The sequence below is a fragment of the Actinoallomurus sp. NPDC050550 genome, assembly GCF_040655075.1.
GTDB lineage: Bacteria > Actinomycetota > Actinomycetes > Streptosporangiales > Streptosporangiaceae > Actinoallomurus.
In genome coordinates this window covers 56,272-99,419 of the sequence record NZ_JBFAJC010000041.1, presented here as the reverse complement: position 1 = coordinate 99,419, position 43,148 = coordinate 56,272, and the positions used below count along the sequence as shown (strand labels likewise).

Genomic DNA, 43,148 nt, shown 5'->3' with positions numbered 1-43,148 from the left:
GACGTTGTTCCGGGGCGGGAGAACGCCTCGACGGACTTCATGCTGCCCTACCCGGCCTCGGTCCTGAAGCTGATGATCAACTTCGGGGTGCTGCGGCTGGTCGACAAGGGCGTCATCAAGCTCGACGACACCTACGCCTACAACCCCACCACGGTCAGCTCGCTGTGCGGCGGGGCCACCAGCGACACGATCCGCAACTACGTCGACGCGTCGCTGACCTGGTCCTCCAACGGCGCCTCCTGCGCGCTGCTGAAGATGCTGTGGGATCACAACGCGGTCGATGACCTGAACCAGACGTTCCAGGACCTGGGTCTGGAGACGCTGCAGGTCAAGGGGACCAACGCGGCCAACGGCGGGCACTGGAGCAACCCGGTGACGATGAGCTCGCTCGACACCGCCAAGCTCCTCTCCCTCATCAACGGCGCCCCCGGCACCGTCTGGACCGCGCCGAACGGCAATGCGGTCACCGCCGACGTGCTCAGCCCCTCGTCGCGTGAGTTCTTCAAGAAGGAGCTCGCCGACCAGGGCATGAACGACGTTCTGTCGACCTCGAACTGGTGCGGCGCGGACTACCCGGCGCCCGGAATGCCGCAGGTCGTCCCGCAGCGGTGGATCGCTGCGGACGGCACGGTCACGGTCGACGGTGACGCCTACCAGCACGACGTGCGGCCCTGCAACGCCAAGGCCGAGGTGACCTTCGCCCACAAGACCGGCCTGGTCAGCAACTCCGGCAGCGACGCCGGAATCGTCCGGAACCTGCCCGGCAAGAACGGCCGCAACTACATCATCGCGGTGTTCTCCAACCTCGGTGACCAGTACCAGGACCCGAACCGCCCGCCGACGGCCCCGGGCGCCCACCCGGTCGCCTACAGCGAGAAGTACGCCCAGCTCGGCCTGGCCATCGACAAGTACGAGGCCACGCTCGGAGGCACCGCCGCCGCTCGCCGGCGATGAGCGTGCGGTGACGGGAGTCCGATCCCGCCCCGCCACGTGAGAGACGGCCGCCGTGAGGTCTCCCGCAAGGAGCCCGCACGGCGGCCGTCCGCATCTGCTCAGCCCCTCCCGAGACGTGCGCGCAACCGGTCGCGGGCGCCGGGCCACTCAGAGGAGATCATCGAGTAGCAGGCGGTGTCCCGGACGGAGCCGTCCGGCAGGATGCGGTGGCTGCGCAGCACCCCTTCCCGCTGCGCGCCGAGGCGTTCGATGGCCCGTTGTGAGCGTTCGTTGCGGTGATGGGTGTGCCAGCCCACCCGGTTGGCGCCCAGCACGTCGAACGCCCGCTCCAGCAGGAGGAGCTTGGCCTCGGTGTTGACGGCCGTCCGCTGCCAGCGGGCACCGATCCACGTGTGCCCGATGCACAGTCCGCGATGCGCCGGTTCGATCTCGTAGTACGACGTCGTGCCGGCGACCTCCCCGGTGGCCGCGTCGATCTGGACCCAGGGCAGACGCGTTCCGCGGGCCGTCTGGGCCAGGTCGTTCTCGACCATGCGGCGTGCCTCGTCGAGGTCGGCCGGCTGCCGGACGTTCAGCCACCGCCAGATCTCCGGGTCCTTGCCCGCCTCGAGGAGTCCCTCGGCGTGCTCGGGACCGAGTGGCTCCAGACGGACGTGGCGTCCGTCCAGGACCGGCCGCTCGAACCATGCGCTGCTCATGAGCGGCACATTAGGAGTTTTGGGTGCTGCCCGAAAAGGGCCAGTATGTGCCGCTCCAGAGCAGGCCACTTGCCCTGCCGTCCGCCGCCGCGCGTTCCGGGCGGATGGTGGGCAGGTCTACATCCGGCGCCGAGCGGTCTTGTTCGACATCATCCCCATGCCGACCGCGCCCATCCCGAACAGGAAGATCAGGGCACCGGTGATGACGTTGTTGACGACCGTTGACGCCGTGGCCGAGGACCCCCTGACCACCCACGGTGCGATGATCGTCCACACGCCGATGAGGGGGACGACCCAGGCGACGCCGTGCGTACGCCCGTACGCCGACGCGAACCCCACCGCCAGCAGCGTGACCGCGATCCCGCAGAGCAGGTTGTTCACGGTGAGCGTCGCGGTGCGGCTGTGGAACGCGATGACCCACGGTGAGATGGCCAGGTACAGGCCGCTCAGGAAGGTGAGACCGTCGACCGCGTGGGCGGATGTCGTCTCGGCGACACGGTCGTACCGGGCGCGGAGCTCCGCTATGTCGGGATGCTGCTCCATGCCGGCCATGGGACGCGCGGACATGTGACCCACCACCTTTCTCTGCTGCGAATCGGTCGCTCTATCCGCCACTTTCCCGCTGTAACAACGACAATTCCGATCAAACGCAACGGTTTCGTCAAATCGTGTGATCTTTGGCCGTTGATCCCGGCTCCCGTCCGCCGAGGGTTCCCGGGGCTCTCCGACCCCGAAAACCCTCGGCAGGAGCCGTCAGCCGTCAACCTCCACGGCGATCGTTTCCGTGTAGTGCACGTGGCCGAAGTACGTCACGCGTACGAGCGCCCACCAGCTTCCCGGCCTGGCCGTCCGGGGCGCGTGGAGTTGGAAGGGCACGGTCGTCTCGGCACCCGGGGCCACCTCGAAGCCTCGCGTCCACGGGGTGATCAGGACGTCGTGGTCCGGGCCCCACGTGCCGTACGGGCTGATGAGCTGCGCCTCACCGCGGATCGGCGCGGCGGCGGAGTTGCGGAGCCGTACGGCGATCTCGGCGTCGTCTCCCGGCCGGAGCCGGGGCGCGGGGGAGGCCAGGGCGACCTCCAGTGGTTCCCCCGATGGTTCCGCGCCGACCTGCACGGTGACGACGTCCTCGATGACCTGGCCGAGATCGTCGCGGATCCGGGCGCCCACGAAATACAGGCCCGGAGCCGCTTCCGACGCGTCGACGGTCAGCTCGTACTCGGCGAACTCGCCGGGCGCGAGCCGGTAGTCCAGCGCCGGGCCGGTGACGCTGAGCCCGTCGGGGACGTCCAGTTCGACCCGTCCGGCCGCCTCCGGACCTGAGGCGGCGACGGTGAGCCGGAGCGGCCCGGACCCCGTCAGGGAGAGCCGTTGCGGGGACAGGTGCACCGCCGTCGGGAGGTTCCCGAGGGGAGCGGGTCCCTTTTGGTGCAGCCAGTAGCGTCCGAACACCGGCTGGACCGGTTCGGTGCCCGGCGCGAGGGCGGAGCCGCCCGGCGTCGCGCCGCCCGCCGGGTGCAGGCGGACGGTGACGATGTCGGCGGCGCCCAGCCGGAGCTCCTCGACCGTCACCGCTTCGCCACCGGACTCCAGCAGGTCGGTCCGGCCGGCCTCGGCGACGCCGGTGAACAGGCCGATCCGGGCCGTCGTGGGGCGGCCGGCGGACTCGTACACGCGGACCGTCACGCCCTCGGCGGGATCGACCCGGCCGGGACGGGCGGCCGCGAGGGGGTTGCCGGCCGGCTTGAGGGCGGACAGCAGGACGTTGTCCGGCTGCACCGTCAGCAGGCCGTCCGCGGGTGCGGCCTCGCCGGGATGCGCGTCCGCGGGCCGGGCGAGCACGGCGTGGTTGTACTCCTGCCCGGCCCGGACGAACCCGGCCGCCCGCCAGTCGCCCTCCCCGGCCACGAGGGAGTAGCCGAAGGTGTGGTTCCAGTGCTGCCACGACAGGCTCGACCCGTCGGGGGCGGTGCGCAGCGGGCCGTCGATCCACACCCCGCTCGGCCAGGTGCTGCAGGACCGCATCAGGTTGAGGTACACCCGGCCGTCCGGCGTGGCGACCGTGCCCGGCATGCCGGCGTTCAGCAGCGCGATCGAACGGCCGTCGTACGGGGCGTCGGACCCGTCCAGCCCGGCGGGCCGCCGGACCTCGATCGTCGCGTCGTCGAGGTCGGCGCACAGCCCACTGACCTCGGCGACGATGAGCACCGGCAGGTCCCGTACGTCGCGCAGGTCCGCGCCCGGCACCCAGATCTCGGTCAGCGGGCGGGCGGCGGGCACGAAGACGCGGCCGTGCTCGGCCAGCGCCGCCTCGTACGCCGGGCCGGCCGCCGCCAGGACCTCGGCGGCGAACGGGTTGTCCGCCGGGCCGCCGAGGACGATCCGCGCGTCGGGCAGGTTCGAGTCGACGTCGAGCGCGCCGTAGCGCGGGCCGTCGGGGCGGCTGAACGTCGCGGTCACGCCCTGGGCGGCCAGGGCGGCCAGCACGGTGCGGGCGGGCTCGCCCTCGTCCGTGCCGATCACCTCGGCGACCCCGACGGCGTGCTCCTGCCGGGAGCCGTCGTCACCGGTCAGCGCGATCCGTACGGTGGCGCTCAGCGCGGTCCAGGTGTGGGCCGGATTGTCGAGCGTCCACAGGTCCTCGGCGCTGTCGGCGTCCGGGAACCCGAAGGGCCGGCCGATGGCGGCGAAGCCCACCTCGGACACCGGGCGGCCGCCGGGGACGTCCAGGTCGAAGCCGACCCGCAGCAGGTGGTCCTGGCCGATCGAGCCGCCGACGTGGGTGCGGAAGTCCACCCGGTCGACGCCGTCCCACAGCAGGACCTCGCCGGTGACGGTCAGTCCGTCCAGGGTCGTCTCGGTGACGAGGCGGCGGCCGATCGGCGACTCCTCGACGCGGACGGTGGCGCGGCGTTCGCCGGTGCCGTGGCCGGGGCCCGCGGGCAGGAGATGCCAGGGGCCTTCGCCCCAGACGGGGTGGGTGGGGTGCTCTTCCTGCAGGTACAGCTCGCCGCCCAGCCCGCCCGACCGGAGCAGCTCCCGGCCCGTCCGCAGGTCGCGGATCGAGGTGAGGGCGCCGCCGCGCGCCGGGTCGGCGGTCACCGCGAACGCCGCGTTGCCCGCCTCCGTGCCGGAGCCCGGGGACCAGCCCGCGGGCAGCTCGTCGGCGTCGACGACGTGGTAGACGCGGTAGCCGAGCGACGGCACCGCGCGGGCGAGGAAGGTGAGGGTGACCTCTTCCACCTCGCCGGTCTCGGTCGTGCGCACGCCCTCGGCGAGGCACGGCACGGTCTCGCCGGCGTCGTCGACGAGGCGCAGCCCGGGACGCGGCTCGTCGAAGGTGAGCCGGACGGTGGTGATGCCGTCGCGCGCCCAGGACAGGGTGTTCGCCACGATCACGGGGTGGCCGGGGCCCGTCGTGTCGGTCCGTGCCGCCAGGTGGTCCAGGGCGGCGGTGCGGACGGTCTCGCCCAGCTCGTACGCCTCGCGCCAGCCGGCGAGCAGGTCGACGTACACCTGGTCGGACTCGCTGCCGGTGATGGCGTCATGGTGCGCCCCGTACGCGAGGAGCCGCCACGCCTTGTCGACGGCCTCGGCCGGGTACGCCGCGCCGGTCAGGGTGGCGAGCGTGGCCAGCCGCTCGGCGTCGAGCACCGCCACCTCGGCGGCCCGCTGCGCCTGCTTGGTGTCGATGTAGGAGACGTCCTTGCCGGTATAGACCGGGTTCATGTCCCGGGTCTGCGGCACCGGCACCGCGCGGCGCTCGCCCAGCTCCTCGCGGACGGCGGCGAAGAACTCCTTGGGCAGGCCCACGACGAACCGCGGCCAGACGTACCGCTTGTTCCAGTCGCGCTGCACCTGGGTGCTCCACCGGGACGGCACGACGTGGTCGGCGCCCACCGGGAGCAGGACGTTGCGCGTGGCCGCGACCGGGCGCAGCTCGCGGAACTGGCCGTACGCCAGGTCGGCGGCCTCTTCGAGGGTCTTGGCCTGCTCCTCCATGACCCAGCCGGCGCCGTAGTGGTTGGCCATGTACGCGGTCAGCACGCCCCGGCCGCTGGGGGAGATCCACTCGAACTCGGCGGGGAACTGCATGCGCTCGTTGTCACCGACGTGCCGGTTCGGGCCCCACATGTGGAACGGGCCGCGCGCCCAGGCCGAGGACGTGAGCCCGGCGTCGGCCATCAGTCCGGGGTAGGCCGGGTCGTGGCCGAAGACGTCGAGCATCCACGCCGACTGGGGGTCGCCGCCGACGACGTCGCGCTGGTAGCCGATGCCGTAGACGGCGTTGCGGATCGTCGACTCGGGGTGGGTGAGGTTGGTGTTCGGCTCGTTGTAGTTGCCGCCGACGAGCTCGATCCGGTCCTCGTCCAGGAACCTCCGCAGGTCCGCGCGGTCCTCCGGATACACGTCCCAGTACGGCTTGAGATAGTCGATCTCCGCCAGCACGAACTTGTAGTCGTCGTCGCGCCGGGCCGCGTCCAGGTGGAGACGGACCAGGTCGAACGCGGTCCGTACCTCCTCGGGGCGGCGTCCCTCCGCGGCCGGCAGGTCGTACCAGGTCTCGGTGAAGCCGGCCTGGGTGTTCCACCACACCGGGTCGTAGTGGAAGTGCGAGACCATCCACATCGTCCAGCCGGTGACGGCGGCGACGATGTCGCCATCGAGCGTCACCCGGGCCTCCGGCGCGCCGAGCGTCTCGGCGACGGCGGTGACACGGCGGACGGCACCCTCGGTGACGGGCTCGGCGAGCCGTACGCCGACCTCGGCGACCAGGGTCTCGCCCGGGTCGAGGCGGGAGACGATCGTGGGCTCGGGGGTCGTCACGGCCGGGCCGGTGAGCGACACCCGGATCTCGGTCAGGGGGGAGTCGGCCCCGGTGAGCGTCACGCGGACGATCTGTCGGGGATGCGACGTCGAGCCGGCGAACAGGTCGGTCGACTCGATGGCGGCGATGCGCATGAAGGCTTTTCCTCCGGCTCAGCCCTTGACGGCGCCCTGCAGTGCGAACGCGTTCCCCAGCGTGCGCTGGGCCACGGTGTACAGCAGGACGACGGGCAGCGAGTACAGGATCGAGAAGGCGGCCAGCAGTCCGTAGGAGGAGTACGCTCCCGCTCCTCCGAAGTACTGGAAGATGGCTACTGCGGCCGGCTGTTTCGTGGGATCGATGAGCAGGATGAACGGGACGAAGAAGTTCCCCCAGGTGAGGGCGAAGGTGAACGTGAACACCACGGTCGTGCCCGGCACCATGAGCGGCAGCACGATCCGCACCAGCGCCCGCAGGCCGGACGCCCCGTCCACCCACGCCGCCTCCTCCAGGGAGATCGGCACCTCGTCCATGAAGTTCTTCAGCATCCAGATCGCCATCGGCAGCCCGATCGCGGTGAGGAACAGGACGGTGGCCGGGGTCGAGTCGAGCAGGTTCAACTGGACGAACAGGCCGTACACCGGGACCATGATCGCCGTGACCGGCAGCCCGGTGGCGAACAGCAGCCCGAGCAGGATCGGGCGGCCGAACCGGCGGCTGTAGCGCGACAGCGGGTACGCCGCGGGCGCGCCGAGCAGCAGCGTCAGCAGCGCCGAGCCCATCGACAGCACCAGGCTGTTGGCCAGCGAGTGCAGGTTGTCGCCGGTGAGCACGTCGGCGAAGTTGCGCAGGGTCAGATGGTCGGGGATGGACGTGTCCAGCGGCGGGCTTTCGGAGACCGACGCGAGGAACAACCATCCGAACGGCGCGAGGAACGCCAGCGCCACCAGGACCAGCACCGCGTACGCGGCGACGGCGGCGCTGCGCCGGTTCGGGGCGGTGGGAGAGGCGACCGCCATCGTCACAGCTCCTTTCGCATGGCACGCAGGTACACCAGGGAGAACGCCGCGCCGACCGCGAGCAGCACGATCGCGAGCGCCGCGCCGTAACCCAGGTGGTAGAACTTGAACGCCTCCTGGTACATGAAGATCGGCAGCGTCTGGCTCTTGGTGCCGGGGCCGCCGCCCGTCATGGCGAAGATCAGTGTGAAGACCGCGAGGGTCTGCAGTGTGATCGTCATCAGGTTGGTCAGCATCGCCCGCCGGATCAGCGGCATCGTGATGTGGCGCAGCCGCTGCCACGCCGACGCGCCGTCCACCGCGGCGGCCTCCAGGAGCTCGTCCGGCACGTTCGACAGCGCGGCGGAGTAGACGAGCATGGAGAACGCCGTGCCGCGCCAGACGTTGGCGATCGTCACCGCCAGCAGTGGACTCGCGTACAGCCAGCTCTTCCCGTGCAGGCCGACGGCGTGCAGGATCGCGTTGAGCGTGCCGTGGTCGGACAGGAACGCGTACCACATGAACGCCGCGACCAGCTCCGGCAGCACCCACGCGCCCACCACGATGGCGCCGACGACCGAGCGGACGATCCGGCGGCGGCCGTTCATGAGCAGCGCGAGCGCGAGGCCGCCGAGGTTCTGCCCGACGACGGCCGAGCCGACGACGAAGACGACGGTCAGCCACAGCGACTTGGTGAACTGCGGGTCGGAGAACATCTGCCGGTAGTTGCGCAGGCCCACCAGGTGCGGACTGCTGGCGCCCGCGCCGGTCAGCGCGATGTCGGTGAAGGACGCGTAGACGCACCACAGGATCGGCCCGACGAAGAACAGCGCCAGCAGGCCGAACGCGGGCAACAGCGGCAGCGCTCGGCCGACGGCCCGCCGCCCGCGCCGGGCGGGCGGGCGGCGGGTGACGGTGCGCTCGGGCAGGTCCACTGCGACCATCAGGGCGTCCCTTCGCCCATGGAGCGCATGGGATCCATCAGGGCTTCGCCTCCACCTTGTCCGGGCCGGCGATCTGCTTGACCTGATTGGCGAAGTCGTTCATCGCCGACTGCGGGGAGCCCTGGTTGGTCACCACGGCCTCGGTCGCGGCCTGCAGCTGGTTGGAGATCTGTGGGTAGACGCTGTACGCGGGCCGGTACTGGGTGACGGACACCAGGTCGGTCCAGAACTTCTGGGTCGGGTTGCCCTCGACGTACTTCGGGTCGTCGACGACGTCCTTGCGCACCGACACCTGCGTCGCCTTGACGTAGAACTCGAGCGAGTTCTCCTTGTTCATGGCGAGCTGCACCAGCTTCCAGGCCGCTGCCGCCTGCTTGGTGCGGGCACCGATGGACAGCAGCCAGCCGCCGGACATCGTGACCTTGCCGGGCGCCTGCCCGTTCTGGGTCGGCATGGGGGCGGTGCCGAGCGTGCTCGACCACTGCGGCCAGGGGTTCGCGCCGCCGGGGATCCACGCCTGCGGCAGCCAGGAGCCGTCCAGGTCGATGGCGATCTTGCCCTTGGGCAGTTCCTGCCCGGCGACGTTGTCGCTCCAGTGCGGGTCGAGCGCCTGCTGCGGCGTGGGGCCGAGGCCGGAGGAGAAGACCGTCTTCAGGAAGTTGAACGAGTCGCCCATGCCCTTGCTCGGCGCGGTCCACTTCTTGGTCTGGTCGTCGTACAGCTTGTCGCCGGTGCCGTACAGCAGCATCTCGAAGCCCTGCATCGAGGCGGCCTCGCCGACGCCCTTGCCCGCGTAGACGTTGAGGGGGATGACGCCGGGGACCTTGGCCTTGATCTGCCGGGCCGCGGCCAGCACGTCGTTCCAGGTCTTCGGCTGCCAGTTCGCCGGGAGCCCGGCCTTGGCGAAGATCTGCTTGTTGAACCAGAGGCCGCGTGTGTCCGTACCCATCGGGATGCCGTAGGTGTGGCCGTCGGAGGCCTGCCCCGCCACCTTGGCGGCGTCGACGAACTGCGACCAGTCCGGCCAGGACTGCAACTTGTCGTCCAGCGGCATCAGGAAGCGCGCCTGGGCGTCGGAGTTGACGAAGAACGTGTCCTCGTAGGCGACGTCGGGTGCGGTGCTCGGGGAACGCCGCATCAGGTTGAGCTTGGTGTAGTAGGAGTTCTCATCCGCCTCGATGGGGATGAGCTTCAGCTTGTACCCGGGGTTCTGCTGTTCGAAGACAGGCTTGATCTTCTTGAACAGCACGTCCGCGCCGATGAAGTTGCCGAACTTCTGGTACGCGACCTTGATCGTCTTGCCGTCCGAAGACCCGCCGCTGCCGCAGGCGCTCACCGTCGCCGCGACCATCACCGCCGTCATCACGAAGGCCGATTTCCGACGCATCTGCGCTCCCTCCAGGGGGATTTGCCACTGTGATGTGGCAAATCTGGATGCTGGAGCGTTCCAGGTCAAGGGCTATGGCCCAATGGGTTACGAACGCGTTACCGGCCCGGCCGTCGGACGATCATGTACCCAGGTCAGCCGCGGACGACCGGGAGGCCCGTGATGGCGCTGATCCGGTCGGCCGCCAGGGCGACGCCGGCCGCCGCGGTCCAACGCCGCGTGAGCACGCCCTCAAGGAGCACCTGAAGCTGCGCGGAAACCAAGGCGTACACCGGCGAGGACGGTCGTACGACCGCGTGCTCGAGGAGCGCCGCGGTCTGGGCGTGGAACGGCGACACCGGCGCCATGGCGTCCAGCACGCTGCGGCGCGGCGGGAGCTGGCCGGTCTCCGCGCACAGGTCCGCCAGCCGCTTCGGCGCGGTGGCCGCGCGCAGCAGCCGCATCGCCAGGTGAGGGTTCCGCGCCTGGCGGGGGATGCAGTAGACCATGCCGCCGCACAGGATCGCCGGCGGCCCGTACGGTCCGGCGGGCAGCGGAACGAACCCGAACCGCTCGGCGACCTCGGCGAGCGTGCCGCCGATCTCGGCCGCGAGCAGCTCGGCGTGGTAGCTCGCGCCGACGAACAGGTCAGCGCGCCCGGCCGCCAGCAGCCGGGCCGCCTTGTGCCGGTCGTAGGTCACCACCTCGGCCGGCAGGACCCCGTCGTCGACGAGGCGGCGCAGGAACCGCAGCGTCTCGACCGTCGCGGGGGAGTCCAGCGTCACCGCCTCGGGGGTGAAGATGGTCGCGCCATTGGCGGCGAGCAGTCCGACGAGCGCGTACGTCGCGGTCTCCGTCGCGGCCGGGCCGCCGGGCATCACCAGGGCGTACCGGTCGCGGGGCAACCCCTCCGCGAGCGTACGGCCCAGGGCGCGCAGGTCGCGCCACGTGGCGGGCGGGGACGCCCCGGCGGCGTCGAGGGCCTCCCGGCGGTACCACAGGCCGGTGACGTCCGCGTCGGCCTGCACGGCCACGATGTCGTCGGCCTCCAGGCGGTACGCGTCGGCGAAGGGCGGCAGGAAGTCGGCGTCGTGCTCGTCGGCGGCCCATTCGGGGTCCAGCTCGCCGATCCGGGTGAGCATGTGCGACTCGGCGAACTCCGCCACCCACACCGAGTCGACCAGCGCCAGGTCCGGCCCGCGCCCCTCGGCGATCGCCCGGCGGAACACCCCCCGCAGCTCGGCGAGCGGCGCCGACGTGATCGACAGGCGCAGGTCGTTGCCCGCCGCCTCGCGCAGCTGGTCCTCCCACGCCTGGTCACAGGTGATCACCGAGACCTCCGGCGCCGCGCTCAGCGCTCGCATCCAGTCGGGGTTCACGAAGGTGCCGCGCCGCCGGTGCCGGACCACGACCCCCTCGGCCGCCAGCTCCGACAGGGCCCGCGCCACCGGCGTACGGCTCAGGCCGTACGCCGCGCACAGGTCGTGCTCGGTGGGCAGCCTGCCGTCCACGCCGTACTCGCCGCGCTCGATGTCGGCGAGCAGGCGTCGCTTGAGGCGGTAGTAGGCGGGCAGAGGCTGAGCGGTGTCCATGAACATCCTCGGTCGGGCGATGACGACAAGCATATTTGTCGTCCGCCAGCGACAAATACCGACGAGGACCTGAGTTTCGGGCCCGCAGGGCGGAGTTCGGGTCACCCGCGCCGGGAGGCCGTGGCCGTCATCGTGCTGGTTGCTCCGCGTCGTCGGTGCTCGAGACGTAGCCGGAGGCGACGATGCGCTCGGCCGCCGCGGCATACGCGGCCGGGTCATCAGGGGCATAGGTGCCCAGGCCGTCGACGTAGCGGTTGAACATGCAGAACGCGGCGGCGATGAGGACGGTGTCGTGGATCTCCAGGTCGGTGGCGTCCTCCGCGCGGGCCGCCCGCACCAGGTCCGGGGTGACCTCACGCCCGCCGCGCTGCACCGCGGCCGCGATCCGCAACAACGCCTTCAGCTTCGCCGGCACCGGGGCGGTCTCCGGATCCGCGCGCACCTGGTCCACCAGCTCCATTCCCGCCGGAAGCTGGGCCGCGGCGAACGCCGCGTGGGAGGAAGTGCAGAAACGGCACTGGTTCAGCGACGAGACATAGGAGGCGATCAGTTCGCGCTCGCCACGGGTCAGCGTGCTGTCGCCGCGCAACAGCACCTCGGCCAGCAGGTTGAGCGGGACCGCCGTCTCCGGCCGGAATTGGAAGAGCCCGCGGATTCCCGGCTGATCATTGTCCAGCGTGATGTGTGACATTAAGGCTCCGTAAGAGAAGGCGGCGCATGCGACTCACGGTGAGAGGACGCCCGGCGGTCGCATGGTCACCATGGATCCCGAGTGCTGTCAACGGCCATCACCGGATGCGGCCAGATGCGATACCGATCACGACGCGCGACTTATCGTTAGTTGCTCGGATAATTCATGATCAAATCTTTATATATGCCGCGACGGAAAGGCGGAATCGTCATGGCGACTTCGGCATTATCGGCCGGGCGGGAAGGCGCCCTGTCCGCGATCAACACCCGCTACCACCGGCCCGCCCTGGCGGTCTTCGCCTTCATCGTCATCGCCCACTGGGCCGAGCACGTCGTTCAGGCCATTCAGATCTGGGTGCTGGGCTGGCCGGTACCCAAGGCGCGCGGCCTGCTGGGCGAGCCGTTCCCCTGGCTGATCAAGTCGGAGTGGCTGCATTACGGCTACGCGGTGCTCATGCTGATCGGTTTGATCATGCTGCGGCCCGGTTTCACCGGAAAGTCCCGGACCTGGTGGAACATCGCCCTGGGCATCCAGGTCTGGCACCACTTCGAGCACCTGCTCCTGCTCATCCAGGCCTCCACCCACAGCTACCTGGCCCATCGCGCCGTCCCGACCAGCATCCTGCAACTGTTCTTCCCACGGGTCGAACTCCACCTGGTCTACAACGGCCTCGTCACCGTGCCCATGGTCGTGGCCATGCTCCTGCACCGCCGGCCCGGCGCCGGCGAACGCGCCGAAATGAAGTGCTCCTGCGCCGAGCCGACGCGTCGCCGGCAGGCTCTCGCGGAGGCCTGAGGCGTGTCGCGATGAGATGGGGAAGCGGCCGATGAGGTGGCGCGTCTCCGCGTTCGACGTACCCCTGGCCCTGCTGGGCGCGTTCCTGCTGTACCTCGTCGTCCCGAACGTGGGGCCGGTGCTCAGGGCGGCCCGGTCCGGCGCCGGCACCCGGGGGACCTTCACCGCCGGCCGGCTGAACTGCGTCCGCCATCCCGGGCACACGGCCTGCAACTGGCAGGGCGCGTTCCGCTCGGACGACGGCACGCTCACCCGGTCGCAGGTCTTCCTGTACGGCGGCGCGGACGGGCTGACGGCCGGGACGCGCATCAGGGCACGGGACGTCGGCCGGTCCGGGCAGGTCTACCGGCCCGCCGGCAGCCACGAGTGGATCCTGTCCGGACTCCTCGGCCTCGGGGGCCTCGTCCTGTGCCTCAAAGGCAGCGGCCTGCTCGGCCTGGCCCGGTCGGCGCGGGCCTCCGGCGGATCCCACCGCCCGAGAGCGGTCCAGGCCGCCGCTCCGGGCGGGGACGGCTGAGATCTCCGGCGCCGCGCTCAGCGTCCGCATCCAGTCGGAATTGACGAAGGTGCCGCGGCGCCGGTGCCGCCGACCGAGGGGCCCTATGTCACGCGCTTTTGGCCGCCGCCGTCACGGCGTCGATCCGTGGCCTGGCGGCCCGGGCCATCACTCTGGCCTGGGGCGGGTCGGCGGGACGCCGCCACTGCCAGTCCGTGACCGCCTGGTAGGCAGCGACCACCTCCAGGAGCCGATCCTCCTCGTACGGGCCGCCGCCGAGGATCGTGCCCACTGGCACGTCCCCGTCGAACCCGATCGGGAAGCCGATCTCGGGCAGGCCGAGAATGTCGAACGGCACGGGACCGGTCTGCAGCACCACGTCGCAGTCGTTCAGCACGCCGTCGAGGACCTCGCGGAGGAGGTGCGTCTTGGCCCGCTGCCCGGTGACCCACTCGTCGCCGGACAGCATCAGCCCGCCCAGCCAGCTCAGCAGCGAGACGCCGAAGAGCGTCGGATCCTTCTGCAGCCAGGCGTGGAACGGCTCGGTCCGCTCGGCCAGCCGCACGTCGTTGAACGCGCCGGTCAGCAGCGACCAGTCGGCGGGATAGGAGACCTCCACCGTCCTCGCGCCCGGGATGGCCTCGAGCGTGGCGAGGAACGCCTTGCGGAGCGCGATCACCCGGGCGCTCGCGCCCGTGAGGTAGTCGGGTGGCACGCCGATGCGCGTAGCGCGCCGCAGCCCCACCTTCCCGTTCCTGCGTGCGGGAGTGGCGGCCTGGACGAGGTCAGGGACGCGCGGCAGGCCGAGGGTGCGCGGGTCGTGCGGGTCGGGCCCGGCGAGGACGGTCAGCATGATCGCGGCGTCCATCGCGTCACGGGCCAGCGGCCCGCTGTGGTCGCGGGTGAACGACAGCGGGATGACGCCGTAGACCGACGTACGGCCCATCGTCGGCTTCAGCCCGGTGAGGTTCTGCTGATTGGACGGCAGGACGATGCTGCCGCCCGTCTGCGTGCCGATCGAGGAGGTGGCCATCCGAGCGGCGACCGCGCAGGCGGGGCCGGTGGATGAGCCGCCGGGGTCGACCGACGGGTCCGTCGGCGTCCAGGCGTTCACGGTCGTGATCCGGCCGTCGGGCGTGGTCGCCCGGGTGGTGGCCAGCGGCCCCATCTGCCCTTTGCCGATGACGATGCCGCCGGCGCCCTTGAGCCGGGCGACGCTCGTGGCGTCGTACGCGGGCGTGAACCGGTCGAAGATGAAGGAGTTCGCCGTCGTCCGTACGCCCGCGGTGAAGTAGTTGTCCTTGATGCACAGCGGGATGCCGGCGAGGGGGCCGGAGGGCCGCCGGTCGGCCTCCTTGGCGGCGGCCAGCGCCTGCGTGCCCGTCACGGTGACGTACGCCTGGTAGGTCGCGTCGTATGCCGTGATGCGGTCGAGGTGCGCCTGAACGAGCCGAACGGCGGTCAGCCTGCGGTGGCGGAGCAGCGTGGCGGCCTCGGCGAGCGTCGCCTCAGTGGGGTCGGTGAGGGCCTCCTTGCGTACGGGGACGTCCGGGAGGACGGGTCGGCGGGCGGGGCCCGCGGCGCGCGCCGCCGTGGGGGCGGCGGTCACGGCCGCGGCGGCGGTGACCGCACCCGATCGGGCCAGGAAGATCCGGCGGGAGTAGGCCCGGCTCATCGCGCACCCGTCCAGGCCGTCGAGATCGAGGGATACTCCAGAGGCGGATCGGCCTGCTGGGACAGCGCGGCCGCGTCGTCACCGGCCGCGGGCGGTCGCCAGGTGTTGATCGCGGCAGGCCGTCCGCCGGGCCGGACACCGCCGGTCTTCGCTCCGGCCAGGAACGTCCGCAGGTACTCCATGGCCTGCGCCCGCGTCGGCGTGCCGGTGGCGGGATCCGGCGACTCGGGGAGCCGGGTCAGGTCCACTCCGGCCAGCGCCAGCCGCGCCTTGATGAAGGCGTCGAGTTCGTCATCCGACGGTATGGACACGGGGCTTCCTCCACTCATCGATGATGAGCCGTGAGGAAATCGGACCGGCGTTTCCGGGGTATTTCGGGCGGATCGTCAGCATGTAACGGCTTGACGCTCCTTACATCGCGGCCGCACAGCCCAGTACTCGCTGGAGGATCATGATGAGTACGCCCTCGCCGACCGTGATCGACTCGGTCAGCTTCCACGCAGACTTGTCCGAGGTCTCCCCGAACAAGCGCCTTCCGGTGCCGAGCAGGACCGGGAACATCATGAGGTGCAGCTCGTCGACGAGGTCGTGCTCGAACAGTCCCTGCACGAGTTGGATGCTGCCGGCGACCGAGATGTCGCCGTCCACATCCTCACGCTCCTCTCAGCCGGCGTTGGCGAAGTTGCGCAGCGCGGCGGCGAGCACGTCGGCGGGGGCGCTGTGCTGCTCGCCCTCGACGGCCCGCAGGGCCGCGGTCGGCAGCAGCTCGGCGAGCGCCTGCGTGCCCGTGACGATGAACGGGAACGTCCCGGTGCCGTGCATCACGAGCGTGGGCGCGGTGACGGCGGCCCAGCGATCATGGGGGAGCGGGGCGCCCGACATCGTGGTCCCCATGATCCGGCCGTCGTAGGCGATCGTCGGCGCGACGGCCTCCATGACCGGCCAGAACTCGCTCTGCCGGATGCCACCGACGGCCTCGGCGGGCATGCCGGCCGCGGCGGTCAGGAACAGCTCCGCGGCATCCCCGGGGCGACCGTCGGCCACCGCGGCGTCGAGGCGCTCCACGTAGTCCGCGGGCAGCGGCGGGCGACTGTCGTCGACGACGAACGGCGGCTCGAACAGCGCCAGTCGCTTGATCGGCAGACCGGCCGCCGCGGCGTCGAGCGCGAGGACCGCGCCGGACGACCAGCCGAACACGGTCGCCGGCGCGCCCGCGACCTCGATGAGCGCGGCGAGGTCCTCGATCTCGCGCTCCACGGCGTACGGCGCGGTGTCGGTGCTCTCGCCGCGTCCGCGACGGTCGTAGGCGTAGGTCCGGAACTCCTCGCTCAGCAGCCGTCCGAGCTCCTCGTTCGTCGGATTGATGGCGGGATAGGCGGTCGCGCCGTCGATGATGATGAGCGGCTCGCCCTCGCCCCACGCGGTGAACGCGATCACGGTGCCGTCGGCGGACACGGCGGCCGCGCTGACATTCTCGGTCATCTGGATTGCCCTTCTGGTGACGATGTGGGATCCCTCCCACAGCGGCACCAAGGCTAGGAATCGGCGGCGGCGCCGGTCTTGTACAGAAGCGACAGGGGCTGCTCGGCCGAATCCCGTCGGCACAACTCGGTCGCGGTACGGCCGATGAAACGCGTCAGCGAGCGGGCGAGATGCGGCTGGTCGTAGTAGCCGAGCTGGTTCACTACCTCGAGCGATGGGGTGCCTTCGCCGAGCAGGATCGCGGCCTGCCGGGCGCGTTCGATCTGCCGGATGCCGCCCTGCGTGAGCCCGGTCGCCGCGGCGATACGGCGCTGCACCGACCTCGTCCCGACGTCCGGCATCCCGCCGGCCACGACGTCGTCGACGAGCGGGTCGCGTACGACGACCCCCTCCCGTACGAGCCGGGCGACGAACTGCTCCGCGCTCTCGAAGCCGGGGACGAGCCACTCCTCACCACCCAGCACGAACCTCGTCGCGGTCGCGTGCGGGCTCTCCCACGCGGAATCGACGAGGCGCGCGGGAGGCAGGTGCGGCATCGAGGTGCCGTGCGCGAACGTGATGCCGAAGGACTCCGACCCGTCGGGCACGTCGACGCTCGAGGCCGTGGTCTCCGGACCCCGTACGGCGGCGTGCACGCGACCCTGGTCCGCCCAGAACACCAGCTCCCAGTTCGAGGTCGCGATCGAGGTCATCCGCGCGACCCCGGACGCGCGGCTACGCCACACGCGGTGAACGTAGGGCGAGTCCGACGGCCGGTCCTCGTTCTCCAGCGGCATTCCACCCCCCGGGTACATGCACCGTCAGTCTCGCACGGCCTCGCGTCACCCGGTCAAAGCCGCAGCCGCCCGCGAGGCGGCATCCGGAGGCGGGGATCCATCGAGGCCGGCGACGGCGAACCGACCTCCAGCGGCGCCGAGCTCGTCCGTACGGGGTCGATCAAGGCGATTCGATGAGTCGTGCGGCCTGCAGCGCGGCGGCAAGGGCGTCCGGGTGGCCGGTGTGGTGGAAGACGTCGACGGCGGTGTCGGCGAACCTGATCACGTGTTCGTCGCCGTGCCGAGCGGCTCGGTCGAGTATCTCGGCCGCTGGATCGGGCCCGGCCGGTGGCCGCGGGGTTTCGTGTGGTGCGATCTCGACGGGGGCGTAGGTGGCGGTGATGGCCGCGATGGCGGTCCAGGCGGCGGCGAGGCTGGGCGCCCACAGCGACTCGGGAAGTACCGGCAGGACGTGGCGGACGGCGTTGGGGGCGGTCGCGGTATGCACCAGCAGCACCGGACTTGCCGGGCCGTATGCGAGATAGTGTGGTCGCCGCCGAGCTGTCGCATCTCGCCCGGCATCCGATCGCCATGCAGGGGCCGGGGCGCGGCCATCGCCGTACGGTGCTGGACAGCCTGGTCGCCGACCCGCAGGCCGGACTCGCCCGGATTGTGGCCGCGCTGGATGGTTATTGGCGGGTGGCTGTCGCGCCCTACTGGCCGCGCATACGGGCGCTGCTGCACGCCGATCTCGCCCACCGCCTGCAGGGACTGTCCGCCGGCGGCGTGCGGCAACTGTTGCGGAACCTGCATCCGGCGGTCAGCTCGACCTGACCGCACCCACGGTCAGCAACCACCTCAAAGCGCTCAGCCGAGCCGGCATCGTGACCTCCCGCCGCGACGGACGCGAGGTGCTCTACCAGCGCACCCCACTCGGCGACCAGCTCATCGCCGCCGCATCGCCTCAGTGACACCGACACCCGGCCAGGCGTCACGCGACTTCAGGTGTCCGGGGTGGTGGCGAGTCTGCGAGCGGTTTCGACCACGGTCTCGCGGCGGCGGGCCAAGGCGGCCTGTTCGGTCTCCTCGTCCAGGACGAGGCGGCACGTCCTGGGCACCGCGAAGTTCCAGGCGATCAGTCCCATGATTGTGAACAGCAGGTCCTGGGCGGCGCGGACGCGTGCTTCCTCGGCAAGGTCGTGGGCCACGCCTCCGTCCGCGAGACGGTGAACCTTCTCGCGGAAGGCCTTGTGGCGCTCCCGCTCGCCCTCGTCGGGTTCGCCGCACGCCTCCAGGGCCTCCCACAGCAGCAGTCTGATCAGCTCAGGGTGCTCCTGGTACCAGTCGAACATCTGCCCGACCGACTCGGCCACCGCGTCGGGATCGATGGAGATGGAGACGCAGACCTCCTCCAGCTTCGCCCGCAGGATGGCGGCGAACAGCTTCTCCTTGCTCCCGTAATACAGGTAGATGGCCTGCTTGTTGGCCTTGGCGGCCGTCGCGATCCGGTCGACCCTGGCCCCCGCCAGGCCGCGCTCGGCGAACTCGGCGGTGGCGGCGGCGAAGATCCGCCGTTTGGTGTCCTCCGCGTCATAGGCCATGAACGAATTAAACCATCCAGTTGACTCCTCCCTGTCCAGGCGGCAGTATCGGGGCAGCAGTAAAACAACCAGATGGTTTATTTCTCGAGAGGCCCTCCCATGAGCACCGCGACTCCCATCCCCGTACGTTCGCCGCTGCCGAGCGCCCTCTCCGGCACGACCGCCGTCCTCATCGGCGGAAGCTCGGGCATCGGGCTGGCAGCGGGCGTCCTGCTGCGCTCGGTCGGCGCCCGCGTCGTGCTGGTCGGCCGCGACCCCGACCGGCTGAAGGCCGCCGTCTCACGGGTACGGAGCGCGGGCCCGGCAGGGGATCCCGACGACGCCGTGCTGGCCGTTCCCGGCGACGGCGGAGACGAGCAGATCCTCGCCGAGGCCTTCGACAAGGCCGGTCACGTCGACCACGTGCTCGTCACCGCGGGCGGCATCGGCGGCGCCGGCCCCCTGACCGAGCTGTCGCCCGACGACCTCCGCGCGACCGTCGACTCCCGCCTCTGGGGGGCCTTCGCCGCCGCCCGCGCGGCGGCGACCCGGCTTCCCGCCGGAGGCTCGCTCACGTTCAGCTCGGGGATCCTCGTGGTCCGCCCCGCTCCCGGAATGGCGGCCCCGCTGTCGGTCGGCGGCGCCGTGGAGACCCTCACCAAGGCCCTCGCCGTGGAGCTCGCCCCGGCACGGCTGCGCGTGAACGCCGTCCGCTTCGGCCGGATCGACACCCCACTCCTGCGCTCGGCGGCGGGGCTCGACTCCGACGACGCGATCGCCGCCGCCGGATCGACCGCTCCGCTCGGCCGCTTTGGCACCGCCGAGGAAGCCGCCGCCTCGGCCCTCTTCCTGATGTCCAACAACTACGTAACCGGCCAGGTCATCACCGTCGACGGCGGCGAAACCCTCACCTGACCCCGCCCCCGCCACCCGGGCTCAGACCTCCGGCCGACGAACCGCGTCGTTCAGGGGGCGGTTGCGCGCTGCGTTAAAGTGCGCGCTTCTGGAGTCACTGCAGGAGGCCATGGGCGCCCCGGTGGGCGTCCACGACGCCTCCTGCCCCTGACGAGCATCGTCGCCGGTCCCGGGCGGTCACCATGTGCTGATCGCGGCGGGCCGGGACGAGAGAACCGGTCTCGTCCCGGCCCTGCCAGGGGTCATGCCAGGAGCGGGTGCCAGCCGTCGCGGTAGCGGACGCCATCGCGTCGGAGCCGGACCTCGTCGTGCCAGGTGCCAGGGACCGGTTCGGTGCGGACCAGTTCGGGTCGATCCACCACGACGCACACGTCCTCGCCGGGCCACCACCAGCCGCAGGAGCGCGTGAGCGCAGCCCAGTGGCCGAGGAGGTCGAGTTCGTCCGGCCCGTACCGGGCCAGCCCGAGCCGGTGCAGAGCGTCGTAGTAGGCGACCCACGCCGCTTCCTGCTGCCCGTACCAACACACCGGTACAGGCCCGCCGCCGGCCAGCGCCTTGCGGAGAGGTATCCGGAATCCGTGGGCGAGGCTCCGGTGCAGTGCGACGCGGATGCCCTGGTGGAGCACGACGCTCAGGGGAACGCCGAGCTCGATTGCCTTCAGCGGGGGCAGTTCCTGCCAGGGCTCGTTGTGTTTGCCTTTTCGCGCCGGGGACAGTTCGGGGTCGGCGTGGGAGACTCCGGCGCTGAGCACGCCACGCAGCTTGGACAGGTCCATGGCGAGGTCACTGGCCAGCGGTGGTGTCCCCCGCGGGCGAAGGTCGCGGATCCACGCGTACAGCCGGTCGAGGGTGGGCAGTCCGGTGACAAGCGAGATCGCCTGAGCCGGAGAGTCCACCCATTCGAACCGGGGTCGTGGGCGAAGGGCCTCATGCGCCGACACGCCACCTGAGCGCCAGTCGTCATGGCGTGTTCATAAAGGATTCCCTACGTATGACCTCCTCTGGAGCTGCCGTTCGCCCGCTCTGGGAGCAGCTTCCCGCACGGCTCCGCGACGGCTTGGCCGAGCTACTCGGTGACATTGCGGCTGTGGACGTCCAGACCGGTGGCTTCACCTCGGGCCTGGCCGCCCGCATCCAGCTCGCTGACGGGGAGCGCGTCTTCGCCAAGGGCATCTCCGCCTCTCACCCTTTGGCCGCAAAGTATCGCGACGAGGCCGCGACTACTCGGATGCTTCCGGCGGGTGCGCCTGCTCCGCGGCTGCGCTGGGATGGTCAGGTCGCCGACTGGGTCGTCCTCGTGCTGGACGACCTGGACGCCCGGCACGCCGACCTTTCGCCCGGCTCGCCGGATGTGCCGAGGACCGTGGCCACGGTCGCCGGGTTGGCGGAGGCATTGACCCCCTGCCCCATCGACGCGCCTGCGGCCGAGATGGAACTCGCCGGCATCGTTCACGGCTGGGCTGTTCTCGCAGCAGCTCCGAACGCGGACTTGGACGACTGGACCCGCCGCCATCTGAGCGACCTGGCCGCGCTGGAAACCGACTGGCTCACGGCGGCCGGCGGCGACACGCTGGTCCACGGTGACGTCAACGCCTCCAACCTCCTCGTCGATCGGGTGCAGGCCGTGTACCTCATCGATTGGGCGCAACCGGTGCGCGGCGCGGCATGGCTGGACGTCGTCGACCTGGTCCCCCACTTGATCCTCGCGGGGCACACACCCATTGCGGCAGAAGCCACTCTTAGCGACGTGCGAAGCTGGCACGACACCGATCCGGCGGTGATCACCAGCTATGCCGCCGCCTTCGCGGGCTACTGGGAGCGCAGTTCACGTCTGCCGGCGCCGCCTGGAGTTCCGTACCTTCGCCGACATCAGGCCCGAGCCGCTCGGGCGGCGGTCGCTTGGACCGCGCACCGTACAGGTTGGGGGTGATGACCAGCCGGGGAGGGTCCTGCGCCGACCGGGGTCATACGGCCATCGCCGTGGGCGGTCGGACGCGGTTCGGTGCCGCCTCGTAGGTGTGCCAGGCCTCGGCCAGGCGGCGGACCGCCTCGGTCAGCTCGTCCGGCGGTGCGAGGAAGTGGACGCGGATGTACTCCGCGCTCTGGCCGGCCGCGTCGAGCCCCTCGCCGGGCAGTACGGCGACGCCGTGGCGCATTGCGGCCTGGGCGAAGGACGCGCCGTCGCCGCGTGGCAGGCGGACCCAGAGCGTCTGCCCGCCGCGTACGGGCGGGGCCTCCCAGTCGGGCAACTGGTGGGCCAGTTCGGCGCGCAGGTGGTCGTGGCCGGCGAGGCGGTCGGCCGCGCGGCGCCGGCACAGTGCGTCGAGCTGGGGGAGTAGCTCGGCGGCGGCCAACTGGGCGGGGATGTTCCCGCCGAGGTCCTGGACGGCCCGCAGTCGCGCGAGCCGGTCGATGACGGGGGCGGGGGCGCGTACCCAGCCGATCCGCAGCCCGCCCCACACGATCTTGCTGAGCGAGCCGATCGAGATGACGGCGTCGCCGTACGCGGCGATCGGGGGCGGGGTCTGCTCGCCGGGGAACGGTGGCTCGGCGACGACCTCGTCGTCGATCAGCGGCACTCCCGCGGCGGCGGCCGCCTCGGCCAGTCGCCGTCGCGCGAGGGCGGGCAGCACCGCGCCGGTCGGGTTGTGGAAGGTCGAGATGACGTACGCCAGGGCCGGACGATGTTCGCGCACCGCGTGCTCGAACCCGTCCAGGCCGACCGGCAGGCCCCGGAGCACCGCCGCCTCGTCGCGGAACGCCTCCAGCGCGCCCGGGTAGGTCGGTGCCTCGACGAGTACGCGGTCGCCCGGCCGGGTGAAGGCGCGGGCGAGCAGGGACAGTGCCTGCTGGGCGCCGTTGGTGACGAGGATCTGGTCCGGGGCGGTCGGCACGCCGCGCAGCGCGTAGCGGTCGGCGACCGCGGCGCGCAGCGTGGCGTGGCCGTACGGGTGGTAGCCGATGTCGCCGGTGGTCGCGGCCAGCTTGGGCAGGATCGCCTCGTAGGCCCGTGTCAGCTCGGGCGGTGGGGCGTCCAGCGCGGCGCACGCGAGGAGGATCACGCCGTCGTGCGGCTCCAGCAGGTGGAGGAACACCGGAGCGCCGGTGGTCTGGTGCGCGACCTCCGACGGCGGCCCGGCCACCCGCGTGCCGCTGCCCTGGCGGCGGACGATCCGGCCCTCCTGGCGGAGCGCGTCGTACGCGGCGACGACGGTGCCGCGCCCCACGGCGAGGGTCGCGGCCATGGCGCGGTCGGGCGGCAGCGGCGTGCCCGGGGGCAGGTCGCCGTCGTCGATCAGCCGTCGCAACCGCGTCGTGAGCAGGACGTGCAGGGGCCCCCGGCCGGCCGACCACCGGCCCAGCCTCTCGGCGATGTCAATTGGCTCCATATACGGACCAATTATGCGCGATTGGCACTGGGGTCGTGGGCGGCTCCGGCCGAGGATGGAAGGTATGAACTCACCACACGACGTACCGCACCCGGAGACCAGGACCGTTCACACGCCTGTCGTGGAGGTGACGGGCAGCCGGCCGCTCGGAACGCCGATCTACCAGAGCCACGTCTTCGCCTTCGAGGACTCCGACGCGATGGCCGAGGCGTTCGGCAGCCCGGACGGCGCGTTCTTCTACAGCCGGCTCGGCAACCCGACCGTCCGGGCGCTGGAGGAGGCGGTGGCCGACCTCGAGGGCGGCGCCGCCGGGCTCGCCGCCGCCTCCGGGATGGGGGCCATCAACTCGGTGCTGCTCGCGCTGCTGCGTTCAGGTGACCACGTCGTCGCGCAGAACTGCCTGTACGGCGCGACGATCGCGATGCTCGACGACCTCGCCGAACGATGGGGCGTCGAGGTGACGTACGTCTCCGGCGCCGACCCGGAGGAGGTCCGCGCCGCGCTGCGCCCGAACACCCGGCTGCTCTACCTGGAGACGATCGCCAACCCGACGACGCAGGTCGTGGACCTGCCCGCGCTGTTCGCCGTCGCGAAGGACGCGGGGGTGATCAGCGTCGTCGACAACACATTCGCGAGCCCGATCCTGTTCCGGCCGATCGCCCACGGCGCGGACGTCGTCGTGCACTCGGCCACGAAGTACCTCGGCGGCCACTCGGACGTGCTCGGCGGCGTCGTGGTCTTCGCCACAGAGGAGCTCCACCGGAAGGTCTGGCACTACGCGGTCGAACTCGGTGCCTCGGCAGACCCGTTCGCCGCATGGCTCACGCTGCGCGGCATGCAGACCCTGGCCCTGCGGATGCGGCGGCACTGCGACAACGCCCTCGACCTGGCCAGGCGGCTCGCGGATCACCCCGCGGTCGCGTCCGTCCGCTACCCGGGCCTGCCGGACCATCCGGACCATGAGCTGGCATCCCGGCTCATGCCCGACGGCCACGGGGGAGTGCTCTCCTTCGACCTGGCGGGCGGGCGCGAGGCGGGGAAGGTGTTCGCCGGAGCCGTACGGCTGGCCAGCCTGAGCCCGTCGCTCGGGACCGTCAAGACGTACGTCATGCACCCGGCGAGCACCTCCCACCGGCAGCTCACCGACGAGCAACTGCAGGCGGCGGGCATCGGCGCCGGGACGATTCGCGTCACCGTCGGCATCGAGCACCCCGACGATCTGTGGGCCGACCTTGACCAGGCCCTCCGCAAGGCCGGCTGACAATCTAGCGCGAACCACTCAATTCCGACGCTGACCTGCGGTGACGCCCTGACGTCCGTGCTTCGGTCCAGGAGATCCCGGGTACGCGAGGGGCATGCGCACCGTCGCGGGGAGGACCGACCGGATCGTGGTGATCGGCGCGGGACTCTCCGGGCTCGCCGCCGCGCTCCACCTCGCCGGGCGAGGCCGGGAGGTCACCGTCGTCGAGCGGGCCCCGGTGCCCGGCGGGCGCGCCGGCCGCCACGACGCGCACGGCCATCGCATGGACACCGGGCCGACCGTGCTGACGATGCCCGGCATCGTCGGCGACACGCTCGCGGCGGTCGGCGAGTCGCTCGCCGACCGGTTGCCCCTGGTGCGGTTGGACCCCGCCTACCGGGCGCGTTTCGCCGACGGGACCACCCTCGACGTCCACACCGACGCCGAGGCGATGACCGAGGCGGTCCGCGCCTTCGCCGGACCGGCGGAGGCGGCCGGCTACCGGCGGCTCCGGCGCTGGCTGACCCGGCTGCACGACGTCGAGTACGCCGCGTTCATCGCGGCGAACGTCGACTCACCGCTCGGCCTGCTGACGCCCCGGCTCGCACGGCTCGCGGCGCTCGGCGGGTTCGGCCGGTGGGACCGGGCCGTCGGACGGTTCCTCCGCGACGAACGGCTCCGGCGTATCTTCACCTTCCAGGCGCTGTACGCCGGTCTGGCGCCGCGCCGGGCGCTAGCGCTCTACGCCGTGATCGCCTACATGGACACCGTCGGCGGCGTGTACTTCCCGCTCGGCGGGATGCGGGCGCTACCCGACGCCCTGGCCGGTGCGGCGGCCGACGCCGGCATCGTCTTCCGGTACGCGACGGCGGTCGCGTCGCTGGAGCGCCGGGGCCGTCGCGTCACCGCAGTCCGCACCGAGCGTGGCGAACGGCTCGCGTGCGACGCGGTCGTGCTCAGCTGTGACCTGCCGGAGGCGTACCGCCTACTGGGCGGGACACCACGCCGCCCGTGGCGGCTGCGGTTCGCGCCCTCGGCGGTCGTGGTGCACCTGGCCGCGCCCGGCGCGTGGGCGGGCACCGGCCACCACACCCTCCTGTTCGGCCAGGCATGGGAAGCGGCGTTCGACGACCTCGTCCGCGACGGCCGCCTGATGCGCGACCCGTCGCTGCTGCTGACCCGGCCGACGGCCACGGACCCGTCCCTCGCACCGCCCGGGCGGCAGCTGGTGTCCCTCCTCACCCCCGTCCCCAACCTGAACGACGGGCCCTTCGACTGGGACCGCGCCGGTCCGGCGTACGTCCGCGAGCTCATCGACGTGGTGGCGGGCCGCCTCGGCTTCGCGCCCAGCACCGTCGAAACGCTGCACGTCCTCACACCCGCCGACTGGCGGCGGCAGGGACTGGCCGCCGGGACGCCGTTCAGCCTGGCGCACACCTTCCCCCAGACCGGACCGTTCCGTCCCGCGAACCTGCCGCGCTCGGTCGACAACGCGGTACTGGCGGGCTGCGGCACCGTCCCCGGCGTCGGCGTCCCCACGGCCCTCCTGTCGGGCCGGCTCGCCGCCGACCGCATCACCGGCGTCCCGGCGGACCGTACGCACCGCACGGTCATCGGCCCGGACCACCAGCGCGTCCCCGACCCCGCGAGCGACTCGCGATGACCCGCCGCACCGGAAGGCCCGGCGACTCGGATCTGCCGTCCCGCCGCGAACTCGACGCCGCCGGGATCACCGATCCCGTGCTCCGCGCCGCCTACGCCCGCTGCCGCGCGCTCAACGCCCGGCACGGCCGGACCTACTTCCTCGCGACGCGGCTGCTGCCGCCCTCCCGGCGGCCCGCCGTGCACGCGCTGTACGGTTTCGCCCGGCACACCGACGACCTCGTCGACGAGCCCGCGGCCCACCACGGCCCCGACCAGATCGCCATCCTGCTCGACGACGTCGCCGACGCGCTCACCGCCGGGCTGCGGACGGGCCGCAGCGACCATCCGGTCCTGGCCGCCGTCGTCCATACCGCGACCCGGTTCGGCATCCCCGGCGGCCTGTTCACCGCGTTCCTGCGCTCCATGCGGATGGACCTCAGCGTCACCGGCTACCCGACCCGGGCGGCGCTCCGCGACTACATGCACGGGTCCGCCGAGGCCATCGGCCTGCAAATGCTGCCCGTGCTCGGCACGGTGGGCGACCCGGCCGAGGCCGCGCCCCGCGCCGCCGCCCTCGGGCGGGCGTTCCAGCTCACCAACTTCCTGCGCGACGTCGGCGAGGACCTCGACCGGGGCCGGGTGTACCTGCCCGCCGACGAACTCGCGGCGTACGGCGTCGACCGCGACCTGCTCGGCTGGTGCCGGCGCACCGGCCGCGTCGACTCGCGGGTGCGGCGCGCGCTGGCGGACCAGGTCGGCCGTACCCGCGCGGTCTACCGGCTGGCCCGCCCGGGGATCGCGCTCCTGGACCCCGCCGCCCGGTCCTGTGTCGCCACCGCCTGCGCGCTGTACGCCCGCATTCTCGACCGGATCGAGGACAACGACTACAACGTCTTCGCCGGCCGGGTCACCGTCGGAACCGGCTGGCGGCTCGCCCTCGCCGGCACCGCCTTCACCCGCGCCCTGGGGGCCCGCACCGTCCACGGCCGGAGGGGCTGACGGTGGACCATCTGCGCTACCTGCTGCTGCTGGCCGGCTGCCTGGCGGTCACACTGCCCCTGGAACCGTCCGCCCGCGTCTACCGGCGACCGGCCAGGCTGGCCCGGGCCGTACTACCGGTCGCGGCATTCTTCCTCGCCTGGGACGCCCTGGCGATCGCGACCGGCGTCTGGTGGTATGACCCGCGCCACCTCGTCGGTGTCACGCTGCCGCTGTCGGTGCCGCTGGAGGAGGCGCTGTTCTTCCTCGTCGTCCCCGTGTGCGCCGTCCTGACCCTGGAGGCCGTACGGCGCCTGTCCTCGATCCTGCGCCAGGCCCCACACCCCTCTGAGCGGGGACGATGACCGGGTCCGGCGTGCGCCGTGCCGCCGTCGGAGACGGGACGATGACCTGGCTCGGGGGCACCGTGCTGCTGCTGGAGCCGGGATGATGAGCGGGCTCGGATACACCCTTCCGGCGCTGCTGGCGGTGCCCGCCGTGGTCGCCGTCGAGTGCTGGTGGCTGCGCACGGGGCTGTTCCGCCGCCCTGCCTACTGGCTCACGATGGTCATCGTCTTCGGCTTCCAGATCGTCGTCGACGGCAGGCTGACGACCCTGTCCACGCCCGTCGTCGTGTACGACCCCCACGCCATCACCGGGCTGCGCTTCCCATTCGACATCCCTGTCGAGGATTTCCTGTTCGGCTTCGCCCTCGTCACGGCCACCCTGCTCGGCTGGGAGCACGGGCGACCGGAGGCGCGTCGATGACCGGACTCCCGGACGTGCCCGGCGCGTTCGACCGCCACGCCGCGGCGTACGACCGGCTCGTCGGCGCGAACCCCGGCTACCACGCCGACCTGCGGCGCGCCGCCCGCGCGTTCGCCCTGCCGGCGGGCGGCGCGGGGGCACGGCTGCTCGACCTCGGCTGCGGTACCGGCGCCTCCACCGCCGCACTGCTGGCCGCCGCCCCGTACGCCCAGATCACCGGTTTGGACGCCTCGGCCGGGATGCTCGCCCGGGCCCGCGCCAAGCCGTGGCCCGCGACCGTCCGGTTCGTCCGCGGCCTGGCGGACGATCCACCGGTCGCCGGGCCGTTCGACGGCGTCTTCGCCGCCTACCTCGTCCGCAACCTCGCCGACCCGGACGTGGCCCTGTCGGCCGTGCGGGCCCTGCTGCGCCCCGGCGGCGTCCTCGTCGTCCACGACTACGCGCTGCGCGACGGGCCCGTCGCGCGGTTGGTGTGGCACGCCGTCTGCTGGGGCGTCATCATCCCGGCCGGCCGGCTGGCCACGGGCGACGCACGCCTGTACCGCCACCTGTGGCGCAGCGCCCTCGACTTCGACTCCCCGCAGGGCTTCGCCGACCGGCTACGCCGCGCGGGGCTGACCGGCGTGCGGACCCGTACGGCCCGCGGCTGGCAGCGCGGGATCGTCCACACGTTCGGTGCGGAGGTGCCGTCGTGAGGCGTGATCGTAGGCGTGTGCACGCGTTCGGCGCGGAGGTGCCCGTCGTGAGCCGTGGCCGCATGCGCGTTGACACGTTCCGCGCGGAGGTGCCCTCGTGAGGCGCGACCGCAGGCGCGTGAACACCTGCCGTGGGGAGGCGCTGTCGTGAGCCGTGATCGTAGGCGTGTGTTCCACCCGGCGTCGCCTGGGTGCCCGCACGCCGACGGCTTGGCCGAACGGCCGCGCGCCGTCGTCGTCGGAGGCGGGATCGCGGGGCTCACCGCCGCCACCGCGCTCGCCGAACGAGGCGTCGCCGTCGACCTGTACGAGCGCGAGGACCACCTGGGCGGGCGGGCCGGCGGCTGGACCACGACCCTGCCCGACGGCGCGCGTGTCGGCATGAGCCGGGGCTTTCACGCGTTCTTCCGCCAGTACTACAACCTGCGCGCCCTGCTGCGCCGCACCGATCCGTACCTCGCCCGGCTGGTCGCGGTGCCGGACTACCCGCTGCGGGACGCGGCCGGGCGCGTCGACACGTTCCGCGGCCTGCCTCTCACCCCGCCGTGGAACGCCCTCGCCTTCGCCCTCCGCAGCCCGACGTTCAGGGCGCGGGACGTGCTGCGCCTGAACGCCCGCGCGGCCCTCCCGCTCCTGAACGTCACTGTGCCCGGCACGTACCGGGAGCTGGACCACCTCGACGCCGAGGAGTTCCTGGCCCGGCTGCGCTTCCCGGCCGCCGCCCGGCATCTGGCGTTCGAGGTGTTCTCCCGCAGCTTCTTCGCTCCGTCGGACCGGCTGTCCGCCGCCGAGCTGGCCGTGATGTTCCACCTGTACTTCCTCGGCTCGGCCGAGGGCCTGCTGTTCGACGTGCCGCGCCGCCCGCTCCCGGAGCTGTGGGAGTCGGCGGCCCGGCACCTGACGGCGCTCGGCGCGCGGGTGCACACCGGCACCCCGGTCGGCGCGGTCCGCCTCCGGGCGAGCGGCTTCGCGGTGGAGACGGGGCGCACCGTCCACACCGACGCGGTGGTGCTGGCCCTCGACGTGCCCGGCCTGCGCGACCTCGTCGAGGCCTCCCCGGAGCTCGGCGACCCGGAGTGGCGGCGGCGCGTCGCCGCCCTGGCCACCGCGCCGCCGTACCTCGTGCGCCGCCTGTGGTTCGACCGGCCCGTCGCGGCGCACCGGCCGGCGTTCCTGGCCGCCGGCGGCCTCCCGCCCCTCGACAACGTGAGCGTGCTGAACCGCTACGACGACGAGGCCGCGTCGTGGGCCCGCGCCACCGGTGGGGCCGTCGTGGAACTGCACGCCTACGCGGCGACCGGCGCGCGCGAGGCGACCTCCGCGCGCCTGATGCGCCGCCTCCGCGAGGTGTACCCCGAGACGAGGCAGGCCCGGGTGGTCGGCGACCTGGTCGAATGGCGGCAGGACTGTCCGCTCTTCGCACCCGGCGCGTTCGCCGGGCGGCCCTCCGTTGCCGGGCCGGTGCCCGGCCTCGTGCTGGCGGGCGACGGCGTCCGCGTCGACCTGCCCGTCGCCCTGATGGAACGCGCGGCCACCACCGGCTGGCAGGCCGCCAACCGGCTCCTGACCCGCTGGGGCCTGGCCGGGCATCCGCTGACCACCGTCCCGCTCCGCGGCCGCCTGGCACCCTTCCGCGCCCTGGCGCAGATCGGTCGCTGAACTGGACCGTCGAGTCCAAATAGTGTTACCGTCAACCCATGGCACTCACCGCGAGGGGCCGGGCGACCAGGCAGCGCATCATCGAGGGCGCGGCGGCGTACCTGCGCAGCGACGACCCCGCAGGTGTGACGCTCGACGACATCCGGGCCATCACCGGCACCAGCAAGAGCCAGATCTTCCACTACTTCCCGAACGGCAAGGAAGAGCTTCTTCTCTCCGTTGCACGGTACGAGGCCGACCGTGTTCTCGATGACCAGCAGCCGCACCTCGGTGCCCTCTCTTCGTGGTCGGCCTGGAAACGCTGGCGGGACTCGGTCGTCGCGCGCTACCGCGCACAGGGGAGGAACTGTCCGCTGGGGGCGTTGATGGGCCAGGTCGGCAGCACCCCCGGCGCGGCCGAAGTGGTCACCACCCTCCTTGCCCAGTGGCACACCCACGTCGAGCGGGGAATCACCGACATGCAGGCCGCTGGCCTGGTGCGCGGTGGCCTCGACGCCGAAAGGGTCGCCGCGGCCTTCATCGCGGGCATCCAGGGCGGCGTCCAGGTACTCCGCTCCACGGGGAGCACCGAACATCTGGAGGCGACGCTGGACACCCTCATCGACCACCTGCGAGGTGTCTGAGCAGATTGGAGTTGCCGGTCCAGAAAATAGTTCGTACCGTCGCCGTCATGTCACCACGGCTTCAGGGCAGAACAGCCCTCATCACCGGCTCTACCAGCAACATCGGACGCGCCATCGCCCTCGCGTACGCCGAGGCCGGGGCGCACGTCGTCGTCTCCGGGCGCGACGACGTCCGGGGCGAGGCGGTCGTCTCCCGGGTTCGCGACGCGGGCGGACGGGCGGACTACGTCCGCGCCGACCTTGACGGCACCGCGGCCGCCAGTCGCGCACTCGCCGACGCGGCGACCGACCGGTTGGGCGGACGCATTGACATCCTCGTGAACAACGCCGGCATCTACCCGCCGGGAACGACGCCGACGACCGATGACGAGACGTTCGACCGCGTCTACGGCGTCAACGTCAAGGCCCCGTTCTTCCTCACCCAGGCCGTCGTCCCCGGGATGATCAGCGCCGGCGGCGGGGTGATCATCAACCTCGGCTCCTGGGTCGCGCGCCTCGGCATCCCGGTCGGCGCGCTCTACAGCTCGACGAAGGGCGCGATGGAAACGCTCACCCGCGCATGGGCGTCGGAGTTCGGCGCTCAAGGCGTGCGGGTCAACGCCATCTCGCCAGGGGTCATCCTGACCCCCGCCGCAGAATCCCCCGCCGAGGTGATGATGCACGGCACCCCGGCCGGACGATCGGGCCATCCCGACGCGATCGCGGCCGCCGCCGTCTACCTCGCGTCCGACGACGCGGCCTTCGTCCACGGAGCCGTCATCGACGTCGACGGCGGACGTACCGGCGTCGCGGTCATCGCGGACGCCCGCTCACTTCGCCCGTAGCCGCTGTGTGACCGCGCCCGTCAGGGCGGTTCGGCGCGCAGGGCGTACCGGCGTTCGGCGTAGGCGAGGTCGTCGCGCCACAGCCGTCTCGCCGCGCGCCGCATCATCGGCCGCAGCATCGGGGACGCCAGCCGCGCGACCGCGAACCCGGGACGGTCCGAGGTGGCGATCGCCGCCTCGATCACCGCGGTACGAGGGCGGCCGTCGCGGCCGGGCCCCAGCGGGGTGGCGTGCGTCTCCACCACGCTGCCGGCGCCCTCCCCGTCGACGATGCGCATCACCACCGTCCGAAGATCCGGGCTGGTGAACTCCGCCAGCACCGGCACGCCGAGGCGCGGTCCGACCCGGTACGTCACCTCCACCAGGAACCGGTCGTCCGCGTCCCCGGCGTCGGCGGGCGGGGCCTGGACAACGCGCAGCCGGGCGAAGGAGTACGGGTGGAACCAGGCGCCGTGCCACGGGTCGAGCCGGTTGGCGACCACGTCCTCGGGCTCACAGACCCCGACCGCCCGGATCACCGCGGCGACGCCGCGCGCCGGGCACGGCCGGGCCGGCAGGACCGGCCGTGGCAGCGGTTCCTCACCGGCCTGGTCGAGCCGGACCCAGACCAGGACGCCGTCGTCGTGGCAGGGCAGTGGCCGCCAGCCCGACCCGCCATCCGGGGGCAGCCGAAGGCCGTGCCACCGGCACACCAGGTCCCCGCACACCACCCGCCCACCGGCCAGCGGCGCCCCCAGATGCGGGCACGCTCCCGGACCGGCCGCCACCGCACCCGACCTGCCCCGCCAGAGCACCAGCTCCCTGCCGAGGACACGGAGCCCGGCCGGGCCGTCGGCCCGTACGTCGCGGCTCGCGGCCACCGCGAACCAGTTCCCGGCGGGCCGCGCCTGCGCCCGCTTCAGCGCCGCCGCGATCAGCGCCGGATCGGCGTCGCCGACGGTCGGCTCCTGCTCCGCCCAGCGCACGCGCGGCCGTGACCGTACCGGCCACCGCGCCGGCCGTCGTATCTGGTCATCGCGGTCCGCCACCCGTGCCCCCTCCGGCGTTCTCCCCGTCCCGGCCCCGCCCGAACCGGAGACGACGGCCGGGCCACACTGAAGGGACCGATCGGCAGGGAGGAACTTCGATGGACAGAGCGCCGCGGATCACCCAGATCTCCTGGGGCCGGATGGAAGTCGAGGGACTGCGGCCCGGCAAGGACTTCCGGCTGTATCCCGGCGGCGGGCGGGCCTGGGACTGGTCCGAGCATGGAACCAGCCACGAACCGGGCATCCGACCCGACGAGGTGCGGGAGTTCCTTGAGCGGGGCTGCACGACCGTGGTGCTGAGCAGGGGGATGGAACTCCGGCTGAACGTCATGCCCGAGACCGTGAAGCTCCTGGAGGACGGTGGAGTGCGGGTACACGTGGAGGAGACGACCGAGGCCGTACGGCTCTACAACCGGCTGGCCGAGACGGAGGCCGTCGGCGGCCTGTTCCACTCGACCTGCTGACCGCGCCGTGCGTGGCCTCTATCCGTTCAGTGACAGATGCCTTACTCGATGTTCTGGGGGTGCATGGGGTCAGGTGTGCGGGGAAGGAGGGCGTTCTCGGTCAGGCAGCGACCGGGATACCGACCAGACCCAATCTCGTTGGGACCATCTCGATGCTCTTGGACGTCGCGTGGATGAACCACGCAGAATGCCAGAAGGCCGACCCGGAGCTGTTCTTCCCGATCGGCAATCTCACCCCGGACCAGGTGGCCGAGGCGCGCACCGTCTGCGGACGGTGCCCGGTGCGCGCCGACTGCCTGCACTATTCGCTGGAGACCGCCCAGCGGTACGGGATCTGGGGTGGGGCCGACGAGGACGAACGCCGGCTCATGCGAGCCAAGGGCAGATCGCACTCGGGGATGAGATAGCCGTCGACGCCGGGGGCCGGCCAGACGCTCCAGAACGTCCGCCCGGCCCCCGGCACAGGGGACCGTCGCCTCAGCGCCGGAACACGGCGGTCAGGGGAACGGCCTGCGGCATCCGCACCCGGGCGATCACGGCGAACGCCACGCCGAACACCACCGGGAGCAGCGCCCACGCCGGCTGCAGGACGAGCACCTGCGTCAGGATCGCGCCGATCATGAGACCGATGAGGCCGAGCGCGGCCCAGGCGGCGAGGCGGGGGATGAGCAGGCCGATGGCGCCGGCGGCCTCGACGGTGCCGGTGACGTAGCGGAACCACTGGCCCCAGCCGATCTTCGCGAACGTCTCGACCGCGTCCCGCTGGCCGGCGAACTTCGGTGCGGCCGAGGCGATCAGCAGGAACGCGGCCAGCAGGATCTGGATCGTCCACAGCGCGATGGTCGCCGCGCCCTTTCCGGTCGTACGGGGGCGGCGACGCGGGCGGCCCGCCGGACGAGAAGCTCTTCGCTGAGATGGGCGAGTTCATCGACGAGATGCTGCTGGCGACCGGCGGGCTCAACCTGCACGGCACCTACAGGTCGGCGTGGCCGAGGAACTCGCGCGGGACGCTCTCGTCGCCGCCCTAGAGCAGTGGCCGGAGTCAGGCGTCAGACTGTCGGTGGTGGTGGTTAGTGTGCGGGCATGCGGTTCCGGCTTGCGCCCACGCCCGCCCAAGAGCAGGCGCTGCTGGAGCACTGTTCGCAGGCCCGATATGTGTGGAATCTCGCCGTTGAGCAGCATCAGCACTGGCGGCCGGGCCGAGCTGGCGCGCCGGGCTATGGCGAGCAGTCCCGCCAGTTGACCGAAGCCAGGAAGGCGTTCGATTGGCTGGCGGCGGGGTCTCAGACGGTGCAGCAGCAGGCATTGCGGGACTTCGCCCAAGCCATGGCGGGCTTTTTCGCCGGGACGCATGGCCGGCCGACCTGGCGTAAGGCGGGCGTGCACGAGGGGTTCCGGATCGTCGGGAGTCGTGGCCGGCACTGGGACGTGCGCCGCCTGTCCCGCAAGGTCGGTGAGGTGTGGATCCCGAAGGTCGGCTGGGTCCGGTTCCGCTGGTCCCGTCAGATCCCGGAGGAGACCAAGTCTTTCCGGGTGAACCGGGATCATGCAGGTCGCTGGCATGTCGCGTTCGCGGTTATTCCGCCACCGATCAACGGGCCCGGTACCGGCGAGGTCGTCGGCGTAGACCGTGGCGTGGTCGTCTCGGCCGCGCTGTCCACTGGTGAGCGGTTGTCCGTGCCCGGCCTCCGTGAGACCGAGGGCGAACGCCTGCTGCGTCTGCAGCGGCAGCTGGCGCGCGCAAAGCCGGGATCGAACCGCCGCAAGGGAGTCAAGACGGCGATCGCCCGGATCAAGGCCCGCCAGACCGACCGGCGCAAGGATTGGGCTGAAAAGACCTCCACCCGCCTTGCCGCCGATTTCGACGTCGTCCGGGTCGAGGACCTGAAGATCAAGAACATGGTGCGGTCCGCGCGCGGCACGAGCGCCGCACCGGGGACGAACGTGCGGGCCAAGGCCGGTCTCAACCGCTCCATCCACGAGGCCGGCGGGGGCCTTTTGGTGACGCGCCTGGAGGACAAGGCGCGGGGCCGGGTGGAAAAGGTCAACCCCGCGTACACGTCTCAGATCTGTCATGCCTGTGGGCACTGCGCAGCGGAGAATCGTGAGAGCCAAGCGGTCTTTCGCTGTCGCGCCTGCGGGCATACCGATCATGCGGATGTGAACGCGGCCAAGAACATCAGAGACATCGCCGTCGGGCGGACGGTGACAGCGCGGGGAGCCCTCCAGCCACCAGGCGGGGCTATGAACCGCGAACCTCAACCTGTTCTCACCTCCGGGTAGAGCCGGTTGGAATCCCCCGCCTTCAGCTTCAGGCGGGGGAGGACGTCAACTCCTGCCATCCGGCGCTCTCTCTCCCCTTTCCACGGAGGCGCAGGCGGCGCTCACGCTCCGGCTGCTGGGCGGGCTGACGACGGACGAGATCGCCCGGGCGTTCCTCGTCCCCGAGGCGACCGTCGCCCAGCGGATCGTCCGGGCGAAGCGGACCCTCGCCGCGAAGAAGGTCCCGTTCGAGGTGCCGCCGGAGGACGAGCGGGCCGCTCGCCTGTCCTCCGTCCTGGAGGTCCTCTACCTGATCTTCAACGAGGGCTACTCCGCGACGGCCGGCGACGACTGGACGCGGCCCGCGCTCTGCCAGGAGGCCCTGCGGCTCGGCCGGGTCCTGGCCGAGCTCATGCCCAAGGAGCCGGAGATCCACGGTCTCGTCGCCCTGATGGAGATTCAGGCCTCACGCCTGACCGCGCGGGTCGGACCGGCCGGGGAGCCGATCCCGCTCCTGGATCAGGACCGCGCGCGGTGGGACCGCCTGCTCATCCGCCGTGGCTTCGCGGCGCTCCTGCGGGCGGAGGAGATCGGCTCGGGATTCGGCCCGTACGTGCTGCAGGCCGCGATCGCCGCCTGCCACGCCCAGGCGCAGACGGCGGAGGACACGGACTGGGTGCGCATCGCCACCCTGTACGAGGCGCTGGGAAAGGTCGCGCCGTCCCCGGTGGTGGAGCTGAACCGCGCCGTCGCGGTCGCGATGGCGCACGGCCCCGACCGCGGCCTGGAGATCGTCGAGGGGCTGATCGGGGAGCCGGCGTTGAAGGGGTACCACCTGCTGCCGAGCGTGCGCGGTGACCTCCTGGAGCGGCTCGGCCGGCGCGACGAGGCCCGTGCCGAGTTCGAGCGCGCGGCGTCGCTCACCCGCAACGATCGCGAGCGCGCGGTGCTCCTCGAACGGGCCGCCGCCTGCGGCCCGGCGGCATCCCACCGGGAGTGACCGGGCCGAACGCGGCGCCCGTCAGGACGATCCGCTCCGCGTGTTCGTGATCTCGAAGTCGATCCGGTCATCGTGGACGATCACCCGTACCTCGTCGCCCGGGTTGAGCCGGCCGCCGAGCAGCAGGCTGGACAGGCGGTTGTCGACCTCCCGCTGGATCGTGCGCCGCAGCGGCCGTGCCCCGAACTCCGGCTGGTAGCCGCGCCGCGCCAGCCAGTCCACCGCCTCCTTCGTGAACTCGATCGACAGGTCCTGGGCGCGCAGACGACGCCGGGTCTCGTCCAGCAGCAGGTCGGTGATCTGCCGCAGCTGCTCGGCGTCGAGGCGGCGGAAGACGATGATCTCGTCGATGCGGTTCAGGAACTCCGGCCGGAACGCCTCCCGCAGCCGCCGCATGACCCGGTCGCGCAGTGACGCGTCCTCCCCGTCCCGGCCCTCGGAGAAGCCGGTGGAGAGCCCGCCGGTGCCGATCATCTCGGAGCCGAGGTTGCTGGTCATGATGATGACGGTGTGGCGGAAGTCGACCGTACGGCCCTGCGCGTCGGTGAGCCGCCCGTCGTCGAGCAACTGCAGCAGGACGTTGAAGACGTCCGGGTGCGCCTTCTCGATCTCGTCGAGCAGAACGACGGAGTACGGGCGGCGGTGCACGGCCTCGGTGAGCTGGCCGGCCTCCTCGTACCCGACGTAGCCGGGAGGCGCGCCCATCAGGCGGCTGACCGTGTGCCGTTCCTGGAACTCGCTCATGTCGAAGCGCACCATGCGGTCCTGGCTGCCGAACAGCGCCTCGGCCAGCGCGCGGGCCAGTTCGGTCTTGCCCACGCCGGTCGGCCCGAGGAACAGGAAGCTGCCGATCGGCCGGTTCGGGTCGCCGAGCCCGGCGCGGGACCGGCGTACCGCCTCGGCGACCGCGGCGACCGCCTCGTCCTGGCCCACCACCCGCTGGTGCAGGTGCTCCTCCAGCCGGATGAGGCGCTCGCGCTCCTCCACGGTGAGCTGCGCGACGGGGATCCCGGTGATCCGCGAGACGACCTCGGCGATGTCCTCGGGGGTGACCTCGGGCACCGAGCCGGTGCCCCCGCCACCGGCCGAGGTGGCGACGTGCCGCTCGAGCTCGGCGATCTCGTCACGGAGCGCGGCGGCCTTCTCGTACTTCTCGTCGGCGACGGCCTGGTCCTTCTCGCGGCGGCGCTGGTCCAGCTCCTCCTCGAGCCGCCGTACGTCGCGGCCGGGCGTCTTGGTGCGCAGCCGGACGCGGGCGCCGGCCTGGTCGATCAGGTCGATCGCCTTGTCCGGCAGGAACCGGTCGGTGAGGTAGCGGCTCGACAGGTCGACCGCCGCGACCAGCGCCTCGTCGGTGAACCGGACCTGGTGGTGGGCCTCGTACCGATCGCGCAGCCCGCAGAGGATCCCAACGGTGTCCTCGGGGTTCGGCTCGGGCACCAGGATCGGCTGGAAGCGGCGTTCGAGCGCGGCGTCCTTCTCGATGTTCTTGCGGTACTCGTCGACGGTCGTCGCGCCGATGACGTGCAGCTCGCCGCGGGCCAGGGCGGGTTTGAGCATGTTCCCGGCGGTCATGCCGCCCTCGGCGCCGCCGGCCGTCACCATCGTGTGGATCTCGTCGATGAACACGACGAGCTCGTCGCCGTGCGCACTGATCTCGTCGACGACCTTCTTCAGCCGCTCCTCGAAGTCGCCCCGGTAGCGGGTGCCGGCCACCAGCCCGGCCAGGTCCAGCTGGATCAGCCGCTTCCCCCGGACGGTCTCGGGGACCTCGCCGTCGGCGATGCGCTGGGCGATGCCCTCGACGATGGCGGTCTTGCCCACCCCGGGGTCGCCGATCAGGACGGGGTTGTTCTTCGTCCGCCGGGACAGCACCTCGATCGTCTGCTCGATCTCCTCGTCGCGGCCCACGACCGGGTCGATCTTCCCCTCGGCGGCCATCGCGCTGAGGTCGCGCCCGAACTCGTCCAGCGTCGGCGTGTCGGACGGGGGCCGCCCGGCGCCGCCGGCGGGCGGGCCGCCGCTCAGCGGGCCGCCGCTCACCGCCGACTGCAGCGACTCCGGCGTGATCCGCGCGCCGTGCAGCAGCCGTCCGGCCGGCGACTCGGGGTTGACCGCGAGCGCGAACAGGATGTGCTCCGGGCCGATATAGGAGGACCCCATGGCGCGGGAGACCTGGTGGGCGTCCAGCAGCGCGCGCTTGGCCGAGGGGGTGAGCGGCGCGGAGGTCTGACGGGCCGGGCCGCGGCGTACTTCCTGTTCGACCTGGCGTTCGAGCGCCTCCGGGTCGGCGCCGGCGCGGGCCAGCAGGTGCCGCGTCACGTCCTGGCGGGTCGCGGCCCACAGCAGATGGTCGGTGTCCAGGTCGGGGCTGCCCCATTCGCCCGCCTTGACGGCGGCGTCGCGCACGAGTTCGCGGGCGCCTTCGGTCATGAAGCGCGCGATGTTCACGCGGTTCGCGGGCTGTTTCGGCATGCCCGCTCCGAAGAATCGGGCCAGGAACTCCTCGAACGGGTCCGTCCCCCCGCCGCCGTACACTCCTTCGGACATCTCATGACCTCCTCACCAGGCGAGACCCCGGCGTGATCGGATCCGGCGTGCCACCCCTACCCGAGGCGACGGTGTGAAACGCGTGACGTCACGGGTAGTCCTCGTCGAGGCGTGGCGTGGTGGTCCGCTGCTCGACGACGTCCGCCTCGTTGGCGTCGAAGGGGATCTCCTCGGCTGGGGACGGCTCCTCGTCTTCGTCATCCCGCAGGTGCTGCTCGATGAAGTCGGCCTCGGGCTCCTCGATGCCCGGATTCTCGTCCGGAACGGGGTCGGAATGGACGACCTCCTCCGGAGGCGCGGACTGCCCGCGGTCCGGAAGGTCACGCTCGGTCATCGGAACTCCTCCTTAAGGAGCTTTTCGGGGGTGATGGGCAGGTCGCGTACGCGCCGGCCGGTGGCGTGGAAGACCGCGTTGGCGATCGCCGCGGCGGTGCCGACGATGCCGATCTCCCCGATGCCCTTGGCGCCCATGGGGTTGAGGTGCGGGTCGTCCTCGTCGATCCAGACGGCCTCGACGTCGGGGACGTCGGCGCAGGCGGCGACGTGGTACTGGGCGAGGTCGTCGGTGAGGAAGTCGCCGAACCGCTCGTCGACGACGGTCTCCTCCATGAGGGCCATGCCGAGGCCCATGGTCATGCCGCCGATGAACTGGGAGCGGGCGAGGACCGGGTCGACGATCCGCCCGGTCGCGAACACTCCGAGCAGACGCGACACGCGCACTTCGCCGGTGTCCGCGTCGACGCGGACCTCGGCGAACTGCGCTCCGAACGCCTGACGCGCGAGCTTCGAGTCGGCTTCGACGTCATCGGTGGTGTCGCCGCTGCCGTGCTCGCCGTTCTTCAGCAGTCCCTCGCATGCCTTCACGACGGCCGAGCCCCAGGACGCGGTGCCCATCGAGCCGCCCGCGAGTGGGGCCCTCGGCAGCGCGCTGTCACCGACCTCGACCCGCACCCGGTCGGGGGAGACGCCGAGGGTCTGCGCCGCGATCCGGGTCAGCGCGGTACGGGAGCCGGTGCCGATGTCGGCGGCGGCGATCCGGACCACGAAGTCGTCCCCCTCGGCCGTGGCCTCCGCCCGCGCGGCGCTGCGTCGGGCGGGGTACGTCGAGGCGGCGACGCCGGTGCCGACGAGCCACCGGCCGTCCCTGCGGGCGCCCGTATCGCGGTGGCGGGGATCCCAGCCGAAGCGGTGGGCCCCCTCCCGCAGGCAGGCGATCAGGTTGCGGGAGCTGAACGGCAGCCCGCTCTCCGGCTCGGTGTCGGGCTCGTTGATGACGCGCAGCTCGATGGGGTCCATCCCGGCGGCGTGGGCGAGCTCGTCCATGGCCGATTCCAGGGCGTACATGCCGGGGCACTCGCCGGGCGCGCGCATCCACGACGGCGTCGGTACGTCCAGCCGGACCAGCCGGTGCGTCGTCCGCAGGTTGGGTGTCGCGTACATCACCCGCGTCACCGCCGCGGTCTGCTCGGCGAACTCCCGGACCGTCGAGGTCTGCTCGACGACGTCGTGGGCCACGGCGGTGAGCCGTCCCGCGGCGTCCGCGCCCAGCCGCAGCCGCTGGATCGTCGGCGTCCGGTAGCCGGTGACGTCGAACATCTGCTGCCGCGTCACCGCGGCCTTGACCGGCCGGCCCGCCGCCCGGGCGGCGAGGGCGGCGAGGATCGCGGGCGGCCGGGTCGTGCCCTTGCACCCGAACCCGCCGCCGACGTGCGGGGAGATCACCCGCACTCGTTCGGGCGGCAGGCGGAGCACCGCCGCGATCGCGTCCCGGTCCGCGGACGCCCCCTGGGTCGAGTCGTACACCGTCAGCCCGCCGTCCTCGCCCCAGACGGCGAGCGCGGCGTGCGGCTCGATCGGGTTGTTGTGCAGGACCGGCGTGGTGTACGTCGCGTCGACCGTGACCGCCGCGTCCGCCAGACCGGCGGCGACGTCCCCGTACTCCACGTCGGTCGGCAGCCCTGGGTTGACCGTCTCCGGGCGGTACAGCCCCGGGTGGTCGGGGCGCAGCCGTACGTCGTGCGGCTCGGCGTCGTACTCGATCCGCAGGGCGCCGGCGGCGTCGCGGGCGATCTCGAGCGTCTCGGCGACCACCGCGGCGACGATCTGCCCGTGGTAGGCGACCGTACGGTCCTGGAAGAGCCGCAGCTCCGGATCGTCGACGTCCTCGCCGAGCTCCGGGGGATCGTCGCCGGACAGGACGGCGAGCACGCCGGGGATCGCCAGGACCGCCGCCGAGTCGATCGACCGGATCCGCCCGCGCGCGATCGTCGACGGGACGGCGTGGGCGTACGCGACGCCCGGGACGCTGTGCTCGTAGGCGTACGTCGCCCGCCCGGTCACCTTGTCCAAGCCCTCGACGCGGTTCACAGCAGCTCCAGCAGTGTGCGGACGATCAGATTGCGGGCCAGTGGCACCTTGTAGCCGTTGTGCGGCAGCGGCCGCGCCTGGTCGAGCTCGGCGTCGGCGGCCCGCGTGAACTCCTCCTCGCGGGCCGGGGCACCGCGCAGCGCCTCCTCGGCGCGGTACGCGCGCCAGGGCGCGTGGGCCACGCCGCCGAGCGCCAGCCGACAGTCGCGGACCGTTCGATCTTCCCCCACGTCGAGCACCGCGGCGATGGAGACCAGCGCGAACGCGAACGACGCGCGTTCGCGGACCTTCCGGTAGCGGGAGGCACCCGGGGGAGGCGGCGGCAGCTCCACCGCCGTGATCAGATCGCCGGGCTCCAGCACCGTGTCGCGGTCCGGCCGGTCGCCCGGCAGCCGGTGCAGGCCGGGCATCGGGATCGCGCGATCGCCGCCGGCGCCGGTGACGAGCACGCGCGCGTCCAGGGCGGCCAGCGCCACCGCCATGTCGGAGGGGTGGGTGGCCACGCAGTGCTCGGAGTACCCGAGGATCGCCAGGTTGCGGTGGTCGCCGTCGATCGCCGGGCAGCCGGACCCCGGCTCGCGCTTGTTGCACGGCTTGGAAACGTCCTGGAAGTACGAGCAGCGGGTCCGCTGCAGCAGGTTGCCGGCGACCGTCGCCATGGCGCGGACCTGCCCGGACGCCCCGGACAGCACGGATCGTGCCAGCATCGGGTAGCGCGCGCGGACGACGGGGTGGACGGCCAGGTCGGTGTTGCGCACCTCGGCGCCGACGCGCAGGCCCCCGTCGGCCTCCTCGATCCGGTCGTACGGGAGGCGGCTGACGTCCACGAGACGATCCGGCCGGGCGACGCCCAGCCGCATCAGGTCGACGAGGTTGGTGCCGCCCCCGAGGTACATCGTCCCCGGCCGGTACGCGCCCAGCGCCTCGGCGGCGTCGCGGGCCCGCGTGTACTCGAACGGCTTCAACCGGCCACATCCTCGATCGCGGTCACGATGTTGACGTAGGCGCCGCACCGGCACAGGTTGCCGCTCATGCGTTCGCGGATCTCCTCCCGCGTGAGCGGGGGATCGGCGGCCATGTCGTCGGTGATCGCGCTCGGCCCCTCTTCGGTCAGCATCGCGGCCGCGGAGCAGAGCTGGCCCGGGGTGCAGTACCCGCACTGGAAGGCGTCGCGCGCGATGAACGCGGCCTGGAGCGGATGCAGGTCGGACCCGTCGGCCAGGCCCTCGACCGTCGTGATCTCCGAGCCGTCCTGTGCGACGGCCAGCGCGAGGCACGCGTTGGCCCGTCGTCCGTCGATCAGAACAGTGCACGCGCCGCACTGGCCGTGATCGCAGCCCTTCTTGGAACCGGTCAGGCCGAGGTGCTCGCGCAGCAGGTCCAGCAATGAAACGCGGGTGTCGACGCTCACGGAGTGTTCCGTGCCGTTCACCCGGAGCGTGATCTCCACCATGCGCGCTGCCCTACCCCGGCTCTTCTCTGCTAACCGCCCGTGACGGGGTGGCGGTCCGGGGCCTGGCGTGCGTGCCGCGGATGGGTCTCGAGGCGGCCCATGACCAGGTCGGCGACCGCGGCGCCCAGGGCGGCGAGCACGAACGCGAGGACGACGAGCAGCCCGCGCTGGAAGGCATCCGCCCAGTCGCCGCGTGTGCCGGTCACCGCGGCGAAGAACACCGCCCCCACGGCCGCGATGCCGGCGGAGGTGCCGATCCGCTGCCCCGTCTGGAGCACGCCCGCCGCGCTGCCGCCGCCCTCCGGCGGCACCTCCGACAGGGTGATCGTCTGGTTGGGCGCGATCACCAGGCCGCTGCCGAGCCCGGCCAGGAGGAAGGGCGCGGCGGTGGCCAGGGCGACGTGCCGGCCCGGGTCGGCGTGGACCGCCAGGAGAACGGCCGCCAGCCCGGCGGCG

At 72.1% G+C, this 43,148-nt stretch carries 44 protein-coding genes and 1 pseudogene (1 of these 45 running past the window's edge); 20 read left to right on the top strand and 25 right to left on the bottom strand.

Features of this window, described 5'->3' with window-relative positions:
- The coding region (locus tag AB0I04_RS39360; RefSeq protein ID WP_360896941.1) for a serine hydrolase at positions 1–954 on the top strand (954 nt) is incomplete at its 5' end.
- Positions 955–1,052: 98 nt separating this feature from the next.
- On the opposite strand, the gene AB0I04_RS39355 is transcribed toward AB0I04_RS39360, so the two are convergent.
- The 8 genes from AB0I04_RS39355 to AB0I04_RS39320 form a co-directional block, all read right to left on the bottom strand.
- On the bottom strand, positions 1,053–1,652 hold the full coding sequence (locus tag AB0I04_RS39355) for a GNAT family N-acetyltransferase (RefSeq protein ID WP_360896938.1): 600 nt from the start codon (positions 1,650–1,652) through the stop codon (positions 1,053–1,055).
- A gap of 117 nt (positions 1,653–1,769) precedes the next feature.
- The gene (locus tag AB0I04_RS39350) at positions 1,770–2,219 is read right to left on the bottom strand and encodes an SPW repeat protein (protein WP_360896935.1); all 450 of its coding nucleotides are present in this window, start codon (positions 2,217–2,219) and stop codon (positions 1,770–1,772) included.
- A 186-nt stretch (positions 2,220–2,405) separates the two neighbouring features.
- Positions 2,406–6,614: a glycoside hydrolase family 38 C-terminal domain-containing protein gene (locus AB0I04_RS39345; protein ID WP_360896932.1), complete on the bottom strand. Its 4,209-nt coding sequence runs from the start codon at positions 6,612–6,614 to the stop codon at positions 2,406–2,408.
- Positions 6,615–6,632: 18 nt separating this feature from the next.
- Positions 6,633–7,478, bottom strand: coding sequence for a carbohydrate ABC transporter permease (locus AB0I04_RS39340; protein WP_360896929.1), 846 nt, complete (start codon positions 7,476–7,478; stop codon positions 6,633–6,635).
- A 2-nt stretch (positions 7,479–7,480) separates the two neighbouring features.
- Positions 7,481–8,401: a sugar ABC transporter permease gene (locus AB0I04_RS39335; RefSeq protein WP_360896926.1), complete on the bottom strand. Its 921-nt coding sequence runs from the start codon at positions 8,399–8,401 to the stop codon at positions 7,481–7,483.
- 37 nt (positions 8,402–8,438) lie between these two features.
- The gene (locus tag AB0I04_RS39330; RefSeq protein WP_360896922.1) at positions 8,439–9,788 is read right to left on the bottom strand and encodes an extracellular solute-binding protein; all 1,350 of its coding nucleotides are present in this window, start codon (positions 9,786–9,788) and stop codon (positions 8,439–8,441) included.
- A 134-nt stretch (positions 9,789–9,922) separates the two neighbouring features.
- The gene (locus tag AB0I04_RS39325; protein ID WP_360896919.1) at positions 9,923–11,359 is read right to left on the bottom strand and encodes an extracellular solute-binding protein; all 1,437 of its coding nucleotides are present in this window, start codon (positions 11,357–11,359) and stop codon (positions 9,923–9,925) included.
- Between the two features lie 127 nt (positions 11,360–11,486).
- Positions 11,487–12,050 carry a carboxymuconolactone decarboxylase family protein gene (locus AB0I04_RS39320; RefSeq protein WP_360896916.1) on the bottom strand — a complete coding sequence of 188 codons (564 nt, stop codon included), beginning with the start codon at positions 12,048–12,050 and terminating at the stop codon, positions 11,487–11,489.
- Positions 12,051–12,260: 210 nt separating this feature from the next.
- On the opposite strand from AB0I04_RS39320, the gene AB0I04_RS39315 reads away from it, so the two are divergent.
- Both AB0I04_RS39315 and AB0I04_RS39310 read left to right on the top strand, forming a co-directional pair.
- Entirely contained in the window at positions 12,261–12,845 is a 585-nt protein-coding gene (locus tag AB0I04_RS39315; RefSeq protein WP_360896913.1) for a hypothetical protein, read from the top strand.
- A gap of 31 nt (positions 12,846–12,876) precedes the next feature.
- Entirely contained in the window at positions 12,877–13,362 is a 486-nt protein-coding gene (locus tag AB0I04_RS39310; RefSeq protein WP_360896910.1) for a hypothetical protein, read from the top strand.
- 88 nt (positions 13,363–13,450) lie between these two features.
- Here the strand turns inward: AB0I04_RS39310 and AB0I04_RS39305 are convergent, their stop codons facing one another.
- The 6 genes from AB0I04_RS39305 to AB0I04_RS39280 form a co-directional block, all read right to left on the bottom strand.
- The gene (locus tag AB0I04_RS39305; protein WP_360896907.1) at positions 13,451–15,016 is read right to left on the bottom strand and encodes an amidase; all 1,566 of its coding nucleotides are present in this window, start codon (positions 15,014–15,016) and stop codon (positions 13,451–13,453) included.
- Positions 15,013–15,327: a hypothetical protein gene (locus tag AB0I04_RS39300; RefSeq protein ID WP_360896904.1), complete on the bottom strand. Its 315-nt coding sequence runs from the start codon at positions 15,325–15,327 to the stop codon at positions 15,013–15,015. Before AB0I04_RS39300 ends, AB0I04_RS39305 begins: the two co-directional genes overlap by 4 nt.
- 100 nt (positions 15,328–15,427) lie before the next feature.
- Positions 15,428–15,664 carry a dihydrofolate reductase family protein gene (locus AB0I04_RS39295; protein WP_360896901.1) on the bottom strand — a complete coding sequence of 79 codons (237 nt, stop codon included), beginning with the start codon at positions 15,662–15,664 and terminating at the stop codon, positions 15,428–15,430.
- 15 nt (positions 15,665–15,679) lie between these two features.
- Positions 15,680–16,498, bottom strand: coding sequence for an alpha/beta hydrolase (locus AB0I04_RS39290; RefSeq protein WP_360896898.1), 819 nt, complete (start codon positions 16,496–16,498; stop codon positions 15,680–15,682).
- Positions 16,499–16,551: 53 nt separating this feature from the next.
- Entirely contained in the window at positions 16,552–17,223 is a 672-nt protein-coding gene (locus tag AB0I04_RS39285; protein ID WP_360896895.1) for a hypothetical protein, read from the bottom strand.
- A 211-nt stretch (positions 17,224–17,434) separates the two neighbouring features.
- Entirely contained in the window at positions 17,435–17,761 is a 327-nt protein-coding gene (locus AB0I04_RS39280; protein WP_360896892.1) for a hypothetical protein, read from the bottom strand.
- A gap of 26 nt (positions 17,762–17,787) precedes the next feature.
- Between AB0I04_RS39280 and AB0I04_RS39275 the strand changes: the two genes are divergently transcribed.
- The gene (locus AB0I04_RS39275) at positions 17,788–18,087 is read left to right on the top strand and encodes a hypothetical protein (protein WP_360896950.1); all 300 of its coding nucleotides are present in this window, start codon (positions 17,788–17,790) and stop codon (positions 18,085–18,087) included.
- Entirely contained in the window at positions 17,970–18,224 is a 255-nt protein-coding gene (locus AB0I04_RS39270; protein WP_360896947.1) for a helix-turn-helix domain-containing protein, read from the top strand. The genes AB0I04_RS39275 and AB0I04_RS39270 overlap by 118 nt, the downstream gene beginning before the upstream one ends.
- A 30-nt stretch (positions 18,225–18,254) precedes the next feature.
- Here the strand turns inward: AB0I04_RS39270 and AB0I04_RS39265 are convergent, their stop codons facing one another.
- The gene (locus tag AB0I04_RS39265) at positions 18,255–18,854 is read right to left on the bottom strand and encodes a TetR family transcriptional regulator (RefSeq protein WP_360896889.1); all 600 of its coding nucleotides are present in this window, start codon (positions 18,852–18,854) and stop codon (positions 18,255–18,257) included.
- Positions 18,855–18,953: 99 nt separating this feature from the next.
- On the opposite strand from AB0I04_RS39265, the gene AB0I04_RS39260 reads away from it, so the two are divergent.
- Positions 18,954–19,748 carry an SDR family oxidoreductase gene (locus AB0I04_RS39260; protein WP_360896886.1) on the top strand — a complete coding sequence of 265 codons (795 nt, stop codon included), beginning with the start codon at positions 18,954–18,956 and terminating at the stop codon, positions 19,746–19,748.
- A gap of 242 nt (positions 19,749–19,990) precedes the next feature.
- Here AB0I04_RS39260 and AB0I04_RS39255 read toward each other — a convergent pair whose 3' ends face one another.
- Positions 19,991–20,644, bottom strand: coding sequence for a DUF6745 domain-containing protein (locus AB0I04_RS39255; protein WP_360896883.1), 654 nt, complete (start codon positions 20,642–20,644; stop codon positions 19,991–19,993).
- A 191-nt stretch (positions 20,645–20,835) separates the two neighbouring features.
- Between AB0I04_RS39255 and AB0I04_RS39250 the strand changes: the two genes are divergently transcribed.
- On the top strand, positions 20,836–21,678 hold the full coding sequence (locus AB0I04_RS39250; RefSeq protein WP_360896880.1) for a hypothetical protein: 843 nt from the start codon (positions 20,836–20,838) through the stop codon (positions 21,676–21,678).
- A gap of 34 nt (positions 21,679–21,712) precedes the next feature.
- On the opposite strand, the gene AB0I04_RS39245 is transcribed toward AB0I04_RS39250, so the two are convergent.
- The gene (locus AB0I04_RS39245) at positions 21,713–23,137 is read right to left on the bottom strand and encodes a PLP-dependent aminotransferase family protein (protein ID WP_360896877.1); all 1,425 of its coding nucleotides are present in this window, start codon (positions 23,135–23,137) and stop codon (positions 21,713–21,715) included.
- A 64-nt stretch (positions 23,138–23,201) separates the two neighbouring features.
- Between AB0I04_RS39245 and AB0I04_RS39240 the strand changes: the two genes are divergently transcribed.
- The 9 genes from AB0I04_RS39240 (at position 23,202) to AB0I04_RS39200 (ending at position 31,568) form a co-directional block, all read left to right on the top strand.
- Entirely contained in the window at positions 23,202–24,398 is a 1,197-nt protein-coding gene (locus AB0I04_RS39240) for an aminotransferase class I/II-fold pyridoxal phosphate-dependent enzyme (RefSeq protein ID WP_360896874.1), read from the top strand.
- Positions 24,399–24,492: 94 nt separating this feature from the next.
- A complete protein-coding gene (gene crtI, locus AB0I04_RS39235) occupies positions 24,493–26,040 on the top strand; it encodes a phytoene desaturase family protein (RefSeq protein ID WP_360896871.1) in 1,548 nt (515 codons plus the stop codon).
- Positions 26,037–27,020 (top strand): phytoene/squalene synthase family protein, encoded by a 984-nt coding sequence (locus AB0I04_RS39230; protein ID WP_360896868.1) that lies wholly within the window; start codon positions 26,037–26,039, stop codon positions 27,018–27,020. The genes crtI and AB0I04_RS39230 overlap by 4 nt, the downstream gene beginning before the upstream one ends.
- 2 nt (positions 27,021–27,022) lie before the next feature.
- Positions 27,023–27,364 carry a lycopene cyclase domain-containing protein gene (locus tag AB0I04_RS39225; protein WP_360896865.1) on the top strand — a complete coding sequence of 114 codons (342 nt, stop codon included), beginning with the start codon at positions 27,023–27,025 and terminating at the stop codon, positions 27,362–27,364.
- 82 nt (positions 27,365–27,446) lie between these two features.
- Complete coding sequence (locus AB0I04_RS39220) at positions 27,447–27,767, top strand: lycopene cyclase domain-containing protein (protein ID WP_360896862.1); 321 nt, start codon at positions 27,447–27,449, stop codon at positions 27,765–27,767.
- Entirely contained in the window at positions 27,764–28,462 is a 699-nt protein-coding gene (locus AB0I04_RS39215) for a methyltransferase domain-containing protein (RefSeq protein WP_360896859.1), read from the top strand. The genes AB0I04_RS39220 and AB0I04_RS39215 overlap by 4 nt, the downstream gene beginning before the upstream one ends.
- A gap of 147 nt (positions 28,463–28,609) precedes the next feature.
- Positions 28,610–30,121, top strand: coding sequence for an NAD(P)/FAD-dependent oxidoreductase (locus tag AB0I04_RS39210; protein WP_360896856.1), 1,512 nt, complete (start codon positions 28,610–28,612; stop codon positions 30,119–30,121).
- A 38-nt stretch (positions 30,122–30,159) separates the two neighbouring features.
- Positions 30,160–30,744: a TetR/AcrR family transcriptional regulator gene (locus tag AB0I04_RS39205; protein ID WP_360896853.1), complete on the top strand. Its 585-nt coding sequence runs from the start codon at positions 30,160–30,162 to the stop codon at positions 30,742–30,744.
- 47 nt (positions 30,745–30,791) lie between these two features.
- On the top strand, positions 30,792–31,568 hold the full coding sequence (locus tag AB0I04_RS39200; protein WP_360896850.1) for an SDR family oxidoreductase: 777 nt from the start codon (positions 30,792–30,794) through the stop codon (positions 31,566–31,568).
- A 20-nt stretch (positions 31,569–31,588) separates the two neighbouring features.
- On the opposite strand, the gene AB0I04_RS39195 is transcribed toward AB0I04_RS39200, so the two are convergent.
- Positions 31,589–32,596 (bottom strand): DUF5914 domain-containing protein, encoded by a 1,008-nt coding sequence (locus AB0I04_RS39195; RefSeq protein WP_360896847.1) that lies wholly within the window; start codon positions 32,594–32,596, stop codon positions 31,589–31,591.
- Between the two features lie 98 nt (positions 32,597–32,694).
- Here AB0I04_RS39195 and AB0I04_RS39190 point away from each other — a divergent pair, with 98 nt between their 5' ends.
- Positions 32,695–33,060 carry an MTH938/NDUFAF3 family protein gene (locus AB0I04_RS39190; RefSeq protein ID WP_360896844.1) on the top strand — a complete coding sequence of 122 codons (366 nt, stop codon included), beginning with the start codon at positions 32,695–32,697 and terminating at the stop codon, positions 33,058–33,060.
- Positions 33,061–33,212: 152 nt separating this feature from the next.
- A complete protein-coding gene (locus AB0I04_RS39185) occupies positions 33,213–33,467 on the top strand; it encodes a WhiB family transcriptional regulator (protein WP_360896841.1) in 255 nt (84 codons plus the stop codon).
- A gap of 70 nt (positions 33,468–33,537) precedes the next feature.
- On the opposite strand, the gene AB0I04_RS39180 is transcribed toward AB0I04_RS39185, so the two are convergent.
- On the bottom strand, positions 33,538–33,894 hold the full coding sequence (locus AB0I04_RS39180; protein ID WP_360896944.1) for a DoxX family protein: 357 nt from the start codon (positions 33,892–33,894) through the stop codon (positions 33,538–33,540).
- Between the two features lie 249 nt (positions 33,895–34,143).
- Between AB0I04_RS39180 and AB0I04_RS39175 the strand changes: the two genes are divergently transcribed.
- A complete protein-coding gene (locus tag AB0I04_RS39175; protein WP_360896839.1) occupies positions 34,144–35,343 on the top strand; it encodes a transposase in 1,200 nt (399 codons plus the stop codon).
- A 76-nt stretch (positions 35,344–35,419) separates the two neighbouring features.
- Positions 35,420–36,322: pseudogene (locus AB0I04_RS39170) on the top strand (DUF6596 domain-containing protein); the annotation flags it as partial.
- 21 nt (positions 36,323–36,343) lie between these two features.
- Here AB0I04_RS39170 and AB0I04_RS39165 read toward each other — a convergent pair.
- The 6 genes from AB0I04_RS39165 to AB0I04_RS39140 all read right to left on the bottom strand — a co-directional run.
- Positions 36,344–38,872 (bottom strand): ATP-dependent Clp protease ATP-binding subunit, encoded by a 2,529-nt coding sequence (locus AB0I04_RS39165; RefSeq protein ID WP_360896836.1) that lies wholly within the window; start codon positions 38,870–38,872, stop codon positions 36,344–36,346.
- An 88-nt stretch (positions 38,873–38,960) separates the two neighbouring features.
- Positions 38,961–39,206 (bottom strand): hypothetical protein, encoded by a 246-nt coding sequence (locus AB0I04_RS39160; RefSeq protein ID WP_360896833.1) that lies wholly within the window; start codon positions 39,204–39,206, stop codon positions 38,961–38,963.
- Positions 39,203–41,239: a xanthine dehydrogenase family protein molybdopterin-binding subunit gene (locus tag AB0I04_RS39155; RefSeq protein ID WP_360896830.1), complete on the bottom strand. Its 2,037-nt coding sequence runs from the start codon at positions 41,237–41,239 to the stop codon at positions 39,203–39,205. The genes AB0I04_RS39160 and AB0I04_RS39155 overlap by 4 nt, the downstream gene beginning before the upstream one ends.
- A complete protein-coding gene (locus AB0I04_RS39150; protein WP_360896828.1) occupies positions 41,236–42,204 on the bottom strand; it encodes a xanthine dehydrogenase family protein subunit M in 969 nt (322 codons plus the stop codon). Before AB0I04_RS39150 ends, AB0I04_RS39155 begins: the two co-directional genes overlap by 4 nt.
- Positions 42,201–42,692 (bottom strand): 2Fe-2S iron-sulfur cluster-binding protein, encoded by a 492-nt coding sequence (locus tag AB0I04_RS39145; protein ID WP_360896825.1) that lies wholly within the window; start codon positions 42,690–42,692, stop codon positions 42,201–42,203. Before AB0I04_RS39145 ends, AB0I04_RS39150 begins: the two co-directional genes overlap by 4 nt.
- Positions 42,693–42,721: 29 nt before the next feature.
- A protein-coding gene (locus AB0I04_RS39140) for an MFS transporter (RefSeq protein WP_360896822.1) crosses the window boundary here: on the bottom strand, positions 42,722–43,148 show its 3' end. The gene runs 1,037 nt beyond the window's last position; the window shows 427 of its 1,464 coding nt (coding positions 1,038–1,464); the start codon falls outside the window, past its right edge; it ends in the stop codon at positions 42,722–42,724.

Excerpts from the sequence above, each read along its gene's own strand:
- AB0I04_RS39355 (WP_360896938.1), bottom strand. The coding sequence starts at position 1,652 with ATGAGCAGCGCATGGTTCGAGCGGCCGGTCCTGGACGGACGCCACGTC.
- AB0I04_RS39350 (WP_360896935.1), bottom strand. The coding sequence starts at position 2,219 with ATGTCCGCGCGTCCCATGGCCGGCATGGAGCAGCATCCCGACATAGCG.
- AB0I04_RS39345 (WP_360896932.1), bottom strand. The coding sequence starts at position 6,614 with ATGCGCATCGCCGCCATCGAGTCGACCGACCTGTTCGCCGGCTCGACG.
- AB0I04_RS39340 (WP_360896929.1), bottom strand. The coding sequence starts at position 7,478 with ATGGCGGTCGCCTCTCCCACCGCCCCGAACCGGCGCAGCGCCGCCGTC.
- AB0I04_RS39335 (WP_360896926.1), bottom strand. The coding sequence starts at position 8,401 with ATGGTCGCAGTGGACCTGCCCGAGCGCACCGTCACCCGCCGCCCGCCC.
- AB0I04_RS39330 (WP_360896922.1), bottom strand. The coding sequence starts at position 9,788 with ATGCGTCGGAAATCGGCCTTCGTGATGACGGCGGTGATGGTCGCGGCG.
- AB0I04_RS39325 (WP_360896919.1), bottom strand. The coding sequence starts at position 11,359 with ATGGACACCGCTCAGCCTCTGCCCGCCTACTACCGCCTCAAGCGACGC.
- AB0I04_RS39320 (WP_360896916.1), bottom strand. The coding sequence starts at position 12,050 with ATGTCACACATCACGCTGGACAATGATCAGCCGGGAATCCGCGGGCTC.
- AB0I04_RS39315 (WP_360896913.1), top strand. The coding sequence starts at position 12,261 with ATGGCGACTTCGGCATTATCGGCCGGGCGGGAAGGCGCCCTGTCCGCG.
- AB0I04_RS39310 (WP_360896910.1), top strand. The coding sequence starts at position 12,877 with ATGAGGTGGCGCGTCTCCGCGTTCGACGTACCCCTGGCCCTGCTGGGC.
- AB0I04_RS39305 (WP_360896907.1), bottom strand. The coding sequence starts at position 15,016 with ATGAGCCGGGCCTACTCCCGCCGGATCTTCCTGGCCCGATCGGGTGCG.
- AB0I04_RS39290 (WP_360896898.1), bottom strand. The coding sequence starts at position 16,498 with ATGACCGAGAATGTCAGCGCGGCCGCCGTGTCCGCCGACGGCACCGTG.
- AB0I04_RS39275 (WP_360896950.1), top strand. The coding sequence starts at position 17,788 with ATGCGAGATAGTGTGGTCGCCGCCGAGCTGTCGCATCTCGCCCGGCAT.
- AB0I04_RS39265 (WP_360896889.1), bottom strand. The coding sequence starts at position 18,854 with ATGGCCTATGACGCGGAGGACACCAAACGGCGGATCTTCGCCGCCGCC.
- AB0I04_RS39260 (WP_360896886.1), top strand. The coding sequence starts at position 18,954 with ATGAGCACCGCGACTCCCATCCCCGTACGTTCGCCGCTGCCGAGCGCC.
- AB0I04_RS39245 (WP_360896877.1), bottom strand. The coding sequence starts at position 23,137 with ATGGAGCCAATTGACATCGCCGAGAGGCTGGGCCGGTGGTCGGCCGGC.
- AB0I04_RS39240 (WP_360896874.1), top strand. The coding sequence starts at position 23,202 with ATGAACTCACCACACGACGTACCGCACCCGGAGACCAGGACCGTTCAC.
- crtI (WP_360896871.1), top strand. The coding sequence starts at position 24,493 with ATGCGCACCGTCGCGGGGAGGACCGACCGGATCGTGGTGATCGGCGCG.
- AB0I04_RS39230 (WP_360896868.1), top strand. The coding sequence starts at position 26,037 with ATGACCCGCCGCACCGGAAGGCCCGGCGACTCGGATCTGCCGTCCCGC.
- AB0I04_RS39220 (WP_360896862.1), top strand. The coding sequence starts at position 27,447 with ATGATGAGCGGGCTCGGATACACCCTTCCGGCGCTGCTGGCGGTGCCC.
- AB0I04_RS39215 (WP_360896859.1), top strand. The coding sequence starts at position 27,764 with ATGACCGGACTCCCGGACGTGCCCGGCGCGTTCGACCGCCACGCCGCG.
- AB0I04_RS39205 (WP_360896853.1), top strand. The coding sequence starts at position 30,160 with ATGGCACTCACCGCGAGGGGCCGGGCGACCAGGCAGCGCATCATCGAG.
- AB0I04_RS39200 (WP_360896850.1), top strand. The coding sequence starts at position 30,792 with ATGTCACCACGGCTTCAGGGCAGAACAGCCCTCATCACCGGCTCTACC.
- AB0I04_RS39190 (WP_360896844.1), top strand. The coding sequence starts at position 32,695 with ATGGACAGAGCGCCGCGGATCACCCAGATCTCCTGGGGCCGGATGGAA.
- AB0I04_RS39185 (WP_360896841.1), top strand. The coding sequence starts at position 33,213 with ATGCTCTTGGACGTCGCGTGGATGAACCACGCAGAATGCCAGAAGGCC.
- AB0I04_RS39175 (WP_360896839.1), top strand. The coding sequence starts at position 34,144 with ATGCGGTTCCGGCTTGCGCCCACGCCCGCCCAAGAGCAGGCGCTGCTG.
- AB0I04_RS39165 (WP_360896836.1), bottom strand. The coding sequence starts at position 38,872 with ATGTCCGAAGGAGTGTACGGCGGCGGGGGGACGGACCCGTTCGAGGAG.
- AB0I04_RS39160 (WP_360896833.1), bottom strand. The coding sequence starts at position 39,206 with ATGACCGAGCGTGACCTTCCGGACCGCGGGCAGTCCGCGCCTCCGGAG.
- AB0I04_RS39145 (WP_360896825.1), bottom strand. The coding sequence starts at position 42,692 with ATGGTGGAGATCACGCTCCGGGTGAACGGCACGGAACACTCCGTGAGC.